The sequence below is a fragment of the Mycobacterium colombiense genome (assembly GCF_001953985.1).
Taxonomy (GTDB): domain Bacteria; phylum Actinomycetota; class Actinomycetes; order Mycobacteriales; family Mycobacteriaceae; genus Mycobacterium; species Mycobacterium colombiense_B.
The window spans coordinates 115,344-173,014 of record NZ_MBEI01000051.1 but is presented as its reverse complement, the minus strand read 5'-3'; the positions used below and the strand labels follow the sequence as shown (position 1 = coordinate 173,014).

Annotated in this window: 45 protein-coding genes, 1 tRNA gene and 1 pseudogene (1 of these 47 only partly in view); 31 read left to right on the top strand and 16 right to left on the bottom strand. The window is 69.6% G+C overall.

What is annotated here, in order from left to right:
* The 4 genes from A5732_RS13660 to A5732_RS13645 form a co-directional block, all read left to right on the top strand.
* Positions 1-4,962 carry the 3' portion of a type I polyketide synthase gene (locus A5732_RS13660; RefSeq protein WP_076102473.1) on the top strand. The gene continues 1,425 nt to the left of window position 1, outside the view, so only the last 4,962 of its 6,387 coding nucleotides appear in the window; the start codon falls outside the window, past its left edge; it ends in the stop codon at positions 4,960-4,962.
* 19 nt (positions 4,963-4,981) lie between these two features.
* Positions 4,982-11,341, top strand: coding sequence for a type I polyketide synthase (locus A5732_RS13655; protein WP_216351579.1), 6,360 nt, complete (start codon positions 4,982-4,984; stop codon positions 11,339-11,341).
* 2 nt (positions 11,342-11,343) lie between these two features.
* Positions 11,344-14,445, top strand: coding sequence for a type I polyketide synthase (locus tag A5732_RS13650; protein WP_076102471.1), 3,102 nt, complete (start codon positions 11,344-11,346; stop codon positions 14,443-14,445).
* Positions 14,446-14,602: 157 nt separating this feature from the next.
* Entirely contained in the window at positions 14,603-15,664 is a 1,062-nt protein-coding gene (locus A5732_RS13645; protein ID WP_076102470.1) for a type III polyketide synthase, read from the top strand.
* Between the two features lie 38 nt (positions 15,665-15,702).
* On the opposite strand, the gene A5732_RS13640 is transcribed toward A5732_RS13645, so the two are convergent.
* The 9 genes from A5732_RS13640 to A5732_RS27755 all read right to left on the bottom strand — a co-directional run bounded on the left by A5732_RS13640 (position 15,703) and on the right by A5732_RS27755 (position 25,366).
* Entirely contained in the window at positions 15,703-17,484 is a 1,782-nt protein-coding gene (locus tag A5732_RS13640; protein WP_076056889.1) for an ABC-F family ATP-binding cassette domain-containing protein, read from the bottom strand.
* 24 nt (positions 17,485-17,508) lie between these two features.
* On the bottom strand, positions 17,509-18,195 hold the full coding sequence (locus A5732_RS13635; protein WP_076102553.1) for a PAS and ANTAR domain-containing protein: 687 nt from the start codon (positions 18,193-18,195) through the stop codon (positions 17,509-17,511).
* Between the two features lie 100 nt (positions 18,196-18,295).
* On the bottom strand, positions 18,296-19,402 hold the full coding sequence (locus A5732_RS13630; RefSeq protein ID WP_076102552.1) for an enolase C-terminal domain-like protein: 1,107 nt from the start codon (positions 19,400-19,402) through the stop codon (positions 18,296-18,298).
* The gene (locus tag A5732_RS13625) at positions 19,399-20,415 is read right to left on the bottom strand and encodes an SDR family oxidoreductase (RefSeq protein WP_076056887.1); all 1,017 of its coding nucleotides are present in this window, start codon (positions 20,413-20,415) and stop codon (positions 19,399-19,401) included. The genes A5732_RS13630 and A5732_RS13625 overlap by 4 nt, the downstream gene beginning before the upstream one ends.
* Positions 20,416-20,445: 30 nt before the next feature.
* Positions 20,446-22,221 carry a glycoside hydrolase family 15 protein gene (locus A5732_RS13620; protein ID WP_371915789.1) on the bottom strand — a complete coding sequence of 592 codons (1,776 nt, stop codon included), beginning with the start codon at positions 22,219-22,221 and terminating at the stop codon, positions 20,446-20,448.
* A 7-nt stretch (positions 22,222-22,228) separates the two neighbouring features.
* Positions 22,229-23,926: a GMC family oxidoreductase gene (locus tag A5732_RS13615; protein WP_076056884.1), complete on the bottom strand. Its 1,698-nt coding sequence runs from the start codon at positions 23,924-23,926 to the stop codon at positions 22,229-22,231.
* Complete coding sequence (locus tag A5732_RS13610) at positions 23,926-24,672, bottom strand: gluconate 2-dehydrogenase subunit 3 family protein (RefSeq protein ID WP_076056882.1); 747 nt, start codon at positions 24,670-24,672, stop codon at positions 23,926-23,928. The genes A5732_RS13615 and A5732_RS13610 overlap by 1 nt, the downstream gene beginning before the upstream one ends.
* An 18-nt stretch (positions 24,673-24,690) precedes the next feature.
* Entirely contained in the window at positions 24,691-25,197 is a 507-nt protein-coding gene (locus A5732_RS13605) for a hypothetical protein (RefSeq protein WP_076056916.1), read from the bottom strand.
* A gap of 40 nt (positions 25,198-25,237) precedes the next feature.
* Complete coding sequence (locus A5732_RS27755; protein WP_256714727.1) at positions 25,238-25,366, bottom strand: hypothetical protein; 129 nt, start codon at positions 25,364-25,366, stop codon at positions 25,238-25,240.
* Between the two features lie 298 nt (positions 25,367-25,664).
* Between A5732_RS27755 and A5732_RS13600 the strand changes: the two genes are divergently transcribed.
* On the top strand, positions 25,665-26,045 hold the full coding sequence (locus A5732_RS13600; protein ID WP_076102468.1) for a hypothetical protein: 381 nt from the start codon (positions 25,665-25,667) through the stop codon (positions 26,043-26,045).
* A gap of 15 nt (positions 26,046-26,060) precedes the next feature.
* Here the strand turns inward: A5732_RS13600 and A5732_RS13595 are convergent, their stop codons facing one another.
* On the bottom strand, positions 26,061-26,906 hold the full coding sequence (locus tag A5732_RS13595; RefSeq protein WP_076102467.1) for an SDR family NAD(P)-dependent oxidoreductase: 846 nt from the start codon (positions 26,904-26,906) through the stop codon (positions 26,061-26,063).
* Between the two features lie 90 nt (positions 26,907-26,996).
* Between A5732_RS13595 and A5732_RS13590 the strand changes: the two genes are divergently transcribed.
* Together A5732_RS13590 and A5732_RS13585 are read left to right on the top strand one after the other, a co-directional pair.
* Positions 26,997-28,526, top strand: a complete 1,530-nt coding sequence (locus A5732_RS13590) for an HNH endonuclease signature motif containing protein (protein ID WP_076102551.1) — start codon at positions 26,997-26,999, stop codon at positions 28,524-28,526.
* Between the two features lie 213 nt (positions 28,527-28,739).
* Positions 28,740-29,156, top strand: a complete 417-nt coding sequence (locus A5732_RS13585) for a nuclear transport factor 2 family protein (RefSeq protein ID WP_076102466.1) — start codon at positions 28,740-28,742, stop codon at positions 29,154-29,156.
* A gap of 96 nt (positions 29,157-29,252) precedes the next feature.
* On the opposite strand, the gene A5732_RS13580 is transcribed toward A5732_RS13585, so the two are convergent.
* A complete protein-coding gene (locus A5732_RS13580; protein WP_076102465.1) occupies positions 29,253-29,696 on the bottom strand; it encodes an SRPBCC family protein in 444 nt (147 codons plus the stop codon).
* A gap of 82 nt (positions 29,697-29,778) precedes the next feature.
* On the opposite strand from A5732_RS13580, the pseudogene A5732_RS13575 reads away from it, so the two are divergent.
* The 3 genes and pseudogenes from A5732_RS13575 to A5732_RS13565 all read left to right on the top strand — a co-directional run.
* Positions 29,779-30,186 (top strand): annotated as a pseudogene (locus A5732_RS13575) (hypothetical protein); the annotation flags it as partial.
* A gap of 76 nt (positions 30,187-30,262) precedes the next feature.
* Positions 30,263-33,289, top strand: a complete 3,027-nt coding sequence (locus A5732_RS13570) for an acyl-CoA synthetase (RefSeq protein ID WP_142256606.1) — start codon at positions 30,263-30,265, stop codon at positions 33,287-33,289.
* On the top strand, positions 33,286-33,501 hold the full coding sequence (locus A5732_RS13565; protein ID WP_064953341.1) for a Trm112 family protein: 216 nt from the start codon (positions 33,286-33,288) through the stop codon (positions 33,499-33,501). Before A5732_RS13570 ends, A5732_RS13565 begins: the two co-directional genes overlap by 4 nt.
* Here A5732_RS13565 and A5732_RS13560 read toward each other — a convergent pair.
* From A5732_RS13560 to A5732_RS13545, 4 genes are all read right to left on the bottom strand, one after another.
* Positions 33,467-34,090 carry a TetR family transcriptional regulator gene (locus A5732_RS13560; RefSeq protein ID WP_076056875.1) on the bottom strand — a complete coding sequence of 208 codons (624 nt, stop codon included), beginning with the start codon at positions 34,088-34,090 and terminating at the stop codon, positions 33,467-33,469. The genes A5732_RS13565 and A5732_RS13560 overlap by 35 nt on opposite strands.
* Positions 34,091-34,106: 16 nt before the next feature.
* A complete protein-coding gene (locus A5732_RS13555; RefSeq protein ID WP_076056873.1) occupies positions 34,107-34,925 on the bottom strand; it encodes an ABC transporter permease in 819 nt (272 codons plus the stop codon).
* On the bottom strand, positions 34,859-35,623 hold the full coding sequence (locus A5732_RS13550) for an ABC transporter ATP-binding protein (RefSeq protein WP_076056871.1): 765 nt from the start codon (positions 35,621-35,623) through the stop codon (positions 34,859-34,861). Before A5732_RS13550 ends, A5732_RS13555 begins: the two co-directional genes overlap by 67 nt.
* A gap of 74 nt (positions 35,624-35,697) precedes the next feature.
* Positions 35,698-36,975, bottom strand: a complete 1,278-nt coding sequence (locus A5732_RS13545) for an ammonium transporter (RefSeq protein WP_076102463.1) — start codon at positions 36,973-36,975, stop codon at positions 35,698-35,700.
* Positions 36,976-37,084: 109 nt separating this feature from the next.
* On the opposite strand from A5732_RS13545, the gene A5732_RS13540 reads away from it, so the two are divergent.
* The 14 genes from A5732_RS13540 to xerD all read left to right on the top strand — a co-directional run bounded on the left by A5732_RS13540 (position 37,085) and on the right by xerD (position 50,707).
* Complete coding sequence (locus tag A5732_RS13540; protein WP_076102462.1) at positions 37,085-37,729, top strand: DNA-3-methyladenine glycosylase; 645 nt, start codon at positions 37,085-37,087, stop codon at positions 37,727-37,729.
* Between the two features lie 33 nt (positions 37,730-37,762).
* Positions 37,763-39,034 (top strand): tyrosine--tRNA ligase, encoded by a 1,272-nt coding sequence (tyrS, locus tag A5732_RS13535; RefSeq protein WP_142256605.1) that lies wholly within the window; start codon positions 37,763-37,765, stop codon positions 39,032-39,034.
* Between the two features lie 52 nt (positions 39,035-39,086).
* Complete coding sequence (locus A5732_RS13530) at positions 39,087-39,449, top strand: DUF732 domain-containing protein (RefSeq protein ID WP_076102461.1); 363 nt, start codon at positions 39,087-39,089, stop codon at positions 39,447-39,449.
* 28 nt (positions 39,450-39,477) lie between these two features.
* A complete protein-coding gene (locus A5732_RS13525; RefSeq protein ID WP_253189061.1) occupies positions 39,478-40,278 on the top strand; it encodes a tetratricopeptide repeat protein in 801 nt (266 codons plus the stop codon).
* Positions 40,278-41,309, top strand: a complete 1,032-nt coding sequence (locus tag A5732_RS13520) for an HAD-IIA family hydrolase (protein WP_076102459.1) — start codon at positions 40,278-40,280, stop codon at positions 41,307-41,309. Before A5732_RS13525 ends, A5732_RS13520 begins: the two co-directional genes overlap by 1 nt.
* 23 nt (positions 41,310-41,332) lie before the next feature.
* Complete coding sequence (locus tag A5732_RS13515; RefSeq protein ID WP_064885493.1) at positions 41,333-41,518, top strand: hypothetical protein; 186 nt, start codon at positions 41,333-41,335, stop codon at positions 41,516-41,518.
* Between the two features lie 8 nt (positions 41,519-41,526).
* Positions 41,527-42,336, top strand: coding sequence for a TlyA family RNA methyltransferase (locus A5732_RS13510; RefSeq protein WP_076102458.1), 810 nt, complete (start codon positions 41,527-41,529; stop codon positions 42,334-42,336).
* Positions 42,333-43,262 (top strand): NAD kinase, encoded by a 930-nt coding sequence (locus A5732_RS13505; RefSeq protein ID WP_076053857.1) that lies wholly within the window; start codon positions 42,333-42,335, stop codon positions 43,260-43,262. The genes A5732_RS13510 and A5732_RS13505 overlap by 4 nt, the downstream gene beginning before the upstream one ends.
* Positions 43,263-43,287: 25 nt before the next feature.
* The gene (recN, locus tag A5732_RS13500; RefSeq protein WP_076053858.1) at positions 43,288-45,039 is read left to right on the top strand and encodes a DNA repair protein RecN; all 1,752 of its coding nucleotides are present in this window, start codon (positions 43,288-43,290) and stop codon (positions 45,037-45,039) included.
* A 113-nt stretch (positions 45,040-45,152) separates the two neighbouring features.
* Positions 45,153-46,334 (top strand): putative cytokinetic ring protein SteA, encoded by a 1,182-nt coding sequence (steA, locus tag A5732_RS13495; protein WP_076053860.1) that lies wholly within the window; start codon positions 45,153-45,155, stop codon positions 46,332-46,334.
* Positions 46,335-47,279 (top strand): copper transporter, encoded by a 945-nt coding sequence (locus A5732_RS13490; protein ID WP_076102457.1) that lies wholly within the window; start codon positions 46,335-46,337, stop codon positions 47,277-47,279.
* A 122-nt stretch (positions 47,280-47,401) separates the two neighbouring features.
* Positions 47,402-49,153 (top strand): CTP synthase, encoded by a 1,752-nt coding sequence (locus A5732_RS13485; protein ID WP_076102456.1) that lies wholly within the window; start codon positions 47,402-47,404, stop codon positions 49,151-49,153.
* Complete coding sequence (locus A5732_RS13480; RefSeq protein WP_076053864.1) at positions 49,146-49,769, top strand: NUDIX domain-containing protein; 624 nt, start codon at positions 49,146-49,148, stop codon at positions 49,767-49,769. The genes A5732_RS13485 and A5732_RS13480 overlap by 8 nt, the downstream gene beginning before the upstream one ends.
* Entirely contained in the window at positions 49,766-50,707 is a 942-nt protein-coding gene (gene xerD, locus A5732_RS13475) for a site-specific tyrosine recombinase XerD (RefSeq protein ID WP_076053865.1), read from the top strand. Before A5732_RS13480 ends, xerD begins: the two co-directional genes overlap by 4 nt.
* 4 nt (positions 50,708-50,711) lie before the next feature.
* On the opposite strand, the gene A5732_RS13470 is transcribed toward xerD, so the two are convergent.
* A complete protein-coding gene (locus tag A5732_RS13470) occupies positions 50,712-51,467 on the bottom strand; it encodes an O-methyltransferase (protein WP_076102455.1) in 756 nt (251 codons plus the stop codon).
* A 216-nt stretch (positions 51,468-51,683) separates the two neighbouring features.
* Between A5732_RS13470 and A5732_RS13465 the strand changes: the two genes are divergently transcribed.
* From A5732_RS13465 to A5732_RS13435, 7 genes are all read left to right on the top strand, one after another.
* A complete protein-coding gene (locus A5732_RS13465) occupies positions 51,684-52,547 on the top strand; it encodes a ParA family protein (RefSeq protein WP_075237289.1) in 864 nt (287 codons plus the stop codon).
* Entirely contained in the window at positions 52,544-53,359 is an 816-nt protein-coding gene (locus A5732_RS13460; RefSeq protein WP_076053868.1) for a segregation/condensation protein A, read from the top strand. The genes A5732_RS13465 and A5732_RS13460 overlap by 4 nt, the downstream gene beginning before the upstream one ends.
* Entirely contained in the window at positions 53,360-54,067 is a 708-nt protein-coding gene (scpB, locus tag A5732_RS13455; protein WP_075234768.1) for an SMC-Scp complex subunit ScpB, read from the top strand.
* Positions 54,067-54,810 (top strand): pseudouridine synthase, encoded by a 744-nt coding sequence (locus A5732_RS13450; RefSeq protein ID WP_076102454.1) that lies wholly within the window; start codon positions 54,067-54,069, stop codon positions 54,808-54,810. Before scpB ends, A5732_RS13450 begins: the two co-directional genes overlap by 1 nt.
* Before the next feature lie 56 nt (positions 54,811-54,866).
* Positions 54,867-55,550 (top strand): (d)CMP kinase, encoded by a 684-nt coding sequence (gene cmk / locus A5732_RS13445; protein ID WP_076102453.1) that lies wholly within the window; start codon positions 54,867-54,869, stop codon positions 55,548-55,550.
* Positions 55,547-56,947 (top strand): ribosome biogenesis GTPase Der, encoded by a 1,401-nt coding sequence (gene der, locus A5732_RS13440; protein ID WP_076102452.1) that lies wholly within the window; start codon positions 55,547-55,549, stop codon positions 56,945-56,947. The genes cmk and der overlap by 4 nt, the downstream gene beginning before the upstream one ends.
* Before the next feature lie 183 nt (positions 56,948-57,130).
* A tRNA-Pro gene (locus A5732_RS13435) sits at positions 57,131-57,204 on the top strand.
* Positions 57,205-57,671 lie beyond the last annotated feature (467 nt).

Sequence of the window (57,671 nt, the reverse complement as noted above, 5' to 3'; positions counted from 1 at the left end):
GTGCCGTGGGTGCTCTCGGCCCGTTCGGGTGAGGCGCTGGCGAACCAGGCGGCCCGGCTGTTGGCTCGGGTGAAGGCCGATCCCGGTGTGCGGGTGCTGGACGTGGGCTGGTCGCTGGTCGCGACGCGGTCGCGCTTCGAGCACCGCGCGGTGATCGTGGGCGCCGACGGCGCGCAGTTGCTGCGCGGGCTGACGGCGCTGGCGGCAGGCGAGCAGGGCGCGGGCCTGGTGGTCGGGCGCGCGCAGCCGGTGGGCAAGACGGTGTTCGTGTTCCCCGGCCAGGGCTCGCAATGGGTCGGCATGGGCGCCCAATTGCTGGATGGCTCAAAGGTATTCGCCGAGCAGCTGCAGCGCTGCGCTCACGCGCTCGCCGAATACGTCGACTGGTCGCTGATCGACGTGATCCGCGGCGTCCCGGGCGCGCCCGGGCTGGACCGGGTGGACGTGGTGCAGCCGGCGCTGTGGGCGGTGATGGTGTCGCTGGCCGAACTGTGGCGATCGGTGGGCGTGCTGCCCGATGCGGTGATCGGCCATTCGCAGGGCGAGATCGCGGCGGCCTATGTGGCGGGTGCGCTGTCGCTGGAAGACGCCGCCCGGGTGGTCGCGCTGCGCAGCCGGCTGCTGGTGCGGTTGTCGGGCCGGGGTGGGATGGTCTCGTTGGCGTGCAGCCTGCCGCGCGCCGAGCAGCTGATCACCGGCTGGGGTGAGCGACTGAACATCGCCACCGTCAACGGCGTTGCGGCGGTGGTGGTCTCCGGTGAGGTGGACGCCCTGGCCCAACTGATGCAGCGGTGCGAAGCCGACAACATCCGCGCCCGCAAGATCGACGTCGACTACGCATCGCATTCGGCACAGGTTGACGCGATTCGCGAGTCCCTCGCCGACGCGCTGCACGGCCTCGCACCCCGGTCGTCGCCGGTCGCCTTCTTCTCGACGGTCACCGGTGAGCTGATGGACACCGCGGGGCTGAACGCCGACTATTGGTTCCAAAGCATCCGGCACACCGTGCAATTCGAGCGGGCGGTACGCAGCGCGTGCGACGCCGGCTATCAGGCGTTCATCGAATCCAGCCCGCATCCCGTGCTGATGGCCGCCATCGAGGAGACGATGCCGGACAGCGAGCGGGCGTGCGTCATCCCGTCGCTGGGCCGCGAGGACGGCGGCCTGGACCGCTTCTGGCGCTCGGCCGCGCAGGCGCACGTCGCGGGCGTGGCCGTCGATTGGCGCGCCGCGATGGCCGGCCTTGGTGGCCGGGCCGTCGACCTGCCGACGTACGGGTTTGTCCGGCAACACTTTTGGCTTCCGGGCGGGTCGACGGGGTCGCAAGACGTCGCCACCCTGGGCCTGGCCGCCGCCGAGCACGGGTTGCTCGGTGCGGTGGTGCCGCGACCCGATTCCGGCGGTGTGGTGCTGACGGGCCGGCTGTCGACGGCGGCCCACCCGTGGCTGGCCGATCACGCGGTGGGCGAGACGGTGCTGTTCCCCGGCGCCGGATTCGTCGAGTTGGCCATCCGCGCCGGCGACGAGGTCGGCTGTGAGGTGATCGACGAGCTGACCTTGTCCGCCCCGTTGCTGCTGCCCCCGGCCGGGGGCGTGCAGGTGCAGCTGGTGGTCGGCGCGCCCGACGGTTCGGGGTCGCGACGATTGGCGGTGTATTCGGCTGGTGCCGAACCGGATTCGGAATGGGTACTGCATGCCGAGGGGCTGCTGCGGCCGGGCGCGGTGACGCCGGCCGGGGACTTCTCGATCTGGCCGCCCGCCGGGGCGAGCGCGGTGGACGTCACCGGCGCCTACGCCCGGCTGGCGCAGCGGGGCTATGACTATGGCGGCGCATTCCGCGGACTGCGAGCCATGTGGCAGCGCGGGGACGAGCTCTTCGCCGAGGTCGTCGTGCCCGACGACGCCGGAACCCAGGACGGCGGCTTCGGAGTGCATCCCGTGCTCCTGGATGCGGCGCTGCACGCGATCGGCGTCGCCGCCGATCAGGACCAGACCGTGTTGCCGTTCTCGTGGCAGGGTGTGTCGTTGCACGCCTCGGGTGCGTCGCGGGCGCGGGTCCGGATTGCGCCGGCCGGCGGCGGTTCGGTGTCGGTGGAGCTGGCTGACGGGGTGGGACTTCCGGTGCTGTCGGTGCGCTCGCTGGCCATGCGCCCGGTCGCGGCCGAGCAGCTGACGGCGGTTCCCGCGCAGCGTTCCGAGGGATTGCTCGACGTGACGTGGTCGCCGGTCGCACTGGGCGCGGGCGGGGGCGGCGCCGAGCCCACGCTGTGGGAGCTGGGCGACCATGGCGGCGACGTGGTGAAGGCGGTGCACGCCGCGGCCGCCGAGATTCTGGCGGCGCTGCAATCGTGGCTGCGCGACGACAACGCCGGGGTGCTGGCCGTGCAGACCCGCGGAGCCGTCGCCCTTGCCGGCGAAGAGGTTTCGGACCTGGCCGGCGCGGCGGTGTGGGGCCTGGTGCGCTCGGCGCAGGCCGAGCATCCCGGCCGGATGGTGCTGATCGACTCCGATGGCTCGGTGGACGCCGGCACGGTGATCGACTGCGGTGAGCCGCAAGTGGTGGTGCGCCAGGGCGTGGCGTACGCGGCGCGGCTGCGGCCGGTGCGGTCGGGCGCCGCCGTCGCGCTCCCTTCCGCCGGCTGGCGGTTGGATGCCGGTGGCGAGGGCACGCTGGAGGACCTGATCGTGAGTCCTTGCGCGCGAACCGAATTGACCGGCGGGCAGGTGCGGGTCGCGGTGGCCGCGGTCGGCGTCAACTTCCGCGACGTCCTGGTGGCCCTGGGGATGTATCCCGGCGGCGGCCAACTCGGTGCCGAGGGCTCCGGCGTGATCGTCGAGGTGGGACCCGACGTGACCGGGCTGGCCGTCGGTGACGCGGTGATGGGGCTGCTCGGCGTCGTCGGTTCCGAGGCCGTGGTGGATCAGCGCGTGGTGACACCGGTGCCGGCGGGCTTGTCGCTGGTGGCGGCCGCGGGTGTGCCGGTGGTGTTCCTGACGGCGCTGTACGGGCTGTCGGTGCTGGGCGGGCTGCGCGCCGGCGAGCGGGTCTTGGTGCACACCGCGACCGGCGGGGTGGGCATGGCCGCGGTGCAGCTGGCCCGGCACTGGGGCGCTGAGGTGTTCGTCACGGCCAGCCGCGGCAAGTGGGACACCCTGCGCGCGATGGGATTCGACGACGACCACATCGGCGATTCGCGCACGACGGAGTTCGAGGCGAAATTCGCGGCGTTGATGGCGGCCGCCGGTGGTGCCGGGTTCGACGTCGTGCTCAACTCGCTGGCCGGTGAGTTCACCGACGCGTCGTTGCGGCTGTTGGCGCCCGGCGGACGATTCATCGAGATGGGCAAGACCGATGTGCGCGATCCGCACGCCATCGCCGACGAGTATCGCGGTGCGGTGTATCGGGCGTTCGACCTGATGGAGGCCGGCCCCGACCGCACCGCGGCCATGCTGGCCGAGATCGTGGGGCTGTTGGCCGAAGGCGTCGTGAAACCGCTGCCGCTGAAAACCTTTGACGTCCGCTGCGCCTCAGCGGCCTATCGCTACGTCAGCCAGGCGCGCCACATCGGCAAGGTCGCGCTCACCGTCCCGTCGGGGCCCGGCGAGGTGCTCAGCGGCTGCGGCGGGGGTCTGGCGGGCGCCAGCGTGGTGATCACCGGTGGCACCGGCATGGCCGGTTCGGCGCTGGCCCGCCACCTCGTCGACCGCTACCGGGTCGCGCATGTGGTGCTGGTCAGCCGGTCCGGCGCACAGGCCGCCGGGGTCGCCGACCTGGTGGCCGGGCTGCAGGAGGCCGGCGCGCAGGTGTCCGTGGTGGCCTGCGATGTCGCCGACCCCGACGCGGCATCGGCGATGCTGGCCCAGATACCGGCGCAGTATCCGCTGCGCGGAATCGTGCACGCCGCGGGCATTCTCGACGACGGGCTGATCTCGTCGCTGACCCCGGATCGGGTGGACGCGGTCCTGCGCGCCAAGGTCGACGGGGCCTGGAACCTGCACGAGCTCACCCGGCACCTGGATCTCTCGGCGTTCGTGGTGTTTTCGTCGATGGCGGGGATCGTGGGAACCCCGGGTCAGGCCAACTACGCGGCGGCCAACAGCTTCCTCGACGGGCTGGCCGCCTATCGGCGCGCCCACGGACTGGCCGGCCTGTCGCTGGCCTGGGGCCTGTGGGAGCAGGCCTCGGCGATGACCGCGCACCTCGGGGATCGCGACAGGGCCCGGATGAGCCGGATCGGGCTGGCGCCGCTGTCCACCGCCGCGGCGCTGGCGGCGTTCGACGCCGCGATGTTGGTCGACGCCCCGGTGCTGGTGGCCGCGCGGGTGGATCGGGCAGCCCTGTCCGACAACATCGCCGCGCTGCCCGGACTGCTGCGCGAACTCGTGGCCGGTCCGACCCGGCGCGTCATCGACGACACGGACGTCGCCGCGTCGACGACGGGGCTGTCGGCGCGCCTGCACGGGCTGACGCCGGCGGCGCGACAGCGCGAGCTCGTCGACCTGGTGTGCGGCAACGCGGCGATGGTGCTGGGCGTGCCCAATCCGGCGGACATCGACGCCGGCCGCGCCTTCCAGGAGCTCGGGTTCGATTCGCTGACCGCCGTCGAGCTGCGTAACCGGCTCAAAAACGCCACGGGCCTGACCCTTTCGCCGACGCTGATATTCGACTATCCGACACCCACCCTGCTGGCCGCGCACCTCGACACCCAACTCGCCGGCACCGCCGACGAGCAGCCGAACCTGATGGGCCGCTTCAACGACATCACCCGCGAACTGCAGGCGCTGCTCGCGGCGCCCACCTGGAATGCCGAGGACAAATCGGTGCTGCGGGCCCGCATTCACAACCTGCTCGCCGCGCTCCCGCCGGGTGATGTCTCCGATGCCGAACACCTCGACGATGACCTCGACGCCGCCACCGAAAGCCAACTCTTTGCGATCCTCGATGAAGAACTCGGCCGCTGATACCCCGCAAGGAGCAACGATGCCGGGCACCTCGCAACACGTCGACTACCTGAAACGCCTCACGGCGGATCTCAGGCGGACCCGGCGGCGTGTCGCGGAACTGGAGGGCCAGCTCTCTGAGCCGGTCGCGGTGGTGGGCATGGCGTGTCGCTACGCCGGTGGCGTCGAATCGCCAGAAGACCTGTGGCAACTCGTGATCGAAGGCCGCGATACGGTGTCGGACTTCCCGGCCGACCGCGGCTGGGACATCGAGGGGCTGTACGACCCCGACCCCGACACCAAGGGAAAGATGTACACCCGGCAGGGCAGCTTCCTGCAGGACGCGGGTGACTTCGACGCCGGATTCTTCGGCATCGGGCCCAGCGAGGCGCTGGCCATGGATCCCCAGCAGCGGATGATGCTGGAGATCTGCTGGGAAGCGTTGGAGCGGGCCGGAATTGACCCCTTCGCGTTGAGGGGCTCGGCGACGGGCGTGTTCGCCGGGGTGATCCACGCCGGCTACGGCGGCGAGGTGAAGGGCGAGCTGGAGGGCTACGGGCTCACCGGCTCGACGCTGAGCGTGACCTCGGGCCGGGTGTCCTACGTCTTGGGCCTGGAAGGCCCCGCGGTGTCGGTGGATACCGCCTGTTCGTCGTCGCTGGTCTCCATGCATCTGGCCGCGCAGTCGCTGCGGTCCGGGGAATGCGATCTGGCGCTGGCCGGTGGGGTGACCGTGATGGCCACCCCCGCGGCCTTCGTCGAGTTCAGTCGTCAGCGCGCCCTGGCCCCCGATGGTCGCTGCAAGGTGTACGCCGGTGCGGCGGACGGGACCTCGTGGTCGGAGGGCGCGGGCGTCCTGGTGCTGGAGCGGCTGGCCGATGCGCGGCGCCTAAGGCATCCGGTCCTGGGGGTGCTGCGCGGCACGGCGGTCAATCAGGACGGCGCGTCGAACGGGTTGACCGCGCCCAATGGGCCGTCGCAGCAGCGGGTGATCCGGGCGGCGCTGGCGAACGCCGGACTGACGGCCGCGGACGTGGATGTGGTCGAGGGCCACGGGACCGGGACGGTGCTCGGGGACCCCATCGAGGCCCAGGCGCTGTTGGCGACCTATGGGCAGGATCGTCCCGCGGAACGGCCGCTGTGGTTGGGGTCGATCAAATCCAACATCGGGCACACGTCGGCCGCGGCGGGGGTGGCCGGGGTGATCAAGATGGTGCAGGCGATCCGGCACGGGGTGATGCCCAAGACGCTGCACGTGGATGTCCCGTCGCCGCATGTGGATTGGTCGGCCGGCGCGGTGTCGCTGCTGACCGAGCCGCAGCCGTGGCCGGATAACGGTGGGATACGGCGGGCGGGCGTCTCGTCGTTCGGGATCAGCGGCACCAACGCGCACGTGATCGTCGAGCAGGCCCCCGAGCAACTCGACAGCGAGGCCGAACCGGTTGCAGGCCAATCGAATCCGGTGATCCCCTGGGTGATTTCGGCCCGGTCGCCCGAGGCGTTGGTCGGCCAGGCCCAACGACTGCTGGACCGGCTGAGCGCCGACGCGGACCTGCGGGCGGTGGATGTGGGGTGGTCGCTGGCGACCACCCGGGCGGCCTTCGAGCACCGCGCGGTGCTGGTCGGTGCCGACCGTGAGGCCCTGACGGCGGGGCTGGCGAGGCTGGCGTCCGGGCGGCCCGACCGGGGCGTGCTGGTCGGCCGGACCCGGTCGGCGGGCAAGCGGGTGTTCGTCTTTCCCGGCCAGGGCTCGCAGTCGCTCGGGATGGGCGCCGAACTGTACGACCGTTTTCCGATGTTCGCGCAGGCCTTCGACGAGGCGGTCGCGGCGGTGGACGCTCACGTGCGGCTGCCGCTGCGTGAGGTGATGTGGGGTTCGGACCCGGAGTTGTTGCAGAGCACCGAGTTCGCCCAGCCGGCGTTGTTCGTCGTCGAGATCGCGTTGGCCGCGCTATGGCAATCCTTCGGTGTGACACCGGATGTGGTGATCGGCCACTCGGTGGGCGAGATCGCCGCCGCGTGCGTGGCCGGGGCCCTGTCACTGCCCGATGCGGCGCGGCTGGTGGCGGCGCGCGGCAGGCTGATGGCCGGGCTGCCCGCCGGCGGGGTGATGGTCGCGGTGAACGCAACCGAAGGCGAGGTGGCTGGATTGCTGAACGGCGCCGTGAGCATCGCGGCGGTCAACGGCCCGCAATCGCTGGTGCTCTCCGGTGAGCAGGCCGCGGTGGGGGCGGTCGCGGACCGGCTGGCCGCCGGCGGCGCGAGGGTGCACCGGCTGGCGGTCTCGCACGCGTTTCACTCGCCGTTGATGGAGCCGATGCTGGGGGAGTTCGCGGCGGTGGCCGCCGATGTGTCGGCGGGTAAGCCGCGGATCGCCTTGGTGTCCAACCTGACCGGGGAATTGGCCGGCCCCGACTATGGGTCCGTCGCGTACTGGGTCGACCATGTGCGCAAGCCGGTGCGATTCGTCGACGGCGTGCAGCTGGCCGAGTCGTTGGGTGCCGGGGTGTTCCTGGAGGTGGGTCCGGGCGCGGCGTTGACGTCCGCGGTGGAGCAATCCCTGACGACCGACCGGGCGAGCTCGGTGGTGACCATGGCGAAGGGCCGCCCCGAAGTGGACTCGCTGCTGTGGGCCGCGGGGCAGCTGTTCACGGCCGGTGCTGACGTGCGATGGGCCGCGGCGTTCGCCGACCCCACCGCGCACCGTGTCGATCTGCCCACGTATGCCTTTGTGCGGCGCCGGTTTTGGCTGTCCAGCGATTCGGTGGGTTCGGCGAACATCTCCAGCCTGGGTCTGGCCGAGGCCGAGCACCCGCTGCTGGGCGCGGTGGTGGACCGGCCGGATTCCGGCGGTGTGGTGTTGACGGGCCGGCTGTCGATCGCCGCCCAACCATGGCTGGCCGACCACGCGGTGGCCGGCACGGTGCTGTTTCCCGGGGCCGGCTTCGTCGAGTTGGCGTTGCGGGCCGGCGACGAGGTCGGCTGCTCGGCGATCGAGGAGTTGACGCTGTCGGCGCCGCTGGTCGTGCCGGTGGCCGGGGTGGTGCACCTTCAGGTCGTGGTGGCCGCGGCCGACGAGGCGGGAACCCGCGCGGTCACGGTGTATTCGCGGGCCGCACAATCGGATTGGGTGTTGCACGCCGAGGGCGCGTTAAGCGACGGTGCGCCCGCACCGGCCGCCGACCTGTCGGTGTGGCCGCCGCTGGGGGCGGACGCGGTGGACGTGACCGGCGCGTACGACGGCCTGGCGGGCCGCGGCTACGGGTACGGGCCGGCCTTTCGGGGATTGCGGGCCGTATGGCGAAGGGGGACCGAGACTTTCGCCGAGGTGGAACTTCCGCAACAGGCCGGGGTGTCGACCGGTGGGTTCGGCATCCATCCGGTGGTCCTGGATGCGGCGCTGCATGCGCTGGGCGTGGCCGACGAGCGGATCGAGACCGTCTTGCCGTTCTCGTGGCAAGGAGTGAGCCTCAACGCGGCCGGCGCGTCCCGGGTCCGGGTCAGGCTGGCGCCGGTCGGCGCCGGCGCCGTGTCGGTCGAGCTGGCCGACTCCTCCGGGCTCCCGGTCTTGTCGGTGCGCGAGCTGGTGACTCGTGCCGTGTCGGCCGATCAGCTGACCGCGGTCGTGGCGGCCCGCTCCGGTAGCGGTGAGTTGCTCGACGTGGTGTGGTCGCCGGTCTCGTTGCCCAACAACGACGTTGGCGCGGACGTCACCGTCTGGGAGTCACCCCCCGCCGACCCGGACGCGGTCACCTCGGCCTATAGGGCGACCCATGAAGCCCTGGGTGTGCTGCAATCCTGGCTGACGGGTGAGGCGGCCGGGGTCCTGGTGGTGCTGACCCGCGGGGCGGTGGGGCTGGCGGGTGAGGACGTCGTGGACCTGGCCGGTGCCGCGGTGCGGGGGCTGACGCGTTCGGCGCAGGCCGAGCACCCCGGCCGCGTGGTGCTGGTCGATACCGACGGGTCGCTCGACGTCGCCACGGTGATCGGTTGTGCCGAGCCGCAATTGGTGGTGCGTGACGGTGTGGCCTACAGCGCCCGGCTGAAGCCGGCCGACCAGCGACCCCTGCTGCAGCTGCCCGAACCGCCGTCGGTGTGGCGGCTGGCCGCAGGCGATGCCGGGACGCTCGAGGACCTGGCGGTGCAGGAACACCCGCCGGCGGCGCTGGAGGCCGGTCAGGTGCGGGTGACCGTCGCCGCCGCCGGGGTGAACTTCCGCGATGTGCTGGTGGCGCTGGGCATGTACCCGGGTGCCGCGCAGCTGGGCGCCGAGGGCGCCGGAATCGTCACCGAACTCGGCGCCGGCGCGACGGATTTGGCGGTCGGGGACTCGGTCATGGGGATCTTCGGGCTGGCCGGATCCGAGGCCGCGGTCGATCGCCGGTTGGTGACCCGGGTGCCGCGGGGTTGGTCGATGACGCAGGCCGCGGCCGTGCCGGTGGTGTTTTTGACGGCCTATTACGGGCTGTCGGTGCTGGCCGGCCTGCGCGCCGGGCAGCGGCTGCTGGTGCACGCCGCCACCGGCGGCGTGGGCATGGCCGCGGTGCAGCTGGCGCGGCATTGGGGCGCGGAGGTGTTCGCGACCGCCAGCCGCGGCAAGTGGGAAACCTTGCGCGCCATGGGATTCGACGAGGCGCACATCGCGGATTCCCGCACGCTGGACTTCGAACGGAAATTCGCCGGCGGCATGGACGTGGTGCTCAACTCCCTGGCGGGTGAGTTCAACGACGCGTCGCTGCGGCTGTTGGCGCCCGGCGGCCGCTTCATCGAGATGGGCAAGACCGACCTGCGTGACCCGGATGCCGTCGCGGCGGCCCATCCCGGGGTGACGTATCGCGCCTTCGATCTCATGGAGGCCGGCCCCGACCGCATCGCCGAGATGTTGGCGGAAGTGATGGAGCTGTTCGCCGGAGGGGCCCTCACGCCGTTGCCGGTCAAGGCATTCGACGCGCGCAGCGCCGCCGACGCCTACCGGTTTGTCAGCCAGGCCCGCCACATCGGCAAGGTCGTGCTCACCATGCCGGACGGGCCCGCCGGCCTTGCCGGCGGCACCGCGCTGATCACCGGCGGCACCGGCATGGCGGGTTCGGCGGTGGCGCGCCATCTCGTCGAGCGGCATCGGGTGCCGCACGTGCTGCTGGTCAGTCGCAGCGGTGAACGCGCCGACGGCATGGGCGAGCTGGCCGCCGAATTGCGGGAAAAGGGCGCATCGGTGTCCGTGGCGGCCTGCGACGTCGGCGACCGGGATGCCGTCGCGGCGTTGCTGACGCAGGTGCCCGCGCGGTACCCGTTGCGCTCGGTGTTCCACGCGGCGGGCGTGCTCGACGACGCGGTGATCGCATCACTGACGCCCGCGCGCATCGACACGGTGTTGCGGGCCAAGGTCGACGGTGCCTGGCATCTGCACGAGCTGACCCAAGGTCTGAATCTGTCGGCGTTCGTGGCGTTTTCGTCGATGGCGGGCATCGTCGGTGCGCCGGGTCAGGGGAACTACGCCGCGGCCAACAGCTTCCTCGACGCGCTGGCGGCGCACCGCCGCGCCCACGGTCTGCCGGGACTCTCGGTGGCCTGGGGGATGTGGGAAGAGACCTCGACGATGACCCAGCACCTCGGCGAGCGTGACAAGGCCAGGATGAGCCGGGCCGGGCTGAGCGCGTTGTCCACTCGGCAGGCGCTGGAGCTGCTCGATGCCGCGTTGCTCACCGAGCACCCGATGGTGGTGGGCACCCGGCTGGACCGGACGGCGCTGGCCCACCACAGCGACACGCTGCCGCCGCTGCTGAGCCAGCTGGCCACCCGCCCGGCCCGCCGGGTCCTGGAGCACACCGACATGGTGTCCCTGACGGGGCTGCGGGCGCGGCTGGAGGGCATGACCGCAGACCAGCGGCACAGCGAATTGGTGGAATTGGTCTGCAGCAACGCGGCCACGGTGCTGGGCCACAGTTCCGCGGACGTGAACGCCGACGACGCGTTCCAGGATCTCGGGTTCGATTCGCTGACCGCGGTCGAACTGCGCAACCGGCTGAAAATCGCGACCGGGCTTACCCTTTCGCCCACGCTGATCTTCGACCAGCCCACACCGGGCGCGCTTGCCGAACACCTCGGCACCCAGCTGGCCGGCAGCGCTCCCGGCGCGACGGCTACGGCCGCCACGCCGCCCGATCGCATGGCCCGCTTCAACGACATCGCCCGGGAGCTGCAGGCGCTGCTCAACCAGCCCGATCTGAGCCCAGCCGACAAGGCGCAGCTCGTCACCCGGCTGGAAGGCCTGTTGACCACGGCGACCGGCCCCGCGCCGGCCCCGCTGCTGGAACACCCCGAGGACCCGTTCGACGACGACATCTCCACCGCCACCGAGAGCCAGCTGTTCGCGATTCTCGACGACGAAGTCGGCCCCTGACCTTGGCCTCGACAGACGTAGCGATCATCGGGCTGGCATGCAGGTTCCCGGCCGCGGCCGGACCCAGCGCGTTCTGGCGCCTGATCCGCGACGGGCGGGAGGCCACCCGGTTCACCGGCGACGCGGCCGAATTCGACGCCGACTTCTTCAACCTGTCGCCGCGAGAGGCCTGCGCGATGGATCCGCGGCAACGCCTGGCCCTCGAGCTGACCTGGGAGTTGCTCGAAGACGCCTTCGTGGTGCCGGAAACGCTGCGGGGAGAACCGGTTTCGGTGTTTCTCGGGGCGATGACGGATGACTACGCCGCACTGACGCTGCGCGATCTCGCCGACAACCTGGACCACCACACCTTCACCGGGATCAGCCGGGCGATGATCGCCAACCGCATCTCGTACGCCTTCGGGTTGCACGGGCCCAGCATGACCGTCGATTCCGGCCAGTCGTCTTCTCTGGTGGCGGTCCACCTCGGCTGCGAAAGCGTCGCCACCGGCCAATCCGCGCTGGCCATCGCGGGCGGGGTCCACCTCAACCTGGCCGACGAAATCGGCATGCTGGAACGCGAATTCGGCGCGGTCTCGGTCTCGGGTCACACCTATGCGTTCGATCAGCGCGCCGACGGCTACGTGCGCGGTGAGGGTGGCGGACTGGTGCTGTTGAAGCCCTTGCCCGCGGCGCTGGACGACGGTGATCGCATCCACGCGGTCATTCGCGGCGGCGCCGTCGGCAACGCCGGGCACAGCGCAACCGCCCAGACCGTGCCGTCGGCGCGCGGCGAAGCGGACGTGATCCGGCGCGCGCTCGCCGATGCCGGACTGCGGGGCGGCGACATCGACTACATCGAGGCGCACGGCACCGGGACCAAGGTCGGCGACGCGATCGAAGCCCAGGCGCTGGGGGAGATCTTCGCCGAGCGCGCCCGCGATCCGGTGCGGGTGGGATCGGTCAAGACCAACATCGGCCACGCCGGCAGCGCCGCGGGAATCGCGGGCCTGCTCAAGGCCGTGCTGGCGATCGAACACGCCGCAATCCCGCCCAGCCTCAACTACGCCGAACCCGAGCCCGAGCTCAATCACCTTGGGCTTCAGGTCAACACCGCGCTGGCGCGGTGGCCGCCGGTGGATCGCCCGCGCCGGGCCGGGGTGTCCTCGTTCGGCATGGGCGGCACCAACGCGCACCTCATCGTCGAGCAGTTCGAGCAGCCCCCAGCCCAGCCGGAGATACCGCCCGCGGATGCGGACGAGGTAGTGCCGTGGGTGCTGTCGGGCCGCTCCGAACAGGCGCTGGCCAACCAGGCGCGGCGGTTGTCGGCCTATCTGGCCGACCGGGCCGAGGTGAGCCCCCTCGACATCGCCTGGTCGTTGGTCAGCACGCGGACGCTCTTCGAGCACCGCGCGGTGGTGGTGGGCGGCGATCGTGCCGCGCTGGCAACGGGTTTGGCGGCCCTCGCGGCGGGGGAGTCCCGGCCGGGCTTGGCGGTGGGCCGGGCCAGGCCTCCGGGGTCGTTGGGCAAGACGGTCTTTGTGTTCCCGGGTCAGGGGTCGCAGTGGCTGGGGATGGGGCGGCAACTGTATGAGCGGTTCGACGTGTTCGCCTGTGCCTTCGACGAGGCCGCCGCGACCGTAGACGCCCATCTGCGAATGCCGCTGCGTGAGGTGATGTGGGGCAGCGACCCGGAGTTGTTGCGTAACACCGAGTTTGCCCAGCCCGCGTTGTTCGTGATTGGCATCGCGCTGACGGCATTGTGGCAGTCCTTCGGTGTGACACCGGATGTGGTGATGGGGCACTCGGTCGGCGAGATCACCGCGGCGCGCGTCGCCGGGGTGCTGACGCTCGCGGACGCGTCGCTCATGGTGGCGGCGCGGGGACGGCTGATGGCCGAGCTGCCGGCCGGCGGGGTGATGGTGGCGGTCGGCGCCGCCGAGCCCGAGGTGGCCGGCTTGCTGAACGACGGAGTGAGCATCGCGGCGGTCAATGGGCCCGACGCGGTGGTGCTTTCGGGCGCACAGACGCCGGTGGACACGCTGGCGGATCGGCTGGCCCGGGAGGGCCGGCGCGTGCACCGGCTGGCGGTGTCGCACGCGTTTCATTCGCCGTTGATGCAGCCGATGGTGGCGGAATTTTCCGCGGCGGTAGCCGGCATCGAGGTAGGGGAGCCACGAATCGGGTTGGTGTCCAACGTGACCGGCCAGCTGGCGGGCGCCGGCTACGGGTCGCCGCAGTACTGGGCCGAGCACGTCGGCCGGCCGGTCCGATTCTTCGAGGGCGTGCGCGCCGCCGAGCAGGCCGGCGCCGGGATCTTCGTGGAACTGGGTCCGGGTGCGGCCTTGACGGCGGCGGTGGACCAATCGCTGAGCGCCGAGCGGGCGGTCTCGGTGCCCAGCATGGCCAAGGATCGGCCGGAGACGGAATCGCTGCTGGGCGCGGCCGGCCAATTGTTCACCCGCGGCCTCGACATGAACTGGGCGGGCGTGTTCGCCGGGCTGAACGCGCGACGCGTCGAGTTGCCGACGTATGGCTTTGCGCGGCAGAGGTTTTGGCTGGGCGCCGAAGGTGCCGACGTGACGGGGGCTCCGCCCGCGACGGCTTCTCGAACGCCCGACCTGGCGCACCGGCTGGTCGGACTGGCGCCCGACGACCAGCACCGTGTGCTGGTCGAGCTGGTCTGCGAACACGCGGCGGCGGTGTCGGGCCATCCGGACGGCCACGCCATCGACCACGACCGCGCCTTCGGCGACCTCGGCTTCGACTCGATGATCGGGGTCGAACTGCGCAACCGCCTCACCAGCCATACCGGCCTGGCCTTGTCGCGAACGCTGATCTTCGATTACCCGACGCCGGCCGCGCTGGCCGATCATCTTCGCCGGCAACTACTCCACGACGAGCCGGCGGAATCGGACGAGGAAAAAATTTGGTCGGCACTGCGCAAAATTCCGGTACGCGAGCTTCGAAGAACGGGATTGCTCGAAAAACTTTTATTGCTCGCGGGCACGCCGGAAACGGCCGTCTCCGATGCAAGTGCCGGTGCCGACGACATCGACGCGTTGAGCCCCGATGCGTTGATCGCGATGGCGCTCAGCTCGGCTGACGAGGAAGACAGCGAATGATGAATTTCCCGCTGGCGGAGATGATTACGCCGCCGCGGAGATCATCTAATACGACATATGTTGAATACGTTGAATTTTTGCGAGACCGAACCGTACCGCATAAACTTTCGTGTTTAGGGGGAGTGTTTCTGCTGGTTGGCAATCAAGAAGGTAGAAGATGAGCGTCATCGCGGGTGTTTTCGGCGCGTTGCCGCCACATCGGTACAGCCAAAGCGAAATCACCGACCAGCTCGTCGAGTTGCCGACCTTGAAGCAGCACGAAGGGATCGTCCGGCGGCTGCACGCCGCCGCCAAGGTCAACAGCCGCCACCTGGTGCTGCCCCTTGAGCGCTACCACGAGCTGACCGACTTCAGCGCGACCAACGAGATCTTCATCGACAAGGCCCTGGAGCTGGGCTGCGACGCGCTGCTGGGCGCGCTCGACGAGGCCGGGCTGCAGCCGCAAGACATCGACATGATCGCGACCACGACCGTCACCGGCATCGCGGTGCCGTCCCTCGACGCCCGGCTCGTGGGCCTCCTCGGCCTGCGCCCGGACGTGCGCCGGATCCCGATGTTCGGGCTGGGCTGCGCGGCAGGGGCCGGCGGCGTGGGACGGCTACACGATTACCTGCGGGGTGCGCCCGACGGCGTCGCCGCCCTGGTGTCGGTCGAGCTGTGCTCGCTCACCTTCCCGACGGTCAGGCCGACCGTGTCGGGCCTGGTCGGCACGGCGATGTTCGGCGACGGCGCCGCGGCCGTGGTCGCCGTCGGCGACCGTCGCGCCGAGCAGCTGAATTCCGCCGGACCCGACATCGTGGATTCGCGCAGCCGGCAGTATCCCGAATCGCTGCACATCATGGGCTGGAACATCGGCTCGGACGGCATGCAGCTGGCGATGTCCCCGGACCTGCCGAAGGTGATCGACCGCTACCTGGCCGACGACGTGAACAGCTTCCTCGCGGCGCACCGGCTGACGAAGGACGACATCGGCGCCTGGGTCACGCACCCCGGCGGCCCCAAGGTGATCAACGCGATCGCCACCAGCCTCGAACTGCCACCGGAGGCGCAGGAATTGACCTGGCGCTCGCTCGAGGAGGTCGCCAACCTGTCGTCGGCGTCGGTGCTGCACATCCTGCGCGACACCATCGCCAAACCGCCGCCCGGCGGCAGCCCCGGGCTGATGCTGGCGATGGGCCCCGGCTTCGGCTCCGAACTGGTGTTACTGCGCTGGCACTGAGCGCTTGACGGCGTCGCGAACTCTGCTGCGCGCCAGCACTATTCGAGCAGCTCGGAGAGCTCCAGCCAGCGGCTCTCGGTCGCGGCCACCTCGTCTTCGAGCGCACGCAGCTCCTGGGTGAGCCGGGTGATGCCGACATGGTCGGACTGGTCGTGCGCGGCGAGTTCGTTGTGCTTGTCCTCGATCCGGTCCGCCAGCCGCGCGAGCTGGCGATCGACGGAGGCCACCTCTTTTTCCGCGGCGCGGCGTTGTGCGCCCGACATCGCTTGGGGGGCGGGCTCGGACGGCCGCGATGATCCGGCGGGCGCCTCCACGGCGCGCCGCTCGGCCAGCCGTAGATACTCGTCGACACCGCCGGGCAGATGCCGCAACCGGCCGTCGAGCACCGCGTATTGCTGATCGGTGACCCGCTCCAGCAGGTAGCGGTCGTGCGAGACGACGATCAGCGTGCCCGCCCACGAGTCCAGCAGGTCCTCCATCGCGGCCAGGGTGTCGGTGTCGACGTCGTTGGTCGGCTCGTCGAGCAGCAACACGTTGGGCTCGGACAACAGCGTGAGCATCAGCTGCAGCCGCCGCCGCTCACCGCCGGAGAGATCCTCGACGCGGGCCGACAGCTGACCCCGGCCGAAGCCGAGCCGCTCCAGCAGCTGCGCCGGGGTGACCTCGCGGCCGTCGACCTGATAGCCGCCCGGCAGCCTGCCCAGCACATCGGCGATCCGGTCGCCGCCGACCGAGGCCAGGGCATCGCCCTGCTGGTCGAGCACTGCCAGCCGCACGGTCTTGCCGCGCTTGACCCGTCCGGCGTTTGGGGTGATGGTGCCGTCGATCAGCCCCAGCAGCGTTGACTTGCCGGCGCCGTTGGCTCCGACGATGCCGGTCCGCTCGCCGGGGGCGATCCGCCACTCGATGTCGCGCAGCACCGGGCGGCCCCCGTACGAGACCGACACGTCGAGCAGGTCGACCACGTCCTTGCCCAGCCGCGCGGTGGCCAGCTTGGCCAGCTCGACGGTGTTGCGCAGCGGCGGCACGTCAGCGATCAGCTGGTTGGCCGCCTCGATCCGGAACTTGGGTTTGGACGTCCGCGCCGGCGCCCCGCGGCGCAGCCACGCCAGCTCCTTGCGCATCAGGTTCTGCCGCTTGGCCTCGGCGGCGGCGGCCATCCGGTCCCGTTCGACGCGTTGCAGGACGTAGGCCGCGTACCCGCCGTCGAACGGTTCGACGATCCCGTCGTGCACCTCCCACGTCGTGGTGGCGACCTCGTCGAGAAACCAGCGGTCGTGGGTCACCAGCAGCAGCCCGCCGGTGTTGCGCGCCCAGCGTTGGCGCAGATGGCCGGCCAGCCAGGTGATGCCCTCGATGTCCAGATGGTTGGTGGGCTCGTCGAGTGCGATGACGTCCCATTCGCCGATCAGCAACCTGGCCAGCTGCACCCGGCGGCGCTGGCCCCCGGACAGCGTGGCGACCGTTGCCTCCCAGGCGATGTCGGAGACCAGCCCGGCGACCACGTCGCGGACCCGCGCGTCGCCGGCCCACTGGTGTTCGGCGGCCTCGCCGACGAGGGTGTAGCCCACGCTGCGGTCGGGGTCCAGGGTGTCGCCCTGGCTCAGCGCGCCGACGCGCAGCCCGCTGCGCCGGGTGACCCGGCCGGAATCGGGCTCCTGTTGGCCGGTCAGCAGCCGCAGCAGGCTGGATTTGCCGTCACCGTTTCGACCGACGATGCCGATGCGCGCGCCATCGTTGACCCCGAGCGTGATCGATCCGAAGACCACCTGAGTCGGATATTCGAGGTGTACGGCCTCAGCTCCAAGTAGGTGTGCCACTGGGCCGACCCTAGCGGTGCGCCGCTAGCCCAGGGTCAGCAGCGCCTGGTCAACCTGGCTTTGAGTTTCCGACGAGGCCTTGCTGGCCACGGCGTCCAGGAAGCGGCTGGCGACGTCGCGCAGCTTGAGGTTCGTCTCCTGGGACCGCCACACCAGAATGTCGAACGCACGCTCGGCCGAGATGCCGTAGGCGATCATCAGCACGCCCTTGGCCTGCTCGATGCGCGCCCGGGCCTCGGCCACCGCCGAGAGGACGTTGGTGATATCGGAGTGCAGTGAGTCGGTGACGTCGACGTAGAACCCGGACGTGCCGGCCAACGCACCGCTGCCGTCGAGCATGCGATCGCCGGTGACGACGACGCAGCGGGTGCGCCCGGCGGCGTCGATGATGCGGTGCCGGCTGCTGAACGGCTTCCCCTTGGTCACGCGGTCCAGCACGGCGGCCACCCGCTCCCGGTCTTCGGGGTGTTTGTGTTGCAGCAGCAGTTCCGTGGTGGGCTCCACCTGTCCCGGCTTGTAGCCGTGCATGCGCGCCACCGCATCCGACCACTCCCAGCGATGGCCCTCGAGGTAGAACCAGAACCGGCCGACGCGCTGTGGCTCGCCGAGACCCAACACCAGGTCGACCGCGCTCAGATCGCCTCCCTCGACGACGTCGGACACCAGCGCCTCGCGGCACTCAACGGTTTCGTCGTTGAAGCTCCCCGTCATCACGTTTCCCCAATCCCCTTTGTGAAAACCTTGGCGTATCGATTCCCGTTTTTGCGCGGGTTAATACCTCGCCTCACGGCGCGCATGAGAGTGCCTGTCGTCAGGCCGTCCGGTAGCGCTCGGCGTCGTGGTGTTTGAACTCCAGGCCGAACCCCGGCCGGTGTTGATCGGGCCGCAATGCGCCGCCATCGGGCGGCAGCGCGCCGTCGAAGAGCATGTGTTCGATGCGGTGGTGGTCGTGGAAATACTCCAGATGCCGCAGGTTCGGGATGGTGGTGGCGACGTGGGCGTGCAGGTTGGGAGCGCAGTGCCCCGAGACGTCCACGTTGTAGGAGGCGGCGACGGCCGCGGCGCGCACCCAGTCGGTGATGCCCCCGCAGCGAGTGACGTCGATCTGCAGGCAGTCGACCGCGTCGGCGGCGAGCATGCGGTTGAAGTAGGCCAGGTCGTAGCCGTATTCGCCGGCGGTGACGTCCGGCGTCACCTGGTCGCGTACCTCGCGCAGCCCATCCAGATCGTCGGAGGACACGGGTTCTTCGAACCACGTGACACCGTGGTCGGCCATCGCGTGGGCCACCCGGATCGCCTGCTTGCGGTCGTAGCCGCCGTTGGCGTCCACGTAGAGTTCGACGTCTGGCCCGATCACCTTGCGCGCCAGGGCAATCCGATCCAGATCGCGGCTCACGTCGGAGCCCCACGACTCGCCGATCTTGATCTTCACCCGTGGGATCTTCCACTCCTCGACCCAGCGTTCGAGCTGGGCGCGGGTCGTCCTTTCGTCGTAGGTTGTGAAGCCGCCGCTGCCGTAGATCGGCACTTCCGGGTGTGCCATGCCGAGCAGCCGGCATACCGGCAGCTCCAGCAACTTGCCCTTGAGATCCCACAGCGCGGTGTCAACCGCAGAGATCGCGCAGGAGGCCAGCCCGGGCCGCCCGTTGTTGCGCATCGCCGCGACCATCGAGGCCCACCGCGCCGGGATGTCCACGGCGCTGTAGCCGGTGAGCGCGCCGGCGAGCCTGCCGCCGATCAGCTTGGCGCAGGCCCCGTCGGCGTAGGTGTAGCCGATCCCGCGGTGGCCGCCGGCGGCAACCTCGGCCAGCACCAGCGTGGTCGACGTCCAGGACAGGGTGCCGTCGGCTTCCGGTGCGTCGGTGGGGATTTCGTAGACCTGCGCGGTGACCTCCTCGATCCGCGCGTCGGGTGTCATCGACACCACCGTCGCCCCGCCCGCGCCGCGAGCCACGCGCCCACCCCGGCGGCGCTCAGCGCGCCGGTGCCGCTGACGACGGGATGTTGGGAGGCCCACAGTTGCGGGCTGTGCGTGTGCGACTGGTCATCGAACTGGCCGCGCGGGCCGTGGTCGGTGCCCGGCTCCTGATCCAACGGCTGCCAGAGGTTGTTGGGCCGGTCGCCGCTGACGTGTTCCTTGGTCTGCTGGGAGTCGTATCCGGTGCGGCCGAGGTAGCGGTCCAGCAGCGGTGCGACGAACTTCTGGCCCAGCAGGGTCACCATGGTGGAGTCGCCGACCCAGAATTGTTTGCGCCCCGGATGATCGGCGGCGTACAGGACGCCGCGGGCGGCGACCTCGGGCTGGTAGATCGGCGGCACCGGCTGCGGATGGCGGGGCAGCCGGGACAGCACCCAGGAGAATTGCGGGGTGTTCACCGCGGGCATCTGCACGATGGTGATCCGCACCTTCGAGCCCTCGTGAAACAGCTCGCAGCGCACCGATTCGGTGAACCCGTTGACGGCGTGCTTGGCGCCGCAATAGGCCGACTGCAGCGGGATCGATCGCTGGCTGAGCGCCGAACCCACCTGCACGATGGTGCCGCGGTTGCGGGGGCGCATCTTGGCCAGTGCGGCCATGGTGCCGTGCACGTACCCGAGGTAGGACACGTCGGTCACGCGTTTGAACTCCTCGGCGCTGATCTCGGCGAACGGCGCGAACACGGACGTGAACGCGACGTTGACCCAGACGTCGATGGGACCGAAGGCGGCTTCCGCCTCGTCGGCGGCGGCGACGACGGCCGAGTGGTCGGCCACGTCGGTCGGGATGGCCAGCGCCTTGCCGCCGCCGGCTTCGACGTCACGTGCGGCCCCGTCGAGTCCGGCGGCGCCGCGGGCGAGCAGGACGACGTTGGCGCCGCGCCGCCCGAACTCCCTCGCGGTGGCGCGGCCGATGCCGGCGCTGGCTCCGGTGATCACCACGGTCTGTGTCATCGCAGTACTGCCTCTCGCTCGGTCGGGTGGTCAGTCATGGTGGGTGTCGTCGTCGGTGAGGGTGGCCGTGCATTCGAGCATCAGCGCGTGCGCGAATGCCTGGGGCAGGTTGCCGCGGAGCTGACGCTGCCGCACGTCGTACTCCTCGCAGAACAGCCCCGGCGGGCCGCACGCAGCGCGGTTGCGTTCGAACCAGCGCATCGCGCAATGACCATGGCCCACTTGGTCTTCGGCCAGCGCCATCATGAAGCCGCAGAGCAGGAAGGCGCCCTCGGCGTCGCCGAGGTCGCGCTCGTCGTGCCGGAAACGGTAGACGAACCCGTCGTCGGTGAGCTCCCGGCGAACGGCGTCCAGCGTGGCCCGGGTGCGCGGGTCGTCGACGGGCACGGCGCCGCGCACCGGTGGCAACAGCAGCGACGCGTCGACGCCCGTCAGCCGCGGGCTGCGCTGCCAATAGCCGTGCGGGTGCAGGCTGCTCGAGGCCGTGTCCGCCAGGATCGCGTCGGCCAGCGAAGCGCTGGCGGCCACCTCCGGACCGGCGCCGGCCAGCTTGGCGATGGCGCGCAACCCAGCGACACAGGCCAGCCGCGACTGCGTCCAGTGCTCGTTGCCGACCTCCCACACCCCGGCATCCGGTTCCCGCCAACGCTTTTCGATCGCTCCGATGGCCGCCTGTGCGGCGCGCCAACCCTCGCCGTCGAGCCGGTCGACGGCGCCCGCCTTGGCCAGCAGCTGCAGCGCCTCGCCGAACACGTCGAGCTGGAATTGCTGATTGACCCAGTTGCCGAGCTTGTCGGTGCCGCCGGGATAGCCGGGCAGATCGAGCGCTTCTTCGCTGGGCACCGCGCTACCGGTGACGGTGTAGGCCGGTTTGAGGTTTGGGCCGTCTTCGAGCAGCCGGGCACCGACGAATTCGACCGCGCAGTCCAGCAATTCGGTCGTGCCGACCGCGGCGGCGGCCATGCCGGCGTACACCTGGTCGCGGATCCAGGCGTAGCGGTAGTCGTAGTTCTGATTGGCGTGCAGACGTTCGGGCAGGCTCATTGTCGCGGCGGCCACCATGCCACCGCCGCTGCTGGTCAGCCCGCGCAGCACCGCGTAGGAGTGGCGTCCGTCGCGGGGGGCGATGGTGCAGTCCAGCCGCGGCACGCTGCGCTGCCAGGCGTCCGCGGTGGCGTCCCAGGCCAGGTCGGGGTCGGGGACCTGGTCGGGCAGTGCGCGTTCGGACACCTCCAGCACCAGATCGTGTCGCCGGCCCTCCTCGAGGGTGATCTCACAGGTGAGCAGTTCGCTTTTGTCATGCGCGGCTTTGATGGTGCTCACGTCGCAGCCGGCCAGCCAGCGCCAGCGCAACCGGCCCGACCGGCCGCTCCACACCCCGCCCTCAGAGGTCGGCCGGCCGAGGCCGTGCCGGCCGAACGCCGCACCAGGTGCCAGCAGCACCCGGATGCGCGCAGTGCCGCGGCACACCGTGAGGCGCCGCAGCAACACCACCCGGTCCGGGTCGCCCGGAAAGGCCAGCGCCTCACGGCATTCCACGGTGCTGTCGCGGGTCGTCCAGCGATTGCGCCAGATCAGGCTGCCCGGCTCGTAATAGCCGCCCCACACGTGCCGGACGTCGATCGGGGTGATCGCGTAAACCCCCCCGCCGCCAATGAGATTAGAGAAGACGGCGTCGGAGTCCCAGTGCGGCGCGCACATCCAGGCCACGTCACCCTGCGGCCCCAGCAGCGCGCCGCGCTCGCCGTCGGCGAGCAGTGCGTACTCACGCAGCACCCGAGGCGCGAAAATCGTGTCGACGTCCATCGTCTTGTCAGCCACGGGCTCCCGCCTCCGACCTCCGTCCCGCGGCGGTATCGATCTTCCCGCCGGCTAGCCGTTCGGCGAGCCGCGAGGCCAGCGCCATGATGGTCAGCGCGGGGTTCGCCGAGCCCTGCGTGGGGCACACCGAGCCGTCGGCGAGAAACAGGTTCGGCACGCCCCACACGCGTTGATCGGAGTCGACGACGGAATTCTGCGGGCTGGTGCCCATCCGGGCGCCGCCGATCAGGTGGGCGAACCGCTCGATGGTGAGCACGTCCTGGGCGTCGGCGGCGTGCAGGATGTCGCCGATCACCTTGGTGGAGTAGGCCATGTTGGCCTTGTCGTTGTCGCAGAGGGTGTAGTCGAACCGGGCCACCGGGATCCCGTACGGATCCTTCTCGTCGGCCAGCGTCACCCGGTTGTCCGGCAGCGGCAACAACTCGTTGAGCACGCCGACGGTCGCCCAGTGGTTGTAGTCACGCATGTACTCCCGCATGGCGCGACCCCAGTGCCCTTCGGCCAGCACGTGTTCGGCCCAGCCGATCGGCATCGGCGACACGGTTTGGATGGCGAAGCCGCGGGCGAACCCACGCGAGAGGTCGGTCTCGTAGTACTGTTCGGAGGTCACCTCCGGGGGCGGCGCCTTGTACATCCGGACCTCCTCCGACCACCGGCCGGCGGACTGGGTGGCACCCTGCACCATCACGTAGCGCCCGAGCTGATCGTCGTTGTTGCCCAGCCCGTTCGGGAAGCGCTCGCTGGCCGAATTCAACAGTAGGCGAGGTGTCTCGATCGAATACCCGGCAATGGCAACGACTTTGGCGCGTTGCAGCCGCTCTTTGCTGCCTATCTCGTCGTAGTAGACGACGCCGCGGGCCGCGCCGCTCTCGTCGAGCTCGACGCGCGAGGCCATGCAGTTGGCGCGGATCTCCACGGCGTGGGCCAGCGCGTCGGGCAGGTGCGTGACGTACGGGCTGGCCTTGGCGTTGACCTTGCAGCCCTGCAGGCAGTAGCCGCGGTAGATGCAGTGCGGCCGGTTGCCGAACGTGCCGTTGACGATGCCGACGGGCCCCACCCGCATCTCGATGCCGAGCTTGAGCGCGCCCCGCCATATCTTGGCGGCCGCACCCGAAATTGGGTGCGGTGCAAAGGGATAGCGGTGCGGATCGCCCCAAGGCCAGTTCTGGCCGGCCACCGGCAGCTCGAGCTCGACCTGCTCGTAGTGGCGGCGGATGTCCTCGTAGCGGATGGGCCAGTCCGCCCCGACCCCGTCCCGGGTGTAGGTCTCGAAGTCGCTGGGGTGGAAGCGCGGGGTGTACCCGGCGTAGTGCACCATGGACCCGCCCACCCCGCGCCCGGAGTTGTTCTTGCCCAGCTCGATTGGGTCATTGCCGCCGAGAATGCGTTTCTGCGTCCAGTACAGGGCATGCGCGCCGGCCTCATCGGACACCCAGTCCTCGTCGGGGTGCCAGAACGGGCCGGCCTCGAGGATCACGACCCGCCAGCCCTGCCGGGCCAGCCGCTGCGCCAGCACCGAACCGCCGGCCCCTGCGCCCACCACCACCAGGTCGACCTCGTCGTCGTCGGCGTAGCGGCGCATGGTCTTCTCACCGGGCAGGTCGCGCGAGTGCACGTCGAGCAGGAATCGCGAATCGTTGTCCTTCGGTTCGACCGCTCCCTTGAACAGGCCCCGCAAGAAGTCGCCCATCACAGCTCCCCGTTGTTCACGACTTGCACCGGATCCTCGTCGGTGGCGCCCGGGGTCTCGTACGGTTCGCGCGCGGCGGCCGGCCCGGTGGCACCACCGAGACGCATGAAACCGCGCGGGTAGGCCGGGCCGCCGAACCCGATCTCGTTCCACGCCCAGGGGTGGGAGTAGAAGCCGGACAAGGCCGCTCGCATGCAGACAGACCAGGCGCGCTTGACGTTCAGGCTCTCCCACACCCCGCCTTGCAGTTCCGCCTGCGAGAACTTGTCGATGATCGCCTCGCGGGTGGTGATGTCGGCCTCGGCGAATGACGGTGCGCCGTAGTGGGCCGAGGCCGTCTCGTCGAGCCCGCGCAGCACCAGCCGCCAGGTGTCGCGGTCGTCGGGCATGTCGGCGTACTGGTAGCCGTCGAGGCGGCCGTCGGCGAGCTTGGAGTCGACGGACTCGGCCACCGGAACCCGCGGGTCGACGTCCTGCGCCAGCACCGTGTCGCAGAACGCGCGCAGGCACGGCTCCTCGTCGGGCGTGAAAAACCGCAAGGGGCCGGGCGGTTCGAGCCGCGCCAGCACCACCTTCCGGGTGGCCTCGTCCCACTTGTCGGCGGTTTCCAGCACGTCGTAATCGGGATAGCGACCGATCATCTGCGGCGTGACGCCGCGGCGTTGCCTGGGCAGCCAGGACGGGTGTGGCGGCTTGCCGTCGGGGCGCAGGTTGGGCAGGTGGTCGGGGCGTGAGGTGTTGGCCATCTCAGACATCCCAGCGCCCTAACCGCGGAACCGTTCGCGGCGCAGGATCGACGCCAGCAACCCCATCCCGCCGACCATGCACATCAATCCCGGCGCCGCGATCGGCGGACCCATCGGCACGTTGTACGACGCGTTCTTCCAGCCACCCGGCTTGCGCGCGACGCCGCGGGCGTGCAGGTATTCGCCCATCAGTCCGTTGGCCGTATAGATGCCCGCGGTGATGGGCAGCCACAGTTTGGCCCAGCGCTTCGAGAACACCCCGCCGATTCCGGCGACGACCACCGGCGGGGTCACCACGATCGGGCTCCACATCCATTTGTTGCCGAAGCTGGCTTTGTAGTGCTCGAAGTAGATTTCGGCGGTCGTGACCAGAGCCGCCACGGCGGTCAGCCCGGACAGCGAGCGTTCGAATCGGCCGTGCGCGACGTCGTACAGCGCTCGGCCGGCCAGATGTTGAACCTCGCCGAGTCCGTCGCGGCCGGCGGTGCGGTCTTTCAACCGTCCGCCGTTGCCCAGCAACAACATGTGCATCCCTTTCTCGCTCGCGCTCGTGCCCGGCCGGCGATTACCGGCCGGGTGTGGCGTGGTTGATGAACTGGTTGGTCGCGGTGGGCGCGCCGAAGACACCGGATGACCGAATGAGTGCGCCGCCGATGCCAGGGTCGTCGAGCGAATCCGCCGACGTCGTGCCCATAAGCCACCTCGCCTTCGCGTTGGAAGGAACACGGTCTGGCCGGCTTCGGCCCCCGACACTGTCCGTGCAGTGACGGTCGCCGAAGCCCGCCCAGAAAACTGGAAGCGCCCAGCTGTGTCTTTCAACCGAGAAGGCCCCGACAACGCGTCGCGACCGAAGCGCAACCGCTGTGTACCCGGCGTCCTGCTGCGCAAACGGCGCCGCAGGCGGTTCTCAGCGTGCTTTCAGGAGCGGTGGTGGCGAGCGGGTTTGAGGCGCGCCGGCGCGGCAATCCTGCGGCGAGGACGGGGGCACGCTGATGGTGCAGACGAGAGACGATTCACTCGAATCCAGCGAGCAGACGCATGCCGTGGCGCAAGCGGTGCTTGCCGGGCAGCGGGCGGAGCAGGCGCGACAAGCGGCCGAGGTGGCAAGGCGACTCGCAGCGGACAGCGTGCAGGCCGCGGCCGCAAGTTTGGCGTTATCCGCGCAGAGTCAGGATCGAACCGCGCAGGCTTTCGAAGACGCGGCCGACCGCGGTGGACGTCGATGCGCGTTTTTGCGGGCCCACGCGGCCGAGCACCGCAGGTTCGCGGAGGAGGACCGGCGGATGGCGCAGCAGCTGCGACAAAGCGGGCTGAACTGGCTCGCCATGCAGGCTCGCCTCGATCGCTGGATGTCTCGGCATAACCTTGACTGACGCGTGGGCGGTTAATCACCTTGCGTGAGAAGGCATTTCGCGCAACCGCTTGAGCGTCAGACGCGCGGCCCGCGTCGAAATGGCCGGCGAGAGGCGGTCCAGGTACCACAGCGCCTTCCACCAGGCCGGCACGATGATGATCGCCTTGTTCCGCAGCACGGCACGAAGTACGCGGGCGGCGAAGTCGTCCGGTGCCATCGGCCGCATCGGCTCCCAGAACTTGAGCAGGTCCTCGTCGCTGGCGCCGGTGTTGGTCATCCGGCCGTACGTGCCGCCGGTGAGGATCGGGGTCCGGATCGCGCCGGGGCACAGCACCGACACCTTCACGTTGTGGCGCTCGGCCTCCACCCGCAACGCCTTCGACAGGGCGACGACGGCGTGCTTGGAGGCGGTGTAGCTGGCGGTGCCGGGGCCGGCCAGCAGACCCGCCATCGACGCGGTGTTCACGATGTGGCCCGAGCGCTGCCGGATCATGATCGGATACACCGCCTGGATGCCGTGCACCACCCCGTGCAGGTTCACGGCCAGGACGTCGTTCCAGTCGTCGAGGGTGTAGGAGTCGACCTCGCCGCCGACGCCGATGCCCGCATTGTTGAACAGGTAGTCGATGCGCCCGGATGTCTGCACCGCCTCGGCCACCGCGCCCTCGAACGCGGGGTAGTCGCGGACGTCGAGTTCGATCGCGTGGGCCTTCGTACCGCCGTTGCTGAGGCGTTGCGCCAGCTGCTGCGCCGCGGCCAGTTGGCGATCGGCGAGCCAGACCTCCGCGCCGCCCTCGACCAACTTGGTGGCCAGCGCGGCGCCGATGCCCGAAGCACCGCCGGTGATGAATGCGACCTTGCCCGACAAGCTCGACGTCATGAGGGAAGGATAGGCGTCGTCTGCCCAGCTAGGGCCGTTATTCAGGCGCTCTGACCACACTTGTCGGTGGCCCGTGGCATGCTCGAACGTATGTTCGAGTTCAGCCCGTGCGCGGGGTCGTCGCCGGAGGTGATTGCGTGGTTTGACGACCTTTTCGAGCGGCAGCGCCCGTCGACCACGTCGGAGTCCACGGCGTTGGTCGACGAGATTTGCGTGTCGGCGCGGGCGGAGAACCGGGCCGCGGCCGCCCAGCTGGTGGCGATCGGGAAGTTGTTCGCCTACCGCTTGTCGCGGTGCTCGGAGACCGAGGAGTGGGCGGTCGACACGCAGGAGGCGGTGGCCGCCGAGGTGGCCGCGGCGCTGCGGATCGGCCAAGGGCTGGCGGGGAGCCGGTTGCGGTACGCGCGCGCGATGCGCGAGCGGCTGCCGAAGGTGGGCGCGGTGTTCGCGGCCGGGGATATCGGCTACCTGATGTTTCAAACGATCGTGTTCCGCACCGACCTGATCACGGATCGCGACGTGCTGGCGGCGGTGGACGCCGAGCTGGCGGTCAACGTGGCGCGCTGGCCGTCGATGACCCGGGGGCGGCTGGCCGCGCAGGTGGACAAGGTCGTGGCTAAGGCCGACGCCGACGCGGTGCGGCAACGCAGGAAGTTCGTGGCCGATCGCGAGGTGTGGATCGCCGACGGCGTCGGGGGGATCGCCGAGATCCACGGCAGCCTGCTGACCCCCGACGCGCATGCGCTGGACAAACGGCTGGATGCGCTGGCGGGCACGGTATGCGAGCACGATCCGCGTAGCCGTGAGCAGCGCCGCGCTGACGCCTTGGGGGCGCTGGCGTGCGGGGCCGACCGGCTGGGCTGTCGCTGCGGGCGCCACAACTGCTCGGCAGGCCAGCGGCCGGCGCCAAGCCCGGTGCTAATCCACGTCATCGCCGAGAGGGCAACGCTCGACGGGATGGGTGCCGCACCGGCTTCAGAGGTGAACGCCGACGGACTCATCGCCCCCGAACTTGTCGCCGAGTTGGCCGTCTCGGCCAAACTTTCGCCGCTGGTGCACCCCGGTGATGCGCCTGCCGAGTCCGGTTATGTGCCGTCCAAGGCGCTGGCCGATTTCGTGCGGTGCCGGGATCTGACCTGCCGCTGGCCAGGCTGCGACCGCCCGGCGATCGACTGCGACCTCGACCATACGATCCCGTATGCCGACGGCGGCCGGACGCATGCGTCAAACCTCAAGTGCTACTGCCGTACTCATCATCTGGTCAAAACTTTCTGGGGATGGCGCGACCAGCAACTGCCCGACGGAACGCTGATCTTGACCTCGCCGGCCGGGCACACCTACGTCACCACCCCGGGCAGCGCGCTGCTGTTCCCCAGCCTGTGCCAGTCCACCGGCGCCCTGCCCGCCGCTGAAGCCGATCCGCCCCAGGATTACTGCGCCGAGCGCACCGCGATGATGCCCCGACGCACGCGCACCCGCGCCCAACACCGGGCCGCCCGCATCGCCACCGAGCGCAAGCACAATCGCCAGGCACGGCAACCGAAACGTCGAGAGCGCGAGCCCGCCTACTTCGGCCCCGCTCCACCTGCCGACGACGGCGATGATCCGCCCCCGTTCTAACGGGTCCACCGTCGACCCGAATGGGTGCAGCGGCTGATACCTAATCGGGGGAACCACCGCCCTTCTAGCTGCCCTGATGTGCCATGATGTCGGAGCTGTCAAGACTCAGGGAGCAGCAGTGGATCTCAATTTGCGGACAACCCCTGGCAATCACACACCTGGCGCGTGATCATCGGCTCCCGATCAACGGGCCTCACACACCAAAGGGGCAGCATGACCGACGTTCAGCGGAAGCAGAGAGCAAAAGAGCTGTTGCAGGCAGCAGAACAAGGTGATGCCGCGGCGGTTGACGCAATGATCAGCGACGACTTCACGTTCAAGTCGATGCGCCGTGCACCAATAAACCTCCCAACGGGCGAGCCAATGCCGACCGATTTCGATAGACAAGCATTTCTCAGTTTCGTGGGCAACATCCCAAGCTTCACCAACGACGGCTTGCACTTCAGTTATGACCTCGCCTTAAGCGACGGCGACTACGTGGCGGTCTTCGGCCAGTCGAACGCCACCGCACTAAGCGGGAAGAAGTATTCGAACATCTATAGCTGGTTATTTCACTTCGCTGGGAGCAAGGTCACGCATTGGCGAGAGTACTGCGACACGCACTTGATTTGCACGGTGCTATTCGGATAGAGACCGAGACCGCCATGACACTTGCGATGCTTCACGCGCGGTGTACGTAGGCGCAGCCTTCAGCGATCTGAAATGTTCTTTAGCAGGTCGGTATCACTAACTTTCCAATGCCTCCGCGCACCTGGCGAGGATGTTGAGGAAGCTTCGACGGACGAGTCGCGAGCTGACCGCATCCATCACCTTGCCACCCGAGCGAGCTGGGTAGGTGAAGGTAGAGAACCAGTCAACGTGTGTGCCGTCCGGTGAGGGGGTGAACGCCATGGTGCCACCCTCATGGTCGATCGCGGGAAAGGAGCGAATAACGCGGTAGGAGTAGCTCCGTGGGAAGTCATAAGCGGTGATCTCCTCCCGGAACCAGGTGTTACCGAACCCGTTCACCTCTCGTGCCGCGCCCACTTCGGGCGATCGATTTTCTAGATAACCGGCCTTGAAACCAATCTTTGAAGCCAATGGCGAGGCGAAATTCGCTGGGTCGGCCAGCCAGTTGAAAACGCGTTCCTGGGAAGCAGCGATAGTGCGGTCGACGTGAAGTTGGACCACGAGACACCCAGCCTTCCGTGTTGCTATCCGCCCAGATGCTATCTACTTTCACCGGCCTGTACAGGCAAGTCTCATTGGTGCGCACCCAACCGATCTGAAGTGTCCTGCGGCCAGTCGCTACCACCATTTGATGAAGACGTTCTGGGGATGGCGCGACCAGCAACTGCCCGACGGGACGCTGATCTTGACCTCGCCGGCCGGGCACACCTACGTCACCACCCCGGGCAGCGCGCTGCTGTTCCCCAGCCTGTGCCGGTCCACCGGCGCCCTGCCCGCCGCTGAAGTGGACCCATCCCAGGATTACTGCGCCGAGCGCACCGCGATGATGCCCCGACGCACGCGCACCCGCGCCCAACACCGGGCCGCACGCATCGCCACCGAGCGCAAGCACAATCGCCAGGCGCGGCAACCGAAACGTCGAGAGCGCGAGCCCGCCTACTTCGGCCCCGCGCCACCTGCCGACGACGGCGATGATCCGCCCCCGTTCTAACGGGTCCACCGTCGACCCGAATGGGTGCAGCGGCTGATACCTAATCGGGGGAACCACCGCCCTTCTAGCTGCCCTGATGTGCCATGATGTCGGAGCTGTCAAGACTCAGGGAGCAGCAGTGGAACTCAATTTTTCGATGGTCACACGACCGGTCGAGCGGCTGATCGCCACCGCGCAGAACGGGCTGGAGGTCTTGCGGCTGGGGGGCTTGGAAACCGGTAGCGTGCCGTCGCCGTCCCAGACCGTCGAGAGCGTGCCGATGTACAAGCTGCGGCGGTATTTCCCGCCGGACAGCCGGCGCGGCCAATCGCCCGTCGGGCCGCCGGTGCTGATGGTGCACCCGATGATGATGTCGGCGGACATGTGGGACGTCACGCGCGACGAAGGCGCGGTGGGGATCCTGCACGCCCACGGGCTCGACCCCTGGGTCATCGACTTCGGCGAACCCGACAAGGTCGAGGGCGGCATGCGCCGCACCCTGGCCGACCACATCGTCGCGCTCAGCCAGGCCATCGACACGGTCCGGGAAACCACGGGCAGCGACATCCATCTGGTCGGCTATTCGCAGGGCGGCATGTGGTGCTACCAGGTCGCCGCCTACCGGCGCTCGAAGAGCCTGGCCAGCATCGTCACCTTCGGTTCGCCGGTGGACACCCTGGCCGCCCTGCCGATGGGCATCCCGGCAAACTTCGCCGCGCCCGCCGCGAACTTCATGGCCGACCACGTTTTCAGCCGGCTGGCCATCCCGAGCTGGATGGCGCGCACCGGTTTTCAGATGCTCGACCCGCTCAAGACCGCCAAGGCGCGCGTCGACTTCGTGCGCCAGCTGCACGACCGCGAGGCGCTGCTCCCGCGCGAGCAGCAGCGCCGGTTCCTCGAACGCGAGGGCTGGATCGCATGGTCGGGCCCCGCAATCTCCGAGCTGCTCAAGCAGTTCATCGCCCACAACCGGATGATGACCGGCGGGTTCGCCGTCAACGGGCAAATGGTGACCCTCACCGACATCACCTGCCCGGTGCTGGCCTTCGTCGGCGAGGTCGACGACATCGGGCAGCCGGCCTCGGTGCGCGGCATCCGGCGTGCGGCACCGGACGCCGAAGTCTACGAATCCACCATCCGCACAGGGCATTTCGGTTTGGTCGTCGGATCCAAGGCCGCGCAACAGAGCTGGCCGACCGTCGCCGAATGGGTGAAGTGGCTGTCCACCGGGGGTGACAAACCGGACAGCATCGACCTGATGGCCGATCAGCCCGAGGAGCACACCGACAGTGGGGTGGCGTTGAGCTCCCGGCTCGCGCACGGCCTCGGGGAAGCCTCCGAGGCGGCGGTGGGGCTGGTGCGCGGCGCGGCCAACACCGTCGTCGCCGCCAACAAGTCGGTGCGCACCCTGGCCGTCGAGACGGCCCGCACGCTGCCACGACTGGTGCGGCTGGGCCAGATCAACGACCACACCCGGATCTCGTTGGGCCGCATCATCGAGGAGCAGGCCCACGACGCGCCGCAGGGCGAATTCCTGTTGTTCGACGGCCGGGTGCACACCTACGACGCGGTGAACCGGCGCGTCAACAATGTCGTTCGCGGCCTGATCGACGTCGGGGTGCGGCAGGGCGACCGGGTCGGCGTGCTGATGGAGACCCGGCCCAGTGCGCTCGTGGCCATCGCCGCGCTGTCCCGGCTCGGCGCCATTGCGGTAGTGATGCGGCCCGACGCCGACCTGGGCGCGTCGGTGCGGCTCGGGGGAGTCACCGAGCTGCTCACCGACCCCACCAACCTCGAGGGGGTGCTGCGGTCCGACCGCCAGGGGCTGCGCCAGGTGCTGGTGCTCGGCGGCGGCGAGTCGCGGGATCTGCACCTGCCCGAGGACTCCGACGTCATCGACATGGAACAGATCGACCCGGACGCCGTCGAGCTGCCCGGCTGGTACCGCCCCAACCCGGGGCTGGCCCGCGACCTGGCGTTCATCGCGTTCAGCGCGGCCGGCGGCGAGCTGGTGGCCAGGCAGATCACCAACTACCGCTGGGCGGTGTCGGCGTTCGGTACTGCCTCGACGGCCGCCCTGGACCGCCGCGACACCGTCTACTGCCTGACGCCGCTGCACCACGAGTCGGCACTGCTGGTCAGCCTCGGCGGCGCCGTGGTCGGCGGCACCCGCATCGCGCTGTCGCGCGGCCTGGACCCGACCCGATTCGTTCAGGAGGTGCGCCAGTACGGCGTCACCGTGGTGTCCTACACCTGGGCCATGCTCCGCGAGATCGTCGACGATCCCGCGTTCGTGCTGCAGGGCAACCATCCGGTGCGGCTGTTCATCGGTTCCGGCATGCCGACCGGGTTGTGGGGCCGGGTCGTCGACGCGTTCGCGCCCGCCCACGTCGTCGAGTTCTTCGCCACCACCGACGGCCAGGCGGTGCTGGCCAACGTGTCCGGCGCCAAGGTCGGCAGCAAGGGCCGCCCGCTGCCGGGCGCGGGGCGGATCGAGCTGGGCGCCTACGACGCCGAGCACGACCTGATCCTGGAGAACGAGCGCGGCTTCGTGCAGATCGCCGAACCCAAACAGGTCGGGGTGCTGCTCGCCGCGTCCAACGGCCCGATCGATCCCAGCGCCTCGGTCAAGCGCGGCGTGTTCGCCGCCGGCGACACGTGGATCTCGACCGAGTACCTGTTCTACCGCGACGACGACGGCGACTTCTGGCTGGCGGGCCGGCGCGGCTCGGTGGTGCGCACCGCGCGTGGCCTCGTCTTCGCCGAGCCCGTCACCGATGCGCTGGGTTGCATCAACGGCGTGGACCTCGCGGTGACCTACAACCTGCCGGTGGGCGATCACGAGGTGGCGGCGTCGGCGGTGACGCTGTTGCCGGGCGCCTCGATCACCGCGGCCGACCTGACCGAGGCCTTCGCCAAGATTCCGATCGGCATCGGACCCGATATCGTCTGTGTGGTGGCGGAGATGAACCTGAGCGCGACGTTCCGGCCCACGGTCAGTGCCTTACGGGCGGCCGGGATTCCGAAGGCCGGCCGCCACGTCTGGTACTTCGACGCCGACACCAACCAGTACCGCCGCCTGACCGGTCAGGCCCGCTCCGAGCTGACCGGAGCGCAGTCATGATCGACGACGCGCTGCTGAGCATCCTGGTGTGCCCGGACGACCGGGGCCCGCTGGTGCTGGTGGGATCGGAACTGCTCTACAACCCGCGGCTGCGGCGCGCCTACCGCATTGAGGACGGCATCCCGGTGCTGCTCATCGACGAGGCCCGCGACGTCGACGACGACGAGCACGCCCGGCTCATGGCACAAGACCGTCCGGCAGATCCCCGGTGAGATAGCGCTGCAGGTTCGGCGCGATGGTCCGCGCGATCTGCTCGGGCGGCAGCGACGCGAACGGCTCCAGTCGCAGGATGTAGCGCGCCATCACCACGCCCACCAGCTGTGACGCGACGAACTGGACGCGGGTGGTGCCGCTTCCCGGCGGATTGTCCACGCGCGGGCCGATTTCCACGGTGATCACGTCCTCGATGAACGTGCGGAACAGGCTGACCTCCTCGCCGGCCAGCACGGACCGCAGCGTGGCGATGAACGCCGCACCGATCTCGGAATCCCACAGCGGCAACAACATTGACGGGATGCGATAGCCAAGCTCGTCGACCGGCATCTCGCGCAACTGGCCGACGATGTCCATCGGATCGATCGGGATATGCACGGCCGCCGCGAACAGCTTCTCCTTGGTGCCGAAGTAGTGATGCACCAACGCCGAATCCACCCCGGCCGCCGCGGCCACCGCACGGATCGAGGTGTTACGAATGCCGTTGCGCGCAAACAACTCCCGCGCGCTGTCGAGGATGCGGTCGCGGGTGCCGGAGTTGCCGGCCGGGCGCCCCCGCCGCCGGCGCCCGGTGCTGGTGGCCGTCACTAGGGGCGACCCGCCACTATGGCGTCCGCCGCCGCAGCGTGGCCGCCGCCAGGCACAGCGCCGCCAGGGCGAAGCCCAGCACCACGACGATGTCGCGCACCGCGATGAAAGTCAGTTCCGGGTGTGCACCCACCTGCTGCAACGCCTCCAGCGCGTAGCTGGCCGGCAGCACATTGCTGATCCATTGCAGCCAGTGTGGCATCAGCGCCCGCGGCACGATGATGCCGGCCAGCAGCAGCTGCGGCACCATCACCAGCGGAATGAACTGCACGGCCTGAAACTCGGTGCGGGCGAAAGCACTACACAGCAGGCCCAACCCGACGCCCAGCACGGCGTTGACGATGGCGATCACGAACACCCACGCCGGGCTGCCGGCCGTGTCGAACCCCAGCAGCCAGAACGACACGACACACGCCAGAGTCGCCTGCGCCGCAGCGGCGATGGAGAAGGCGGTGCCGTAGGCGATCAGCAGATCCAGGCGGCGCAGCGGCGTGGTCAGAATGCGCTCCAGCGTCCCGGACGCCCGCTCGCGCTGCATGGTGATCGCGGTGATGATGAACATCACGAACAGCGGGAACAGGCCCAGCAGGATCAGGCAGGCGTTGTTGAACGGGGTCGGCCCGCCGGGGCGGTGCGGGGCGTTCTGGAACATGAAATACATCAGGCTGATCACCAGAACCGGCACCAACAGGATCATCGCGACACTGCGGTGATCGGCGAGCAACTGGCGCAGGATCCGCGCCGTGGTCGCGGTGTAGCCGCGCAGGCTCAGCCCGCTTCGCGCATGGTGCTGCGCTTGATGATGGACAGAAACGCGTCCTCCAGTGACGTGCATCCGGTGTCCTCTCTCAGTTGGGACGGGGTGGTGTGGGCGACCAACCGGCCGTCGCGCATCAGCAGCAGGTCGCCGCAGTGGTCGGCTTCGTCCATCACGTGGCTGGAGACCAGCAGCGTGGTCCCGGCGCGGGCCAGCTCGGCGAACTGCTCCCAGAGATCCGCGCGCAGCACCGGGTCCAGGCCGACGGTGGGCTCGTCGAGCACCAGCAGGTCGGGCTGGCAGACCAGCGCGCACGCCAGCGACACCCGGGTGCGCTGACCGCCGGAGAGGTTGCCGCACAAGGCCGTCCGGTGATCGGTCAGCCCGACGCGGTCGATGGCGGCATCGGCGGCCTGGCCGTCGAACCCGTACAGCGCCGCGAAATAGCGGACGTTGTCCACGACCCGCAGGTCGTTGTAGATCGTCGGGTCCTGCGGGAGGTAGCCGATCCGGTGACGCAGTTCGGCGCTGCCGGCCGGCTGGCCGAGCACCGTGACGGTGCCCTTCGAGATGATCTGGGTGCCGACGATGCAGCGGATCAGTGTGGTCTTGCCGCAGCCGGACGGCCCGAGCAGGCCGGTGATGCTGCCCGTGGCGATCCGCACGGAGAAGTCGTGCAGAGCTGGGCGTTTGCCGCGGACGACGCGCAGGTGATCGATGTGCACCGCGGGTTCAGTGGGGCCGGTAATTAATTCATCATAGGATGAACTCATCATGCGATGAATAATCGTCCCGTTGCGCGGGGTTGTCAAGGTCTCTCGAGCAGGCGCGGGTGGGCGGCGCCGGTGTGCTAGTTGAAGCGTTCGCCGGTGGCCGGTCGGCGCTGCGGCAGATGCCCGTGCACGCCTTCGGCATAGGCGGTCTCGGCGTGCTGCGTGAGGTCGACGCCGGTGGTCTCGTCTTCGGCGCTGACCCGGAAGCCCATCAGCCGGTCGATGACCTTGCCCAGCACGAATGTGACGGCGAACGCGTAGAGCGCGACGACCGCGATCGCCAGCGCCTGCTTGCCCAGCTGGCCGACGCCGCCCCCGTAGAACAGGCCCTGCGGGCCCGCCGTCATCACCGCGGTGGCGAACAGGCCGATCAACGACACCCCGACTACGCCGCCGACAAAGTGGACGCCCACCACATCAAGCGAATCGTCATAGTTGAAGCGCAGTTTCGCGCCCACGGCGAACGCGCACACGACGCCCGCCGCCAGCCCCACAACCGTCGCGCCGAGCGTGTTGACCGTCCCGCAGGACGGGGTGATGGCGACCAGTCCGGCGACCACACCCGATGCCGCACCGAACGTGGTGGGCCGGCCGTCGCGGATCTGCTCGACCGACAGCCAGCCGAGCATGCCGAGGCAGCCGGCGACCAGGGTGTTGAGGAAGATGGCCGCGGCAGTTCCGTTGGCGGCCAAGGCCGAACCGGCGTTGAACCCGAACCAGCCGAACCACAGCAGCCCGACACCGACGAACAGCAACGGCAGGTTGTGAGGCCGCATCGCGTCCTTCTTGAAGCCGATGCGCGGCCCGAGCACCAGCGCCAGCGCCAGGGCGGAAGACCCGGAGACGATCTCGACGACGAGCCCGCCCGCGTAGTCGAGGACGCCCAGCTTGGCCAGCCAGCCGCCCGGCCCCCAGACCCAGTGCGCGACAATCGAATACACGGCGATCGCCCACACCGGGACGAAGACCATCCAGGCGGCGAACTTGGCGCGGTCGGCGATCGCACCGCTGACCAGGGCGGCCGTGATGATCGCGAACGTCAACTGGAACGTGGCATACAGCAGTTCGGGGACGGTGCCATGAACGGTGTCGGGGGCGATGCCGAGCATCCCGAAATGCCTCAGGCTGCCGACGAGTCCGCTGCCCCCATCCTCGGAGAACGCGATGGTGTAGCCGACCAGCAGCCACGCCACGGTCACCAGCGGGATGGAGATGAAGCTCATCATCATCATGTTGAGCACACCGGTGGTGCGGACCATGCCCCCGTAGAAGATCGCCAGGCCGGGGGTCATCAACAAAACCAGTGCGGTGCTGGCCAGCAGCCACGCGGTGGCGGCGGGATCGATCGCATGCATCAGGTGGGCTCCTTCTCGCGGCCCTGAGGTCACGGGACACCGGGATACTGCCACGTTCGGCCTGCCGGTAGGTTCGTTGGGTTGTCGAAAAGAGGATTCAGGATCTGATGTGGTCGAGGCTCGAGGACGATTTCGCGAAGGCGCGGCTGCGGCCCAGCTGGTAGTCGACCCGGTCGAGGCCGCGCGCCGGTTACTGGGCGCCACCCTCACCGCGCGCGGTGTGAGCGGGATCGTCGTCGAGGTCGAGGCCTACGGGGGAGTCCCCGACGGTCCCTGGCCCGACGCCGCCGCGCACTCGTACAAGGGCCTGCGTGCCCGCAATTTCGTGATGTTCGGGCCCCCAGGACGGCTCTACACCTACCGCAGCCACGGCATCCACGTCTGCGCCAACGTCTCGTGCGGACCCGACGGTACCGCCGCCGCGGTGTTGCTGCGCGCCGCCGCCATCGAGGACGGCACCGACGTCGCGCGTGCCCGCCGCGGCGAGCTGGTGCACACCGCCGCCCTGGCGCGCGGCCCGGGCAACCTGTGCTCGGCTATGGGAATCACCATGGACGACAACGGCATTGACCTGTTCGCGCATGACAGCCCGGTGACCCTGGAACTGCACGAACCGCTGACCGCGACGGCCGGCCCCCGGGTCGGCGTCAGCCAGGCCGCCGACCGGCCGTGGCGGTTGTGGCTGCCCGGCCGCCCGGAGGTCTCGGCGTACCGCCGCAGCCCCCGCGCGGCCGCGCCGGGCGCCAGCGACTAGCCGAACCGATCTCGGGTGAAAGGATCTTGGATCATGGGCGACATGATCATCGACGAGCTGGGCTGGCGCGGACTGATCGCGCAGTCCACCGACCTCGATGCGCTGACCGCCGAGGCGCAGCGCGGGCCGATGACGGTGTACGCCGGCTTCGACCCCACCGCGCCCAGCCTGCACGCCGGACACCTGGTGCCGCTGCTGGCGCTGCGCCGATTCCAGCGCGCCGGCCATCGCCCCATCGTGCTCGCCGGGGGCGCCACCGGCATGATCGGCGACCCGCGCGAGGTCGGCGAGCGCACCCTCAACGAGGCGGACACCGTCGCCGACTGGACCGAGCGGATCGGCGGGCAGCTGCGGCGCTTCGTCGACTTCGACGAATCACCCACCGGCGCCGTCGTCGTCAACAACCTGGACTGGACCCGCCCGCTGTCGGCGATCGAGTTCCTGCGCGACCTCGGCAAGCACTTCTCGGTCAACGTGATGCTGGACCGCGACACCGTGCGGCGGCGCCTCGAGGGCGACGGCATCTCCTACACCGAGTTCAGCTACATGCTGTTGCAGGCCAACGACTACGTCGAATTGCACCGGCGCTACGGCTGCACGCTGCAGATCGGCGGCTCCGATCAGTGGGGCAACATCGTCGCCGGCGTCCGGCTGGTGCGCCAGCAGGTCGGCGCGTCGGTGCACGCGCTGACCGTGCCGCTGGTGACCGCCGCCGACGGCACCAAGTTCGGCAAATCCACCGGCGGCGGCAGCCTGTGGCTGGACCCCGAGCTGACCACGCCGTATGCCTGGTACCAGTACTTCTTCAACACCGCCGACGCCGACGTGATCCGGTACCTGCGCTGGTTCACCTTCCTGACCGCCGACGAGCTCGGCGAGCTGGAGCAGGCGACGGCCGAGCGGCCCCAGCAGCGCGCAGCCCAGCGGCGACTGGCGCGGGAACTGACCGTGCTGGTGCACGGGGAGGCTGCCACCGAGGCCGTCGAGCACGCCAGCCGGGCGCTGTTCGGGCAGGGCGAACTGGACCGCCTGGACGAAGCGACGCTGGCGGCGGCGCTGCGCGAGACGTCGGTCGCCGAGCTCAAACCCGGTGGCTCCGACGGGATCGTCGACCTGCTGGTCGCCAGCGGCCTGTCCGAGAGCAAGAAGGCCGCGCGGCGCACCATCGGCGAGGGCGGCGTCTCGGTCAACAACGTCCGCGTCGACAGCGAGGAGTGGGCGCCGCAACCGTCCGACTTCCTGCACGGCAAATGGCTGGTGCTGCGCCGCGGCAAACGCACCGTCGCCGGGGTCGAAAAGGTCTGATCTTTACCTCACCGTGTCATTGACGTGACCCTCGGCGACCACTGTTGTCACGGTGATTTTTGCGACGCGCGTGCGGTTGACCGTCCTGCCGATTTTGGGGGTGATCACCGGCCTGGTGTCGCTGGCCGCGGTGCTGTCCGCGCCCATCCGCGCCGACATGCTGGGCAACGCGTTCCTGTCGGCGCTGACGAACGCCGGGATCACCTACACCCAACCGGCCACCACCACGGCGATGGGACAGTCGGTGTGCCCGATGCTGTTCGAGCCGGGCGGGTCGTTCGACGATGTGACATCCAGGATGGCCGAGGGCAACGGATTGTCCTACGAGATGGCGGGCAAGTTCACCATCGTCGCGATCGCGACCTACTGTCCGGCGGTGATCGCGCCGCTGCTGAGTAACCGGCTGCAAAGCTAGCCGCGGGCCTGCCCGTATTCTCGGCTGCGTGGTCGACGACAGGCAACGGCAGCGCGGCGAACGCCGGGGGCGGCCGCCATCCGGCGGCTGGTCGGGTCCGGGCCGTGCGCGCCCGGCCCAGCCGCAGGGCGCCGGGCGCCGGGATGCCCAGGCCGATCGCGCGCCATACGATGGGCCACCGATTCCGCCCGGCGTGGAAGCCAGGCAGCTGGCGCCCGACATCCGCCGCGATCTGAGCACCCTGGACCGCGCCCCCCCCCCCGCGGGGGCGCGCCACCTGGTGGCCGCGGGCGAACTGCTCGACGAGGACCCCGAGGCCGCCCTGCAGCACGCCCGGGCGGCGCGCGCCCGGTCCAGCCGGATCGCCACCATCCGGGAAGCGGTCGGCATCGCCGCCTACCACTGCGGCGACTGGGCGCAGGCGCTCGCGGAGTTGCGTGCGGCCCGCAGGATGGGCAGCAAGTCCTCGCTGCTGGCCCTGATCGCCGATTGCGAACGCGGACTTGGCCGCCCGGAGCGGGCGATCGAGCTCGCGCGCGGGCCGGAGGCCGCCGAGCTCAGCGGGGACGACGCCGACGAGCTGCGCATCGTCGCGGCCGGGGCTCGTGCGGACCTCGGGCAGCTGGAACAGGCGCTCACCCTGTTGTCCACGCCGCAGCTGGATCCGACCCGCACCGGCACGACCGCGGCGCGGTTGTTCTACGCCTACGCCGACACGCTGCTGGCGCTCGGCCGCGGGGACGAGGCGCTGCAGTGGTTTCTGCACTCCGCGGCCGCGGACGTCGAGGGCGTCACCGATGCCGAAGACCGGGTCAGTGAACTCGGCTGATGACGGGACCGAAACACACCAAAACCCTTGCGCAGCAATATGACTGCCTGCTGATCGATCTGGATGGCACGATGTTTCGCGGCCGCCGGCCCACCGAGGGCGCGGTGCAGGCGCTGGCGCAGGTGCGCAGCCGCGCGTACTTCGTCACCAACAACGCGTCGCGCAGCGCCGACGAGGTCGCCGCGCACCTGACCGACCTGGGCTTCACCGCCGTCGCCGACGACGTCGCCACCAGCGCGCAAAGCGCCGCGCGGCTGCTGGCCGACCAGTTGCCGCCCGGCTCACCGGTGCTGATCGTGGGCACCGAGGCCCTCGCCAACGAGATCACGGCCGTCGGACTGCGCGCGGTGCGCAGCTACGACGACGACCCGGCCGCCGTCGTGCAGGGTCTGTCCCAGACCATCGGGTGGCCGGAGCTGGCCGAGGCGGCGCTGGCCATCCGGGCCGGCGCGCTGTGGGTGGCGTCCAACGTCGACCTGACCCTGCCCACCGAGCGCGGGCTGCTGCCCGGCAACGGATCGTTCGTGGCCGCGCTGCGGGCGGCCACCGGCGGCGAGCCTCAGGTCGCGGGCAAGCCGGCGCCCGGGCTGCTGCGGGATGCCGCGGCACGCGGCGACTTTCACGCCCCGCTGGTGATCGGGGACCGGCTCGACACCGACATCGAGGGCGCCAACGCCGCCGAGTTGCCCAGCCTGATGGTGCTTACCGGGGTCAATTCCGCGCGGGACGCGGTATACGCCCAGCCCGGCCAGCGGCCCACCTACATCGGCCACGACCTGCGCTCCCTGCACACCGGCGGCGAGTCGCTCGCGGTCGGGCCGCAGCCGGGCTGGCGGGTCGAGGTCGCGGACAGCACGATCACCGTCAGCGGTGACGGGTCCGACGACGGCGACGGCCTGTCGATCGTCCGCGCGGTCGCCGGCCAGCTGTACGGCGCGGCGGCCTCCGACCCTGGCGAGGTGCGCATCGAGGCCGCCGACGACCGGGCGCGCGCCGCGCTGCAACGCTGGTCTTTGGTGCGCACCGACTGACGGGTGACTAGCGTGGTAACGCGATGACTATCGATCCCGATGAGATTCGCGCTGAAATCGACGCCCTGCTGGCCCGGCTGCCCCAGCCCGGGGACGGGGAGGACCCCGAGAAGGTGCCGTCGCTCGATGAGCTCGAAGAGATAGCACGCCGCCTGTCCGAGGCGCACGACGTGCTGCTGGCCGCGCTGGAGTCGGCGGAGAAGGGCTGAGTGCGCGGATGTCTCGACGCGCCCGCGTTGACGCCGAGCTGGTCCGGCGCGGCCTGGCCCGGTCCCGTCAGCAGGCCGCGGAGTTGATCGGCGCCGGGAAGGTGAGCATCGACGGGATGCCGGCGCGCAAGCCGGGCACCGCCGTCGCCGTCACCGCCGCCCTGACCGTCGCCGAGGACGGCGAACGTGGCTGGGTCTCGCGCGGTGCGCACAAGCTCATCGGGGCGCTGGACGCATTCGAGATTTCGGTCGCGGGCCGCCGCTGCCTGGACGCCGGCGCGTCGACGGGTGGCTTCACCGAAGTCCTGCTGGATCGCGGCGCCACCGAGGTGGTCGCCGTCGACGTGGGATACGGCCAGCTGGCGTGGTCGCGGGGCAGCGACGCGCGGGTGGTCGTCGTCGAGCGGACCAACGTTCGCGACCTGACGCCGGACGCGATCGGCGGACGCGCCGACCTCGTGGTCGCTGACCTGTCGTTCATTTCGCTATCCACGGTGTTGCCGGCGCTGGCTGGATGTGCCGCACCCGACGCGGATATCGTTCCCATGGTGAAGCCGCAGTTTGAGGTGGGCAAGGGCCTGGTCGGTGCCGGGGGTGTGGTGCACGACCGGGGCCTGCGCGCCGACGCCGTGCTGGCGGTCGCCGGTCGCGCGGACGAGCTGGGCTGGCACGCGGTCGGCGTCACCGCCAGCCCGCTGCCGGGCCCATCGGGCAATGTCGAGTACTTCCTGCGGCTGCGCGCCCAAACCGACCGGCCGCTCGCCGGCGATGAGCTGGTGAGCGCGGTGCGGCGCGCGGTGGAAAGCGGGCCACAGTGAACGGAAGCGCGCCACGCACCGTGTTGATGGTGGCCCACACCGGCCGCGAAGAGGCCGCCGAGACCGCGCGACGTGTGCAAAAAGTGCTGGGCGACAACGGAATCGAGCTTCGTGTGCTGTCCGCCGAGGCGGTCGACAAGGGTCCGATGCATCTGGCCCCCGACGACATGCGCGCCCTGGGCATCGAGATCGAGGTGGTCAACGCCGAGCCGCAGGCGGCCGAGGGCTGCGAACTGGTGCTTGCGCTGGGCGGCGACGGCACGTTTCTGCGGGCCGCCGAACTGGCCCGCAACGCCAACATCCCGGTGCTCGGCATCAACCTGGGCCGCATCGGCTTCATGGCCGAGGCCGAGGCCGAGGCCATCGACCGGGTACTGGATCACGTTGTCGCACAAGACTATCGGGTGGAGAACCGGCTGACGCTCGACGTTATCGTGCGCCACCGCGGCGATGTCTCCGTGCGCGGTTGGGCGCTCAACGAAGTCAGCCTGGAGAAGGGTCCCCGGCTGGGCGTGCTCGGGGTGGTTCTCGAGATCGATGGTCGCCCCGTGTCGGCGTTCGGCTGCGACGGGGTGCTGGTGTCCACCCCCACCGGGTCCACCGCCTACGCGTTCTCCGCCGGCGGACCGGTGCTGTGGCCGGACCTCGAGGCAATCCTGGTGGTACCCAACAACGCTCACGCGCTGTTCGGCCGCCCCATGGTCACCAGTCCGAACGCCACCATCGCGATCGAGATCGAGGCCGACGGGCATGACGCCCTGGTGTTCTGCGACGGCCGACGCGAAATGTTGATCCCGGCGGGCAGCCGGCTGGAGGTAAGGCGTTGCGACACACCGGTGAAGTGGGCCCGGCTGGACAGCGCCCCGTTCACCGACCGACTGGTCCGCAAGTTCCGGTTGCCGGTGACCGGGTGGCGCGGGAACTGACGGCCTCAACCCAGGTGCTGACTGAATGCTGACCGAAATCCGCATCGAGTCACTCGGTGCGATCAGCGCCGCGGTCGGGGAGTTCGACCGCGGCCTGACCGTGCTGACCGGCGAGACCGGTACCGGCAAGACCATGGTGGTGACCGGGCTGCACCTGCTCGGCGGTGCCCGCGCGGACGCCACCCGGGTGCGTTCCGGGGCCGATCGAGCGATCGTCGAAGGCCGGTTCACCACAACCGATCTCGACGAGGCCGTGATCGTGAAGCTGGACGACATGCTGGACGCGTCGGGCGCCGAACGCGACGAGGACGGCAGCGTCATCGCGCTGCGCTCGGTCAGCCGAGACGGGCCGTCGCGCGCCTATCTCGGCGGTCGCAGCGTGCCGGCCAAGTCGCTGGGTGACTTCACCGCCGGGCTGCTGACCCTGCACGGGCAGAACGACCAGCTGCGGCTCATGCGGCCCGAGGAGCAGTGCGGCGCGCTGGACCGGTTCGCGAAGGCCGGCCCCGCGCTGGAGCGCTACTGCAAACTGCGCGACGCCTGGCTGTCGGCGCGGCGCGACCTCCTCGACCGCCGCAACCGGATGCGGGAGCTGGCGCTCGAGGCCGACCGGCTGAACTTCGCCCTCAACGAGATCGACGCCGTGGACCCGCAACCCGGCGAGGACGACGCCCTGGTTGCCGAGATCCTGCGGCTCTCCGAACTCGACACCCTGCGCGAGGCCGCGGCCGGGGCCCGCGCGGCCCTGTCCTCGGATGAGGCGGACGGCTCCGGATTCAGCGCGACCGACAGCCTCGGAAAGGCAAGGGCCGCACTGGAATCGACTGACGACGCGAAGCTGGTGGCGCTGGCCGGCCAGCTCGACGAGGTGCTGACCGTGGTCGTCGACGCGGCCGGAGAGCTGGGCGGCTTCCTCGAGGAACTGCCGGTCGATGCCAGCGCGCTGGAATCCAAACTGGCCCGGCAGGCCGAACTGCGCACGCTGACCCGCAAGTACGCGGCGGACATCGACGGCGTGCTCGCCTGGGCCGCCGAGTCGCGGGAACGGCTGGCCCAACTCGACGTCTCCGAGGAAGGGCTGGCGTCGCTGGCGGCGCGGGTCGACGAGCTCGCGCGTGAATTGGCCCAGGCCGCGGTCGATCTCAGCAATATCCGGCGCAAGGCCGCCAAGCGGCTCGCCAAGGAGGTCACCGCCGAGCTGTCCGGGCTAGCGATGGCCGACGCGCAGTTCAGCATCGACGTCTCTGTTGATACCGCGTCGGCGGCCGACGACGCGGCCACCCTCACGCTGCCGTCGGGCGAGCTTGCCCGCGCCGGCGCCGACGGCATCGACCAGGTGGAGTTCGGCTTCGCCGCACACCGCGGCATGGACCAGCTGCCGCTGGCCAAGAGCGCCTCCGGTGGCGAGCTGTCCCGGGTGATGCTGGCGTTGGAAGTGGTGCTGGCCGCCTCGGCGGCGGGCACCACCATGGTGTTCGACGAGGTCGACGCCGGGGTGGGTGGCCGGGCGGCGGTGCAGATCGGCCGGCGGCTGGCGCGGTTGGCGCGCACCCACCAGGTCATCGTGGTGACGCACCTGCCCCAGGTCGCGGCGTATGCAGACGTGCACCTGGTGGTGCACGGCGCGGGGCCGAAGGGGACCAGCGTGGTGCGGCGGGTCGCGGACGACGAGCGGGTGGCCGAGCTGGCCCGGATGCTAGCCGGGCTGGGTGAATCCGACAGCGGCCGCGCCCACGCCCGTGAACTGCTGGATGCGGCGCAGAAGGATGAGATCTAACCGCAGGGAACAAGTAATACAGATGTGACTAATGGGACTCTAGATAACTTATGAGGCTAATGTTACGGCGCGCCTCCCGTCCTCGCCGCAGCTTCGCGGACAGAATCGCCCCCATGAAGATGTCAGGCCTGCTCTCCCGTAACCCCGCCCGGCCCGGCCTCGTCGGCACCGCCCGCGTTGACCGGAACATCGACCGCCTGCTGCGCCGGGTCTGCCCCGGCGACATCGTGGTGCTCGACGTCCTGGATCTGGACCGCATCACGGCGGACGCGCTGGTGGAGGCCGACATCGCCGCGGTGGTCAACGCGTCTCCGTCGGTGTCGGGCCGCTACCCGAACATGGGCCCGGAGGTACTGGTCAACAACGGGGTGACCCTCATCGACGAGGCCGGACCCGACATCTTCAAGAAGGTCAAGGACGGCGCCAAGATCCGCCTGCACGAGGGCGGGGTGTACGCCGGTGACCGCAGGCTGGTCCGCGGGACCGAGCGCACCGACCACGACATCGCAGACCTGATGCGCGAGGCCAAGAGCGGACTGTCCGCGCACCTGGAGGCCTTCGCCGGCAACACGATCGAGTTCATCAAGAGCGAGAGCCCGCTGCTGATCGACGGCATCGGCATCCCCGACGTCGACGTCGACCTGCGCCGCCGGCACGTGGTCATCGTCGCCGACGAGCCCAGCGCCGCCGAGGATCTGCGCTCGCTCAAGCCGTTCATCAAGGAGTATCAGCCGGCGCTGATCGGTGTCGGCACCGGCGCGGACGTCCTGCGCAAGGCGGGCTACCGCCCCCAGGTCATCGTCGGTGACCCCGACCAGATCAGCACCGACGCGCTCAAGTGCGGTGCCCAGGTGGTGTTGCCCGCCGACGCCGACGGGCACGCGCCCGGGCTGGAGCGGATCCAGGATCTCGGCGTCGGGGCGATGACGTTCCCGGCCGCGGGCTCGGCGATCGACCTGGCCCTGCTGCTGGCCGATCACCACGGCGCCGCGCTGCTGGTGACGGCCGGCCACACCGCCAACATCGAGACGTTCTTCGACCGCACCCGCGCGCACAGCAACCCGTCGACCTTCCTGACCCGGCTGCGGGTGGGCGAGAAGGTGGTGGACGCCAAGGCCGTTGCCACCCTGTACCGCAACCACATCTCGGCGGGCGCCATCGCGCTGCTGGCGCTGACGATGCTGATCGCTGTCATCGTCGCGCTGTGGGTGTCGCGCACCGACGCCGCGGTGCTGCACTGGGTCACCGACTACTGGAACCACTTCTTGCTGACGGTGCAGAAGTGGGTCACCTAGATGATCTCGTTGCGTCAGCATGCCTTGTCGCTGGCCGCCGTCTTCCTGGCGCTGGCCGTGGGCGTCGTGCTGGGCTCCGGCTTCCTGTCGGACACCCTGTTGTCCAGCCTGCGCGACGAGAAGCGGGACCTGAACACCCAGATCAGCGGGCTCAACGACCAGAAGAACGTGCTGAACGAAAAGCTCAGCGCGGCAAACAATTTCGACACCCAGCTGGCCGGCCGGATGGTGCACGACGCGCTGGGCGGCAAGACGGTGGTGGTGTTCCGCACCCCTGACGCCAAGGACGACGACGTGGCCGCGGTGTCGAAGTTCATCGGTCAGGCCGGAGGGACGGTGACCGGCACGGTGTCGCTGACGCAGGAGTTCGTCGAGGCCAACTCGGCGGAGAAGCTGCAGACTGTGGTGAACTCCTCGGTGCTGCCCGCGGGTCAGCAGCTGAGCACCAAGCTCGTCGACCAGGGTTCGCAGGCGGGTGACCTGATGGGCATCGCCCTGCTGGCCAACCCCAATCCGGCGGTGCCGGCGGTGGACGACGTCCAGCGCAGCACCGTGCTGGCGGCGCTGCGCGACACGGGCTTCATCACCTATGAGGCGACCGATCACATGGGCGCGGCCAACGCCGCGCTCGTCGTCACGGGCGGCTCGCTGCCCCAGGACGCCGGCAACAAGGGCGTCAGCGTCGCGCGGTTCTCGGCCGCGCTGGCCCCGCACGGTTCGGGCACGCTGCTCGCCGGGCGCGACGGTTCGGCGACGGGAGGCGCCGCCGTGGCGGTGACGCGCGCCGACGCCGGGATGAACTCCGCGATCAGCACGGTCGACGACGTCGACGCCGCGCCGGGCCGCATCACCGCGGTCCTGGGCCTGCACGACCTGCTGGGCGGCGGTCACGCCGGGCAGTACGGCACCGGTCACGGGGCGACGTCAATCACGGTGCCCCAGTAGCGGGCGTGTTAGCCGCGGCACAGCGCGGTGGATGTTAGGGTGGGTTTCCGTGGGTCGGCAGGCCCATCTAGTTATTCGCTAGAACAATTTTCACGCCCTGCCCGTCTTCACGGAGGTCGCCTGTGCGAAAGCACCCGCAATCCGCCACCAAGCACCTCTTCGTCAGCGGGGGCGTTGCTTCCTCGTTGGGCAAGGGGCTGACCGCCAGCAGCCTTGGTCAGCTACTGACGGCCCGCGGGTTGTACGTGACGATGCAAAAGCTCGACCCGTACCTCAACGTCGATCCGGGCACCATGAACCCGTTCCAGCACGGCGAGGTCTTCGTCACCGAGGACGGCGCCGAAACCGACCTCGACGTCGGCCATTACGAACGGTTCCTGGACCGCAACCTGTCCGGCTCCGCGAATGTCACTACGGGGCAGGTCTATTCGACGGTCATCGCCAAGGAGCGGCGCGGTGAATACCTCGGCGACACCGTCCAGGTGATTCCACACATCACCGACGAGATCAAAGCCCGCATCATGTCGATGGCTCAGCCCGACGCTCAGGGCAACCGGCCCGACGTGGTCATCACCGAAATCGGCGGCACCGTCGGCGACATCGAATCGCAGCCCTTCCTGGAGGCCGCGCGGCAGGTTCGCCATGACGTCGGACGGGAGAACGTCTTCTTCCTGCACGTCTCGCTGGTGCCCTACCTGGCCCCGTCGGGCGAGCTCAAGACCAAACCCACCCAGCACTCGGTGGCCGCGCTGCGCAGCATCGGTATCACCCCGGACGCCCTGATTCTGCGTTGCGACCGTCCGGTCCCCGAGGCGTTGAAGAACAAGATCGCGCTGATGTGTGACGTCGACATCGACGGCGTCATCTCCACGCCGGACGCCCCGTCGATCTACGACATCCCGAAGGTGCTGCACCGCGAGGAACTCGACGCCTACGTGGTGCGCCGGCTGAGCCTGCCGTTCCGGGACGTCGACTGGACCGAGTGGGACGACCTGCTGCGCAGGGTGCACGAGCCGCACGAGACGGTGCGAATCGCCTTGGTGGGCAAGTATGTTGACCTTTCCGACGCTTACCTCTCGGTGACCGAGGCGCTGCGCGCCGGCGGGTTCAAGCACCACGCCAAGGTGGAGCTGGTGTGGGTGCCCTCCGACGACTGCGAGACCGCGGCCGATGCCGCGTCGGCGCTGGGCGACGTGCACGGCGTGCTGATCCCGGGCGGGTTCGGCATCCGCGGCATCGAGGGCAAGATCGGCGCCATCCACTATGCCCGCACCCGGGGGCTGCCGGTGTTCGGCCTGTGCCTCGGCCTGCAGTGCATCGTGATCGAGGCCGCCCGCTCCGCCGGTCTGGCCGAGGCCAACTCGGCCGAATTCGACCCCGAGACGCCCGATCCCGTCATCTCCACGATGGCCGACCAGGTCGACATCGTCGCCGGCGAAGCCGACCTGGGCGGCACCATGCGGCTGGGCGCCTACCCGGCGGTGCTGGAACCGGAATCGATTGTGGCCCAAGCCTATGGCGCCACCGAGGTATCCGAGCGCCACCGGCATCGCTACGAGGTCAACAACTCCTACCGCGAAAAGATCGCGGAGAGCGGGCTGAGGTTCTCCGGGACGTCTCCGGACGGCCATCTGGTGGAGTTCGTCGAGTACCCACCGGACGTGCACCCGTTCATCGTCGGCACCCAGGCTCACCCCGAGCTGAAAAGCCGGCCCACCCGGCCCCACCCGTTGTTCGTCGCATTCGTCGGCGCGGCCATCGACTACAAGGCGGGCGAGCTGCTGCCGGTGGAGATCCCGGAGCAGTCCTCGAACGGCATCCAGCACCGAGACAGCGCTGCGCGGCCTATACCTGAGCCCGCGACCCGTGGCTGAGCACGTCTTCGAGACGGCGTCATCCGAAACGCTGTACACCGGAAAGATTTTCGCGCTGCGCAGCGACCGGGTGCGGATGCCGGGTGGCGAGGTCGTGACCCGGGAGATCGTCGAACATTTCGGCGCGGTCGCCGTGGTCGCGATGGACGACGACGGCAACATTCCGATGGTCTACCAATACCGGCACGCGTTCGGCCGGCGGCTGTGGGAGTTGCCCGCCGGGCTGCTCGACGTCCATGGCGAGGCGGCCCATCTCACCGCGGCGCGCGAGCTGATGGAAGAGGCGGGGCTGAAGGCCGAGACCTGGACGGTGCTCGTCGACCTCGACTCCACGCCTGGCTTCAGCGACGAGTCGGTGCGCGTCTATCTGGCCACCGACCTGACTCATGTCGACCGGCCCGAGGCGCACGACGAAGAAGCCGACATGACCTTGGAGTGGTATCCGCTGGCCGAGGCCGTTCGCAAGGTGCTCGGCGGCGAAGTCGTCAATGCCATTGCCGTGGCGGGGATTCTGGCCGCCCACGCCGTGGCGACGGGGTTCGTGCAGCCCCGTCCGGTGGACAGCCCGTGGCAGGACAAGCCGACGGCGTTCGCCGCGCGAAAGGCCGCGCAATGACAACGGTGGCGCTGGACACGCAGTTGCAGGGCTACCTTGACCATCTCACGATCGAGCGCGGCGTCGCCGCGAACACCCTGAGCTCATACAGCCGCGACCTGCGCCGCTACACAAAACACTTGTCGGAACGCGGAATTCACGATCTGGCCAAGGTTGGCGAGAACGACGTGAGCGAGTTTTTGGTGGCGCTGCGCCGCGGTGATCCCGACACCGGGGTCGCCGCGCTGTCCGCGGTGTCGGCGGCGCGGGCGCTGATCGCGGTGCGCGGCCTGCATCGGTTCGCCGCCGCCGAAGGGCTGGCCGAACTCGACGTGGCGCGCGCGGTTCGCCCGCCGACGCCGGGCCGCCGGCTGCCCAAAAGCCTGACCATCGACCAGGTGCTGGCGCTGCTGGAGGGCGCCGGCGGTGAGAGCCCGGCCGACGGCCCGCTGACGCTGCGTAACCGGGCGCTGCTGGAACTCCTGTACTCCACCGGCGCGCGGATCTCCGAAGCCGTCGGCCTCGACGTCGACGACGTGGACACGCACGCGCGGTCGGTGTTGTTGCGCGGCAAGGGCGGCAAGCAGCGGCTGGTCCCGATCGGGCGCCCGGCCGTGGCCGCGCTGGATTCCTATCTGGTGCGGGGCCGTTCGGAGCTGGCCCGCCGCGGGCGCGGGACGCCGGGCATCTTCCTCAATGTGCGCGGCGGGCGGCTGTCGCGGCAGAGCGCGTGGCAGGTGCTGCAGGACGCGGCCGAGCGCGCCGGGATCACCTCGGGGGTGTCGCCGCACATGCTGCGGCATTCCTTCGCCACCCACCTGCTGGAGGGCGGCGCCGACGTGCGGGTGGTGCAGGAGCTGCTCGGACACGCCTCGGTGACGACGACGCAGATCTACACCATGGTCACCGTGCACGCGCTGCGCGAAGTGTGGGCCGAGGCCCACCCGCGGGCCCAGTAGCCGCTCAGTCGCCGAGGTAGTCGGACTCCAGCACCAGGTCGGAAAGCATCGTCTGGTACTCGACGTGCGCCTTGTGCTCGACGGTGCTGAACAGCTTGCCCTGCTGGCGGTGCATGTACTCGCGGTACTTCGGCGCGCCCGGCACCCGGACGTTGTCGGCGACCACGATCGAGCCCGGGTGCAGCCAGCCGCGCTCCATGATGCTCTTCAGGTCGTCGAGGTAGGCGTCCTTGTCGTGGTCGAGGAACACGAAATCGAGTGTGCCTTCGGCAAATCCGTGCTCGTTGGCCAGCGCGTCCAGGGTGCGCCCGCCGTCGCCGATGGTGCCGACCACGCACGCCACCCGGTCGGCGACGCCGGCGTGCGCCCAGATCTGACGGGCGTTGGCGGCGTTGGCCTCGGCGAGTTCGACCGAGAAGACCTTGGCCTTCGGGGCGGCCCGGGCGATGCGCAGGGCGCCGTAGCCGCAGTAGGTGCCCAGTTCGAGCGCGAGGGCCGGATCGGCGCGCCGCACGGCGGCGTCGAGCAGCAGTCCCTTCTCGTCGCCGACGTTGATCAGCAGCGATTTCTCGTAGGCGAACTTGTCGATGGTGGCCAGCACATCGTCGATGTCGCCGGCCCGCGCGTTCTGCAGCACGTACTCGACGGCGGCCGCTTCGCGCCCGTCACCGATCTGGCCCGTCGTGGTGATGTTCTGAGCGCCGGCGGCCATGCGCCAGACCGACCACCGCAGTAGAGGTATCCGTCGCTTCAGGTTCATAGTCGCCACGATAGGCCGGTGGCGGTGCCGGCCCGTCGCGCGTCTTCACCCTCGGAAATTGGTGCTGATGTGACTGGAGTGAATAGGCTGTCGGGATGTGCGTTCTACCACCGATTTTTCCCCATATTGGCTGGTTAATTGCCTGCGGGTCGCCGAGTTTCCCGCGCTGAACCCGTTAGACTTTCCGACGATGTTCACCTCCCGAACACCCCCGCCATGACTGAGCAGCCGGACAACGGCGTCGAGCTCGGTCTGACCGGGCGGCCGCCGCGGGCGATCCCGGAGCCACAGCCGCGCACCTCGCACGGCCCGGCCAAAGTCGTCGCCATGTGCAACCAGAAGGGCGGCGTCGGGAAGACCACGTCGACCATCAACCTGGGGGCCGCGCTCGCCGAATACGGCCGCCGGGTGCTGCTGGTGGACATGGACCCGCAGGGCGCGCTGTCCGCCGGCCTGGGCGTCCCGCACTACGAGCTGGAAAAGACGATCCACAACGTCCTGGTCGAGCCGCGGGTGTCGATCGACGACGTGCTGCTGCAGACCCGGGTCAGGCACATGGATCTGGTGCCCAGCAACATCGACCTGTCGGCCGCCGAGATTCAGCTGGTCAACGAGGTCGGGCGCGAGCAGACGCTGGGCCGCGCGCTGCACCCGGTGCTGGACCGCTACGACTACGTGCTGATCGACTGCCAGCCGTCGCTCGGCCTGCTGACCGTCAACGGGCTGGCCTGCTCGGACGGCGTGGTGATTCCCACCGAGTGCGAGTACTTCTCGCTGCGCGGGCTGGCGCTGCTGACCGACACCGTGGACAAGGTGCGCGACCGGCTCAACCCGAAGCTCGAGATCAGCGGGATCCTGCTCACCCGGTACGACCCGCGCACGGTCAACTCGCGCGAGGTGATGGCCCGGGTCGTCGAGCGCTTCGGGGATCTGGTGTTCGACACCGTCATCACCCGGACGGTCCGATTTCCGGAGACCAGCGTGGCCGGCGAACCCATCACCACGTGGGCCCCGCGGTCCACCGGGGCCGTCGCCTATCGCGCGCTGGCCCGCGAATTCATCGACCGATTCGGCGCGTGAACGCGACCGAAACCGGTGAGGCGCCACAGCAGAACGGCTTCCAGGTCCGCCTGACCAATTTCGAGGGTCCGTTCGACCTGCTGCTGCAGCTGATCTTCGCCCATCGCCTCGACGTCACCGAGGTGGCGCTGCACCAAGTCACCGACGACTTCATCGCCTACACCCGCGAAATCGGTCCGCAGCTGGAACTGGAAGAGACCACCGCGTTCCTGGTGGTCGCCGCGACCCTGCTGGACCTGAAGGCGGCGCGGCTGCTGCCCGCCGGGCAGGTCGACGACGACGAAGACCTCGCGCTGCTGGAGGTGCGGGACCTGCTGTTCGCCCGGCTGCTGCAGTACCGCGCGTTCAAGCACGTCGCCGAGATGTTCGCCGAACTCGAGGCCACGGCGCTGCGCAGCTATCCGCGCTCGGTGTCGCTGGAGGACCGGTTCACCGAACTGCTGCCCGAGGTGATGATCGGCGTCGACGCCGAACGCTTCGCCCAGATCGCCGCGATCGCGTTCACTCCACGACCCGTCCCGACCGTGTCGGTCGGGCACCTGCACCAGGTGCAGGTCTCGGTTCCCGAGCAGGCCAAGAAGCTGCTGGCCATCCTGGAAGCGCGGGGCAGCGGGGCGTGGGCGACGTTCTCCGAGTTGGTCGCCGACTGTGAGGCGTCGATGGAGGTGGTCGGGCGCTTCCTGGCGCTGCTCGAACTGTATCGGTCCCGGGCGGTAGCATTCGACCAGTCAGAGCCGCTTGGCGTGCTCCAAATCTCGTGGACCGGGGAACGTCCGGCCACTGAAGCCTTGGTAGAAGTGCGGGACGAATAAGTGACTGAAGACATGCCTGACGTCGATCTCGAAACGGATCTCGACGTGGGCATCCCGGATATCGCCGAGGTCGCGCCCATGGAATCCGAGGAACTCGGTTCCGTGCTCGAGGCGCTGCTGCTGGTGGTGGACACCCCGGTGACCGCGGAGGCGCTGGCATCGGCCACCCAGCAACCGGTGTACCGGATCGCCACCAAGTTGCAGGAGATGGCCGAGCAGCTCACCGAGCGCGACAGCGGCATCGACCTGCGCCAGAACAGCGAGGGCTGGCGGATGTACACCCGCGCCCGGTTCGCGCCCTACGTCGAGAAGCTGCTGCTGGACGGCGCGCGGTCCAAGCTGACCCGCGCCGCGCTCGAGACACTGGCCGTGGTCGCCTACCGCCAGCCGGTGACGCGCGCGCGGGTGAGCGCGGTGCGCGGCGTCAACGTCGACGCCGTGATGCGCACGCTGCTGGCGCGCGGCCTGATCACCGAGGCCGGTGCCGACGAGGACACCGGGGCGGTGACGTTCGCGACCACCGACCTGTTCCTCGAGCGCCTGGGCCTGACCTCGCTGGCGGATCTCCCGGACATCGCGCCGCTGCTTCCCGACGTTGACACGATCGAGGACCTCAGCGAATCCCTGGACAGCGAGCCACGTTTCATCAAATTGTCCGGCGGTCAATCGTCCGACCAGTCGCTGACATTCGACGTGGACCAGGATTGATGGACGAAGCTCAGGGGATCCGGCTGCAAAAAGTGTTGTCCCAGGCCGGAATTGCGTCGCGGCGGGCCGCTGAGAAGTTGATCATCGACGGCCGCGTCGAGGTGGACGGGCAGGTGGTGACCGAGTTGGGCACCCGCGTCGACCCGGACTCCGCGGTGATCCGCGTCGACGGCGCGCGGGTGGTGCTCGACGACTCGCAGGTGTATTTGGCCCTGAACAAGCCGCGCGGCGTGCACTCCACCATGTCCGACGACCGCGGCCGGCCCTGCATCGGCGATCTGGTCGAGCGCAAGGTTCGCGGCAACAAGAACCTGTTTCACGTCGGGCGGTTGGACGCCGACACCGAAGGCCTGATCCTGCTGACCAACGACGGCGAGCTCGCGCACCGGCTGATGCACCCTTCCCACGAGGTGGCCAAGACGTACCTGGCGACGGTGACCGGGTCGGTGCCGCGCGGGCTCGGCAAGAAGCTGCGTGCCGGCATCGAATTGGACGACGGGCCGGCCAAGCTCGACGAGTTCGCGGTGGTGGACGCCATCCCGGGCAAGACGCTGGTGCGGGTGACGCTGCATGAGGGGCGCAATCGCATCGTGCGCCGGCTGCTGGCGGCCGCGGGATTCCCGGTGGAGTCGCTGGTGCGCACGGACATCGGGCCGGTCTCGCTGGGCAAGCAGCGGCCGGGCACCTTCCGGGCGCTGGCTCATCACGAGATCGGCCAGCTGTACAAAGCGGTGGGCCTGTGAGCGGCACGAGCGGAACGAGCGCAGCGAGTGACGGGAGTGGAGCGAACCATCGGCCTGTGACCGACGTGGTGGTGGCCATCGACGGCCCGGCTGGCACCGGAAAGTCCTCGGTGTCAAAGGGATTGGCGCAGGCGCTGGGCGCGCGCTACCTGGACACCGGCGGGATGTACCGGATGGTGACGCTGGCCGTACTGCGCGCCGACATCGACCCGGCCGATGCCGAATCCGTTGCGCAGACGGCGGAAACGGTGCAGATGTCGATCGACTATCACCCCGACGGCGACCGTTATTTGCTTTGCGGAGAGGATGTCTCGACGGAGATCCGCGGCGACCGGGTCACCGGCGCGGTGTCGGCGGTGTCCTCGGTTCCGGCCGTGCGCACCCGGCTGGTCGACCTGCAGCGCGAAATGGCCGAGGGCCCGGGCAGTGTCGTCGTCGAGGGCCGCGACATCGGCACCGTCGTGCTGCCCGACGCGCCCGTGAAGATCTTCCTGACCGCGTCGGCCGAGACCCGGGCGCGGCGGCGCAACGATCAGAACGTGGCGGCCGGGCTGGCCGACGACTACGAGGCGGTGCTGGCCGACGTCCGCCGCCGCGATCATCTGGATTCCACCCGGGCGGTGTCGCCGCTGCGGGCGGCCCCGGACGCGGTGGTCGTCGACACCGGCGAGATGACCGAGGCCCAGGTGATCTCGCACCTGCGGGACCTGGTCAAGCAGCGAAGCGGAGCGGTGCGGTGAGTCAAGACGGTACGTGGAGCGACGAAAGCGACTGGGATTCAGCCGAATTCGGCCTGGACGAACAGGAGGAAGCCGGACCGGCGCCCGTGGTGGCGGTGGTCGGCCGGCCCAACGTCGGCAAGTCGACGCTGGTGAACCGGATCCTTGGCCGACGGGAAGCGGTGGTACAGGACATCCCGGGCGTCACCCGTGACCGGGTGTCCTACGACGCGTTGTGGACCGGCCGCCGGTTCGTCGTGCAGGACACCGGGGGATGGGAACCCGACGCAAAGGGGCTGCAGCAGCTGGTGGCCGACCAGGCGTCCGTCGCCATGCGCACCGCCGACGCGGTGATCCTGGTGGTTGACGCCGTCGTCGGCGCCACCACGGCCGACGAGGCCGCCGCCCGGATCCTGCTCCGGTCCGGCAAGCCGGTCTTCTTGGCGGCCAACAAGGTTGACAGCGACAGGGCCGAGGCGGATGCCGCGATGCTGTGGTCGCTGGGCCTCGGTGAGCCGTACGCGATCAGCGCGATGCACGGCCGCGGCGTGGCGGACCTGCTCGACGCGGTGCTGGCCGCGCTGCCGGAGGTCTCCGAGGTGCCGCCCACGTCCGGTGGCCCGCGGCGCGTGGCGCTGGTCGGCAAGCCCAATGTCGGCAAGAGCTCGCTGCTGAACAAGCTCGCCGGCGATCAGCGCTCGGTGGTGCACGATGTCGCCGGGACGACGGTGGACCCGGTGGACTCGCTGATCGAGCTGGGCGACAAGGTGTGGCGGTTCGTCGACACCGCGGGTCTGCGGCGCAAGGTGGGCCAGGCCAGCGGGCACGAGTTCTACGCCTCGGTGCGCACGCACTCGGCCATCGACGCGGCCGAGGTGGTGATCGTGCTGATCGACGGGTCGGACCCGCTCACCGAACAGGACCAGCGGGTGCTGTCGATGGTCATCGAGGCCGGCCGCGCCCTGGTGCTGGCCTTCAACAAGTGGGACCTGGTCGACGAAGACCGCCGCGAGCTCTTGGAGCGCGAGATCGACCGCGAACTGGTGCAGCTTCGGTGGGCGCCGCGCGTCAACATCTCCGCCAAGACCGGTCGGGCGCTGCAGAAGCTGGTGCCCGCGATGGAGACCGCCCTGTCGTCGTGGGACGCGCGGATCCCTACCGGCCCGCTGAATTCGTGGCTCAAAGAGGTGGTGGCGGCCACGCCGCCCCCGGTGCGCGGGGGCAAGCAGCCGCGCATCCTGTTCGCCACCCAGGCCACCGCCCGGCCCCCGACGTTCGTGCTTTTCACCACAGGTTTTTTGGAGGCCGGGTATCGGCGCTTCCTGGAGCGCCGGCTGCGCGAGACGTTCGGTTTCGAGGGCTCGCCGATCCGGATCAACGTGCGGGTGCGCGAAAAGCGGGGCGCGAGGCAGCGCTGAGCTGGTGGCGCGTTCGGCTCTGTCCGGGTCATTAGGTGACTTTCAAATGCGCTAGCACCGGCGCTAGCGCGTTTGCGATTCACCTCATGGTCGCCTGCCGCCCGCCACGCGGAGGTCGCCTGGCGGGTCGGTCGCGCGTTTACGGTAGGCTTTCGACCTGCTGCCGGTGCACGCATCGGCGCGCGGGCTGTGGCGCAGTTTGGTAGCGCACTTGACTGGGGGTCAAGTGGTCGCAGGTTCAAATCCTGTCAGCCCGACGCAGGTCAGAGCCTATTTTCGGCCCCACCGTGATTCGTCTTCGGAACGGTCGACCCACACGTTTGACCCAAACCAGCGTCGGGCTGCCGCCGAAACTCATTTGCTGGGGTTCGTGGCCAGCGGCCACCCGGCGATGCGAGGCCGACCGCCGCATCGACACAGACACACCAGCGTTGTGGTCAGCGAACGTGCTTCGTGCCGGGGCTTTGTGACATGCGGGTTTCGGTGAGTTTCCGCAGTTTCGACATCCTGCCGGGCACAACGGCCTTGCAGCTCAAACACAATTTTGACCTTCCGGCCGACTCGGTGGCGATCTAGTGTCCCAGGCAATCCGGAATCGGGCAGGCAACGTGCTCGTCGGCAGCGATCGCATCACCTGGCAGGATCGCGATAAACCGACCGCGGGTTTGCTCAGGGCGAACGTCAACTGGCATGTCGCAGGCCCGGCCGGGCCTGCCCGCAGATA

Bases quoted from the DNA above. Each gene is read 5' to 3' on its own strand.
- A5732_RS13470 (WP_076102455.1), bottom strand. From the start codon at position 51,467: ATGAACCTGAAGCGACGGATACCTCTACTGCGGTGGTCGGTCTGGCGC.
- A5732_RS13550 (WP_076056871.1), bottom strand. From the start codon at position 35,623: ATGATGAGTTCATCCTATGATGAATTAATTACCGGCCCCACTGAACCC.
- A5732_RS13565 (WP_064953341.1), top strand. From the start codon at position 33,286: ATGATCGACGACGCGCTGCTGAGCATCCTGGTGTGCCCGGACGACCGG.
- A5732_RS13520 (WP_076102459.1), top strand. From the start codon at position 40,278: ATGACGGGACCGAAACACACCAAAACCCTTGCGCAGCAATATGACTGC.
- A5732_RS13490 (WP_076102457.1), top strand. From the start codon at position 46,335: ATGATCTCGTTGCGTCAGCATGCCTTGTCGCTGGCCGCCGTCTTCCTG.
- recN (WP_076053858.1), top strand. From the start codon at position 43,288: ATGCTGACCGAAATCCGCATCGAGTCACTCGGTGCGATCAGCGCCGCG.
- A5732_RS13645 (WP_076102470.1), top strand. From the start codon at position 14,603: ATGAGCGTCATCGCGGGTGTTTTCGGCGCGTTGCCGCCACATCGGTAC.
- A5732_RS13600 (WP_076102468.1), top strand. From the start codon at position 25,665: ATGGTGCAGACGAGAGACGATTCACTCGAATCCAGCGAGCAGACGCAT.
- A5732_RS13465 (WP_075237289.1), top strand. From the start codon at position 51,684: ATGACTGAGCAGCCGGACAACGGCGTCGAGCTCGGTCTGACCGGGCGG.
- A5732_RS13615 (WP_076056884.1), bottom strand. From the start codon at position 23,926: ATGGGCGACTTCTTGCGGGGCCTGTTCAAGGGAGCGGTCGAACCGAAG.
- A5732_RS13620 (WP_371915789.1), bottom strand. From the start codon at position 22,221: ATGGACGTCGACACGATTTTCGCGCCTCGGGTGCTGCGTGAGTACGCA.
- A5732_RS13510 (WP_076102458.1), top strand. From the start codon at position 41,527: ATGTCTCGACGCGCCCGCGTTGACGCCGAGCTGGTCCGGCGCGGCCTG.
- A5732_RS13630 (WP_076102552.1), bottom strand. From the start codon at position 19,402: ATGACACCCGACGCGCGGATCGAGGAGGTCACCGCGCAGGTCTACGAA.
- A5732_RS13635 (WP_076102553.1), bottom strand. From the start codon at position 18,195: ATGACGGGGAGCTTCAACGACGAAACCGTTGAGTGCCGCGAGGCGCTG.
- tyrS (WP_142256605.1), top strand. From the start codon at position 37,763: ATGGGCGACATGATCATCGACGAGCTGGGCTGGCGCGGACTGATCGCG.
- A5732_RS13605 (WP_076056916.1), bottom strand. From the start codon at position 25,197: ATGTTGTTGCTGGGCAACGGCGGACGGTTGAAAGACCGCACCGCCGGC.
- A5732_RS13590 (WP_076102551.1), top strand. From the start codon at position 26,997: ATGTTCGAGTTCAGCCCGTGCGCGGGGTCGTCGCCGGAGGTGATTGCG.
- A5732_RS13545 (WP_076102463.1), bottom strand. From the start codon at position 36,975: ATGCATGCGATCGATCCCGCCGCCACCGCGTGGCTGCTGGCCAGCACC.
- A5732_RS13450 (WP_076102454.1), top strand. From the start codon at position 54,067: ATGGACGAAGCTCAGGGGATCCGGCTGCAAAAAGTGTTGTCCCAGGCC.
- steA (WP_076053860.1), top strand. From the start codon at position 45,153: ATGAAGATGTCAGGCCTGCTCTCCCGTAACCCCGCCCGGCCCGGCCTC.
- A5732_RS13570 (WP_142256606.1), top strand. From the start codon at position 30,263: ATGTGCCATGATGTCGGAGCTGTCAAGACTCAGGGAGCAGCAGTGGAA.
- A5732_RS13515 (WP_064885493.1), top strand. From the start codon at position 41,333: ATGACTATCGATCCCGATGAGATTCGCGCTGAAATCGACGCCCTGCTG.
- A5732_RS13585 (WP_076102466.1), top strand. From the start codon at position 28,740: ATGACCGACGTTCAGCGGAAGCAGAGAGCAAAAGAGCTGTTGCAGGCA.
- A5732_RS13625 (WP_076056887.1), bottom strand. From the start codon at position 20,415: ATGACACAGACCGTGGTGATCACCGGAGCCAGCGCCGGCATCGGCCGC.
- A5732_RS13655 (WP_216351579.1), top strand. From the start codon at position 4,982: ATGCCGGGCACCTCGCAACACGTCGACTACCTGAAACGCCTCACGGCG.
- xerD (WP_076053865.1), top strand. From the start codon at position 49,766: ATGACAACGGTGGCGCTGGACACGCAGTTGCAGGGCTACCTTGACCAT.
- A5732_RS13595 (WP_076102467.1), bottom strand. From the start codon at position 26,906: ATGACGTCGAGCTTGTCGGGCAAGGTCGCATTCATCACCGGCGGTGCT.
- A5732_RS13555 (WP_076056873.1), bottom strand. From the start codon at position 34,925: ATGCACGTCACTGGAGGACGCGTTTCTGTCCATCATCAAGCGCAGCAC.
- A5732_RS13610 (WP_076056882.1), bottom strand. From the start codon at position 24,672: ATGGCCAACACCTCACGCCCCGACCACCTGCCCAACCTGCGCCCCGAC.
- A5732_RS27755 (WP_256714727.1), bottom strand. From the start codon at position 25,366: ATGGGCACGACGTCGGCGGATTCGCTCGACGACCCTGGCATCGGCGGC.